Source organism: Campylobacter sp. RM12640 (genome assembly GCF_020137595.1).
GTDB lineage: Bacteria > Campylobacterota > Campylobacteria > Campylobacterales > Campylobacteraceae > Campylobacter_E.
Genome location: NZ_JACGAU010000011.1, coordinates 1 through 57671, shown reverse-complemented (window position 1 = coordinate 57671; position 57671 = coordinate 1). Strand labels below are relative to the sequence as shown.

At 27.6% G+C, this 57671-nt stretch carries 58 protein-coding genes (1 of these 58 running past the window's edge); 46 read left to right on the top strand and 12 right to left on the bottom strand.

Annotated elements, in window-relative coordinates; genetic code table 11:
• Nucleotides 1–421: the beginning of a class II 3-deoxy-7-phosphoheptulonate synthase gene (locus AVBRAN12640_RS05705; protein WP_214119911.1), read on the bottom strand. It extends 914 nt beyond the left edge of the window; 421 of the gene's 1335 nt are visible here — the first part of the coding sequence; its start codon is at nt 419–421; its stop codon lies off the left edge, out of view.
• Nucleotides 422–493: 72 nt separating this feature from the next.
• Between AVBRAN12640_RS05705 and rarD the strand changes: the two genes are divergently transcribed.
• The 7 genes from rarD to recG are packed head-to-tail and all read left to right on the top strand — an operon-like array spanning nt 494 to nt 7175.
• Entirely contained in the window at nt 494–1357 is an 864-nt protein-coding gene (rarD, locus tag AVBRAN12640_RS05700; protein WP_336609004.1) for an EamA family transporter RarD, read from the top strand.
• The gene (locus AVBRAN12640_RS05695) at nt 1354–1797 is read left to right on the top strand and encodes a hypothetical protein (RefSeq protein ID WP_336609003.1); all 444 of its coding nucleotides are present in this window, start codon (nt 1354–1356) and stop codon (nt 1795–1797) included. Before rarD ends, AVBRAN12640_RS05695 begins: the two co-directional genes overlap by 4 nt.
• 1 nt (nt 1798) lies before the next feature.
• A complete protein-coding gene (locus AVBRAN12640_RS05690) occupies nt 1799–2281 on the top strand; it encodes a hypothetical protein (RefSeq protein WP_214118144.1) in 483 nt (160 codons plus the stop codon).
• Nucleotide 2282: 1 nt separating this feature from the next.
• A complete protein-coding gene (locus AVBRAN12640_RS05685) occupies nt 2283–3098 on the top strand; it encodes a fumarylacetoacetate hydrolase family protein (RefSeq protein ID WP_336609002.1) in 816 nt (271 codons plus the stop codon).
• Between the two features lie 7 nt (nt 3099–3105).
• The gene (locus tag AVBRAN12640_RS05680) at nt 3106–4260 is read left to right on the top strand and encodes a dehypoxanthine futalosine cyclase (RefSeq protein WP_336607431.1); all 1155 of its coding nucleotides are present in this window, start codon (nt 3106–3108) and stop codon (nt 4258–4260) included.
• Entirely contained in the window at nt 4253–5383 is a 1131-nt protein-coding gene (locus AVBRAN12640_RS05675) for a M16 family metallopeptidase (RefSeq protein ID WP_214150296.1), read from the top strand. Before AVBRAN12640_RS05680 ends, AVBRAN12640_RS05675 begins: the two co-directional genes overlap by 8 nt.
• Nucleotides 5376–7175: an ATP-dependent DNA helicase RecG gene (gene recG / locus AVBRAN12640_RS05670; protein ID WP_336609001.1), complete on the top strand. Its 1800-nt coding sequence runs from the start codon at nt 5376–5378 to the stop codon at nt 7173–7175. The genes AVBRAN12640_RS05675 and recG overlap by 8 nt, the downstream gene beginning before the upstream one ends.
• Here the strand turns inward: recG and thrB are convergent.
• From thrB to AVBRAN12640_RS05635, 7 genes are read right to left on the bottom strand one after another with little or no spacing between them, the layout of a single operon-like run.
• Complete coding sequence (gene thrB / locus AVBRAN12640_RS05665) at nt 7172–8062, bottom strand: homoserine kinase (protein WP_442862232.1); 891 nt, start codon at nt 8060–8062, stop codon at nt 7172–7174. The genes recG and thrB overlap by 4 nt on opposite strands.
• An 8-nt stretch (nt 8063–8070) precedes the next feature.
• Nucleotides 8071–8487 (bottom strand): tRNA threonylcarbamoyladenosine biosynthesis protein TsaB, encoded by a 417-nt coding sequence (locus tag AVBRAN12640_RS05660; RefSeq protein ID WP_214119905.1) that lies wholly within the window; start codon nt 8485–8487, stop codon nt 8071–8073.
• A gap of 8 nt (nt 8488–8495) precedes the next feature.
• Nucleotides 8496–9389, bottom strand: a complete 894-nt coding sequence (lpxC, locus tag AVBRAN12640_RS05655; RefSeq protein WP_214119904.1) for a UDP-3-O-acyl-N-acetylglucosamine deacetylase — start codon at nt 9387–9389, stop codon at nt 8496–8498.
• A gap of 9 nt (nt 9390–9398) precedes the next feature.
• Nucleotides 9399–10775, bottom strand: coding sequence for a M23 family metallopeptidase (locus tag AVBRAN12640_RS05650; protein WP_214118130.1), 1377 nt, complete (start codon nt 10773–10775; stop codon nt 9399–9401).
• Between the two features lie 9 nt (nt 10776–10784).
• Nucleotides 10785–11582 (bottom strand): hypothetical protein, encoded by a 798-nt coding sequence (locus AVBRAN12640_RS05645; RefSeq protein WP_336609000.1) that lies wholly within the window; start codon nt 11580–11582, stop codon nt 10785–10787.
• Nucleotides 11582–11884, bottom strand: a complete 303-nt coding sequence (gene fliN / locus AVBRAN12640_RS05640; protein ID WP_214118125.1) for a flagellar motor switch protein FliN — start codon at nt 11882–11884, stop codon at nt 11582–11584. Before fliN ends, AVBRAN12640_RS05645 begins: the two co-directional genes overlap by 1 nt.
• Nucleotides 11884–12312, bottom strand: coding sequence for a chemotaxis protein CheX (locus AVBRAN12640_RS05635; protein WP_214118123.1), 429 nt, complete (start codon nt 12310–12312; stop codon nt 11884–11886). The genes fliN and AVBRAN12640_RS05635 overlap by 1 nt, the downstream gene beginning before the upstream one ends.
• 85 nt (nt 12313–12397) lie before the next feature.
• Here AVBRAN12640_RS05635 and AVBRAN12640_RS05630 point away from each other — a divergent pair, with 85 nt between their 5' ends.
• From AVBRAN12640_RS05630 to AVBRAN12640_RS05550, 17 genes are all read left to right on the top strand, one after another.
• Nucleotides 12398–13180 (top strand): sulfite exporter TauE/SafE family protein, encoded by a 783-nt coding sequence (locus tag AVBRAN12640_RS05630; RefSeq protein ID WP_336608999.1) that lies wholly within the window; start codon nt 12398–12400, stop codon nt 13178–13180.
• Nucleotides 13173–15971 (top strand): excinuclease ABC subunit UvrA, encoded by a 2799-nt coding sequence (gene uvrA / locus AVBRAN12640_RS05625; RefSeq protein ID WP_336608998.1) that lies wholly within the window; start codon nt 13173–13175, stop codon nt 15969–15971. Before AVBRAN12640_RS05630 ends, uvrA begins: the two co-directional genes overlap by 8 nt.
• Nucleotides 15968–17119 carry a M20 metallopeptidase family protein gene (locus AVBRAN12640_RS05620; RefSeq protein WP_336608112.1) on the top strand — a complete coding sequence of 384 codons (1152 nt, stop codon included), beginning with the start codon at nt 15968–15970 and terminating at the stop codon, nt 17117–17119. The genes uvrA and AVBRAN12640_RS05620 overlap by 4 nt, the downstream gene beginning before the upstream one ends.
• Before the next feature lie 122 nt (nt 17120–17241).
• Complete coding sequence (locus AVBRAN12640_RS05615) at nt 17242–18591, top strand: AAA family ATPase (RefSeq protein WP_336608997.1); 1350 nt, start codon at nt 17242–17244, stop codon at nt 18589–18591.
• Complete coding sequence (locus AVBRAN12640_RS05610; protein WP_336612970.1) at nt 18588–20603, top strand: hypothetical protein; 2016 nt, start codon at nt 18588–18590, stop codon at nt 20601–20603. The genes AVBRAN12640_RS05615 and AVBRAN12640_RS05610 overlap by 4 nt, the downstream gene beginning before the upstream one ends.
• The gene (locus AVBRAN12640_RS05605; protein WP_336612969.1) at nt 20600–21784 is read left to right on the top strand and encodes a BspA family leucine-rich repeat surface protein; all 1185 of its coding nucleotides are present in this window, start codon (nt 20600–20602) and stop codon (nt 21782–21784) included. Before AVBRAN12640_RS05610 ends, AVBRAN12640_RS05605 begins: the two co-directional genes overlap by 4 nt.
• A 48-nt stretch (nt 21785–21832) precedes the next feature.
• Complete coding sequence (locus tag AVBRAN12640_RS05600) at nt 21833–22945, top strand: BspA family leucine-rich repeat surface protein (RefSeq protein WP_250325167.1); 1113 nt, start codon at nt 21833–21835, stop codon at nt 22943–22945.
• Between the two features lie 42 nt (nt 22946–22987).
• Nucleotides 22988–23677, top strand: coding sequence for a BspA family leucine-rich repeat surface protein (locus AVBRAN12640_RS05595; RefSeq protein ID WP_336612968.1), 690 nt, complete (start codon nt 22988–22990; stop codon nt 23675–23677).
• Nucleotides 23623–24195, top strand: coding sequence for a BspA family leucine-rich repeat surface protein (locus AVBRAN12640_RS05590; protein ID WP_336612971.1), 573 nt, complete (start codon nt 23623–23625; stop codon nt 24193–24195). The genes AVBRAN12640_RS05595 and AVBRAN12640_RS05590 overlap by 55 nt, the downstream gene beginning before the upstream one ends.
• Before the next feature lie 174 nt (nt 24196–24369).
• Nucleotides 24370–24669 carry a YkgJ family cysteine cluster protein gene (locus tag AVBRAN12640_RS05585; RefSeq protein WP_336608877.1) on the top strand — a complete coding sequence of 100 codons (300 nt, stop codon included), beginning with the start codon at nt 24370–24372 and terminating at the stop codon, nt 24667–24669.
• Nucleotide 24670: 1 nt separating this feature from the next.
• On the top strand, nt 24671–25663 hold the full coding sequence (locus AVBRAN12640_RS05580) for a hypothetical protein (RefSeq protein WP_336608878.1): 993 nt from the start codon (nt 24671–24673) through the stop codon (nt 25661–25663).
• A gap of 32 nt (nt 25664–25695) precedes the next feature.
• Nucleotides 25696–27318: a hypothetical protein gene (locus tag AVBRAN12640_RS05575; protein ID WP_336608879.1), complete on the top strand. Its 1623-nt coding sequence runs from the start codon at nt 25696–25698 to the stop codon at nt 27316–27318.
• 113 nt (nt 27319–27431) lie between these two features.
• Nucleotides 27432–28838 carry a BspA family leucine-rich repeat surface protein gene (locus tag AVBRAN12640_RS05570; protein WP_336608880.1) on the top strand — a complete coding sequence of 469 codons (1407 nt, stop codon included), beginning with the start codon at nt 27432–27434 and terminating at the stop codon, nt 28836–28838.
• A 10-nt stretch (nt 28839–28848) separates the two neighbouring features.
• The gene (locus AVBRAN12640_RS05565) at nt 28849–29502 is read left to right on the top strand and encodes a BspA family leucine-rich repeat surface protein (protein WP_336608881.1); all 654 of its coding nucleotides are present in this window, start codon (nt 28849–28851) and stop codon (nt 29500–29502) included.
• Between the two features lie 10 nt (nt 29503–29512).
• Complete coding sequence (locus AVBRAN12640_RS05560) at nt 29513–29713, top strand: hypothetical protein (RefSeq protein WP_336608882.1); 201 nt, start codon at nt 29513–29515, stop codon at nt 29711–29713.
• Nucleotides 29710–31335, top strand: coding sequence for a BspA family leucine-rich repeat surface protein (locus AVBRAN12640_RS05555; protein ID WP_336608883.1), 1626 nt, complete (start codon nt 29710–29712; stop codon nt 31333–31335). Before AVBRAN12640_RS05560 ends, AVBRAN12640_RS05555 begins: the two co-directional genes overlap by 4 nt.
• A 47-nt stretch (nt 31336–31382) precedes the next feature.
• Nucleotides 31383–31529, top strand: coding sequence for a hypothetical protein (locus AVBRAN12640_RS05550; RefSeq protein WP_336608884.1), 147 nt, complete (start codon nt 31383–31385; stop codon nt 31527–31529).
• A 206-nt stretch (nt 31530–31735) separates the two neighbouring features.
• Here the strand turns inward: AVBRAN12640_RS05550 and tilS are convergent, their stop codons facing one another.
• Nucleotides 31736–32734, bottom strand: coding sequence for a tRNA lysidine(34) synthetase TilS (gene tilS, locus AVBRAN12640_RS05545; RefSeq protein WP_336608885.1), 999 nt, complete (start codon nt 32732–32734; stop codon nt 31736–31738).
• Complete coding sequence (gene rimO, locus AVBRAN12640_RS05540) at nt 32724–34037, bottom strand: 30S ribosomal protein S12 methylthiotransferase RimO (RefSeq protein WP_214118089.1); 1314 nt, start codon at nt 34035–34037, stop codon at nt 32724–32726. Before rimO ends, tilS begins: the two co-directional genes overlap by 11 nt.
• Before the next feature lie 80 nt (nt 34038–34117).
• Here rimO and prfB point away from each other — a divergent pair, with 80 nt between their 5' ends.
• The 10 genes from prfB to gltS all read left to right on the top strand — a co-directional run bounded on the left by prfB (nt 34118) and on the right by gltS (nt 43386).
• Nucleotides 34118–35224, top strand: a complete 1107-nt coding sequence (prfB, locus tag AVBRAN12640_RS05535) for a peptide chain release factor 2 (RefSeq protein ID WP_239802950.1) — start codon at nt 34118–34120, stop codon at nt 35222–35224.
• Nucleotides 35225–35251: 27 nt separating this feature from the next.
• Entirely contained in the window at nt 35252–35719 is a 468-nt protein-coding gene (locus AVBRAN12640_RS05530; protein WP_336608886.1) for a TM2 domain-containing protein, read from the top strand.
• Nucleotides 35716–36516 (top strand): DnaJ domain-containing protein, encoded by an 801-nt coding sequence (locus tag AVBRAN12640_RS05525; RefSeq protein WP_275591982.1) that lies wholly within the window; start codon nt 35716–35718, stop codon nt 36514–36516. Before AVBRAN12640_RS05530 ends, AVBRAN12640_RS05525 begins: the two co-directional genes overlap by 4 nt.
• A gap of 9 nt (nt 36517–36525) precedes the next feature.
• Entirely contained in the window at nt 36526–37437 is a 912-nt protein-coding gene (locus AVBRAN12640_RS05520) for an SDR family NAD(P)-dependent oxidoreductase (RefSeq protein ID WP_214119891.1), read from the top strand.
• Complete coding sequence (gene citC, locus AVBRAN12640_RS05515) at nt 37437–38435, top strand: [citrate (pro-3S)-lyase] ligase (protein WP_336608887.1); 999 nt, start codon at nt 37437–37439, stop codon at nt 38433–38435. The genes AVBRAN12640_RS05520 and citC overlap by 1 nt, the downstream gene beginning before the upstream one ends.
• Nucleotides 38436–38491: 56 nt before the next feature.
• Nucleotides 38492–38782 (top strand): citrate lyase acyl carrier protein, encoded by a 291-nt coding sequence (gene citD, locus AVBRAN12640_RS05510; RefSeq protein ID WP_239802947.1) that lies wholly within the window; start codon nt 38492–38494, stop codon nt 38780–38782.
• Nucleotides 38776–39666, top strand: coding sequence for an aldolase/citrate lyase family protein (locus tag AVBRAN12640_RS05505; protein WP_214118078.1), 891 nt, complete (start codon nt 38776–38778; stop codon nt 39664–39666). Before citD ends, AVBRAN12640_RS05505 begins: the two co-directional genes overlap by 7 nt.
• Before the next feature lie 2 nt (nt 39667–39668).
• Nucleotides 39669–41213 (top strand): citrate lyase subunit alpha, encoded by a 1545-nt coding sequence (gene citF / locus AVBRAN12640_RS05500; protein WP_214118076.1) that lies wholly within the window; start codon nt 39669–39671, stop codon nt 41211–41213.
• Between the two features lie 113 nt (nt 41214–41326).
• Nucleotides 41327–42199, top strand: coding sequence for a formimidoylglutamase (locus tag AVBRAN12640_RS05495; protein WP_336608888.1), 873 nt, complete (start codon nt 41327–41329; stop codon nt 42197–42199).
• Nucleotides 42196–43386, top strand: a complete 1191-nt coding sequence (gltS, locus tag AVBRAN12640_RS05490) for a sodium/glutamate symporter (RefSeq protein ID WP_336608889.1) — start codon at nt 42196–42198, stop codon at nt 43384–43386. Before AVBRAN12640_RS05495 ends, gltS begins: the two co-directional genes overlap by 4 nt.
• Nucleotides 43387–43409: 23 nt before the next feature.
• Here the strand turns inward: gltS and AVBRAN12640_RS05485 are convergent, their stop codons facing one another.
• Together AVBRAN12640_RS05485 and AVBRAN12640_RS05480 are read right to left on the bottom strand one after the other, a co-directional pair.
• Nucleotides 43410–43769 (bottom strand): cupin domain-containing protein, encoded by a 360-nt coding sequence (locus AVBRAN12640_RS05485; RefSeq protein ID WP_214118074.1) that lies wholly within the window; start codon nt 43767–43769, stop codon nt 43410–43412.
• A gap of 57 nt (nt 43770–43826) precedes the next feature.
• Nucleotides 43827–44249 carry a MarR family transcriptional regulator gene (locus AVBRAN12640_RS05480; RefSeq protein ID WP_214118064.1) on the bottom strand — a complete coding sequence of 141 codons (423 nt, stop codon included), beginning with the start codon at nt 44247–44249 and terminating at the stop codon, nt 43827–43829.
• A gap of 105 nt (nt 44250–44354) precedes the next feature.
• On the opposite strand from AVBRAN12640_RS05480, the gene AVBRAN12640_RS05475 reads away from it, so the two are divergent.
• The 12 genes from AVBRAN12640_RS05475 to AVBRAN12640_RS05420 form a co-directional block, all read left to right on the top strand.
• Complete coding sequence (locus AVBRAN12640_RS05475) at nt 44355–45278, top strand: hypothetical protein (protein ID WP_336608890.1); 924 nt, start codon at nt 44355–44357, stop codon at nt 45276–45278.
• 68 nt (nt 45279–45346) lie between these two features.
• A complete protein-coding gene (bla, locus tag AVBRAN12640_RS05470) occupies nt 45347–46204 on the top strand; it encodes a metallo-beta-lactamase (protein WP_239802941.1) in 858 nt (285 codons plus the stop codon).
• 30 nt (nt 46205–46234) lie between these two features.
• A complete protein-coding gene (locus AVBRAN12640_RS05465) occupies nt 46235–46657 on the top strand; it encodes a MarR family winged helix-turn-helix transcriptional regulator (protein ID WP_336608891.1) in 423 nt (140 codons plus the stop codon).
• Between the two features lie 713 nt (nt 46658–47370).
• Nucleotides 47371–49320, top strand: a complete 1950-nt coding sequence (locus AVBRAN12640_RS05460; protein ID WP_214118060.1) for a BCCT family transporter — start codon at nt 47371–47373, stop codon at nt 49318–49320.
• 166 nt (nt 49321–49486) lie between these two features.
• Entirely contained in the window at nt 49487–50929 is a 1443-nt protein-coding gene (gene aldA, locus AVBRAN12640_RS05455; protein WP_336608892.1) for an aldehyde dehydrogenase, read from the top strand.
• Nucleotides 50930–51067: 138 nt separating this feature from the next.
• Nucleotides 51068–52060 (top strand): cation diffusion facilitator family transporter, encoded by a 993-nt coding sequence (locus AVBRAN12640_RS05450; RefSeq protein WP_336612967.1) that lies wholly within the window; start codon nt 51068–51070, stop codon nt 52058–52060.
• Between the two features lie 9 nt (nt 52061–52069).
• On the top strand, nt 52070–53605 hold the full coding sequence (nikA, locus tag AVBRAN12640_RS05445; protein ID WP_239802936.1) for a nickel ABC transporter substrate-binding protein: 1536 nt from the start codon (nt 52070–52072) through the stop codon (nt 53603–53605).
• Nucleotide 53606: 1 nt separating this feature from the next.
• Nucleotides 53607–54536, top strand: coding sequence for an ABC transporter permease subunit (locus tag AVBRAN12640_RS05440; protein ID WP_336609029.1), 930 nt, complete (start codon nt 53607–53609; stop codon nt 54534–54536).
• Nucleotides 54529–55350, top strand: coding sequence for a nickel ABC transporter permease subunit NikC (gene nikC / locus AVBRAN12640_RS05435; RefSeq protein WP_214118841.1), 822 nt, complete (start codon nt 54529–54531; stop codon nt 55348–55350). Before AVBRAN12640_RS05440 ends, nikC begins: the two co-directional genes overlap by 8 nt.
• Nucleotides 55343–56068 (top strand): ABC transporter ATP-binding protein, encoded by a 726-nt coding sequence (locus AVBRAN12640_RS05430; protein ID WP_336609028.1) that lies wholly within the window; start codon nt 55343–55345, stop codon nt 56066–56068. The genes nikC and AVBRAN12640_RS05430 overlap by 8 nt, the downstream gene beginning before the upstream one ends.
• Entirely contained in the window at nt 56061–56825 is a 765-nt protein-coding gene (locus tag AVBRAN12640_RS05425) for an ABC transporter ATP-binding protein (protein WP_336609027.1), read from the top strand. Before AVBRAN12640_RS05430 ends, AVBRAN12640_RS05425 begins: the two co-directional genes overlap by 8 nt.
• 142 nt (nt 56826–56967) lie before the next feature.
• Nucleotides 56968–57671: branched-chain amino acid ABC transporter permease (locus AVBRAN12640_RS05420; RefSeq protein ID WP_336612966.1), on the top strand; the 704-nt coding region annotated here is incomplete at its 3' end.

The following is a 57671-nucleotide window of genomic DNA, read 5'->3' as shown; positions in this document are numbered from 1 at the left end:
AAAACTCACAATCATTTATAATATCTCCACGATAACTTGGTAAGCTTATACCATCTTTATTCTCAAAATCAGAGCTTCTAGGCTTTGCAAATTGTCCTGCCATACGAGCAATTTTTACTACTTTTTTTGACCCACCAAATTGCAAAACTAATGCCATTTGCAAAAATAATTTAAACATATCACGGATATTATTTGCACTAAAATCATTAAAACTTTCAGCACAATCACCACCTTGTAATAAAAACGCATCTCCTTTACAAACTGCTGCTAATTCGTTTTTTAATTCATTTGCTTCCATAGCAAATATTAAAGGTGGATACGATTTTAATTCATTTACTACATTTTCTAATTCTTCCTTGTTTTCATAGTTTGGTTGCTGAAGAGCTTTATAATTTTTATATGAATCTAGCGACCAATTCATCGTTTCTCCTTTTTTTAATTTAGTAAATTATGATTATATGAGATAAGTTTTACATTTTAAGGAAAAATTTTTATGAATTATGGATTTTTTGTAGCTTTTGTTGTTTTTGTATTTTGGGGTTTAGTGCCTATTTTTTATAAACAACTTGATACATTAGATGCCTTTGTAGTAATGTCGCATAGGATAGTTTGGTCGGTTATATTTTTAGCAATATTTTTAATAATTATAGGGCAATTTAAAAAAGCCTTACAAGAATTAAAATCTTTAAAAATGGCTTTTAATCTTTTTATTTGTGGTGCTTTAATTAGCGGAGATTGGGGTCTTTATATTTATATGGTTAATAAGAATTTAATCTTAGAAACTTCTTTAGGATATTTTTTAAGCCCTTTATTTGGGATAATTTTTGCAAAAGTATTTTTAAAAGAAAATATGAGTAAATTAGGAATTATTAGTGTTAGTTTAGTGATTTTTGCGTGTTTATTTGAAGTAATTACTTTAGGAGCTTTACCTATATTATCAATTACTTTAGCGCTCTTAGTTAATTTTTATACCATTATTCGTAAAAAAGTTTATATAAGCAGCGTTTATGGGTTTTTCTTAGAGACATTATTAATCACTCCTTTTGCTTTAATATTTTTATTTTCTATCCCAACGAATTTAGCTCATTTTGATATTGATTATTTAGGAGTATTACTTGCACTTAGTGGGCTTGTAACCTTGCTACCTATGTTAGGATACAATTATGCTACGCAAAAATTAAGCTTAACATTACTTTCATATATGCAATATATTTGCCCGATAATTTCTTTTTTAGTTGCTATTTTTTTATACAATGAGCCAATAAATCAACATAAATTAATATCATTTATTATAATTTTTATAGCAGTAGCTTTAAGCGTTTATGATAATGTGTTTAAAAAAGGAAATAAACTATGAATGAAGTTGGAATTTATGTAATAGGTATAATTTTTATAGTATTGTTTTTCGCAACTATTTTAAAAAAGGTCTTTAAAGAGCTTGATAAACACGGAGATTTTGTAAGAAAAGAAGAAAAAAATACAGCTAATTTTACTCAAGAAGAAGTTTTAAGCCTAATTCATAATGAAAACGAAAAATGTGCATTATTGTGCGATAATTTAGAAGAAATATTTAATAAATACGCAAGTTTAATGCCTGAAAGTGATAAAGAAAAAGCCTTAGCTTTAGTATCTGTTTTAAATACCATAAAGACTTTACCTAGCGATGAATTAAAAGATAAATTATTAAAACTTTTACCAGAATTTGAAGAGTGCGTTCAAAAATCTTTAGGAGATGAAAAAGCTAAAGAATTTTTTGATTTAGCAGCGTTAAAATATAATGAAATTTTTAAGGATTGAAATGAAAGAATTACTAATTAATAAGCTTTTTAAATTCTCAAACGAGCCTGTAAAATTTTTAGATTTAATAGAAGCAAATAGCCTTTATAATGAAGGAATGTTAATTGACCCAGCGAAATTACATTTTAAGTTTAATTATTTTAATACTTATTTTATATATTTTATATTGTGCTTAATCGTGCTTACACCATTAACTATTGCTACTCATTTTTTATTTGAAAAAATTGACTTTCATTTTAGTTTAATTAGTGCTGTATTTGTAACTTCTGCTATTTTTATATGTTTTGATATTTTTAAGATTTATACAAGAAAAATAGCAAGTCTTAGACAAATAAAAGCAGCGTGGCAAATACATTTATCGCATTTTGAATATGAAAAATACAACGCAATTGTTGTTGAAATTTATAATAAAGCAAATGAACTTAGCATACCTAAGACAAAATTAGAGCAATATATTTTAGAAAATCTAGTAAAAAGGGGTTAGTATGAAATTGATTAGATTTATGAAAGATAATGTAGTTTATCATGGGAATTTAGGCGATAATAATAAGGTGGGTTATTTTAAAAATTATTCTTCTTATTTTGATAGATTAGAATTGATTGAAGATGCTTTTATGCTTAGTGAAGTTAAGTTATTATCTCCAATCAAATCTCCTTATCAAGATGTAATATGCTTAGGAATAAATTATTTAGAACACGCAAAAGAAAGCTATAAATTTAAAGGAATTGAATTTGATGGCAAAAGAGAAGAAGCAGTTTATTTTGCAAAAAGAGTAAATGAGTTTTCTAATCCATTTGATATTTTAGATATTAGTGGCGAAAAATTAGATTATGAATGTGAACTTGCATTTGTACTTAGAAAAGATGCTTATAAATTAGATGATACAAGTGATTTTGATGATTATATTTTAGGATATACTATTTTAAATGATGTTAGCGATAGGGCAATTCAAAACAAACATAAGCAATGGTATATGGGAAAAAGTTTAGCTAATTCTTGTCCATTTGGTAGTTTTATTAATACAGGTCTTAGTATAAAAGAAGCAAGTAATTTAAAAGTAGAATGCTTTGTAAATGATGAATTAAGACAAAGTTCTAATACAAATATGCTTATTTTTGATATTCCTTATATCTTAAAAGAATTATCAAATTACACCTGTTTAAAGGCTGGAACTATCATTAGCACAGGCACTCCAAGTGGTGTTGGAATGGGCTTTAATCCGCCTAAATTTTTAAAAAGTGGCGATAAGATTGAATGTAGAATAGAGCATCTTGGCTCATTAATAAATTATATAAAGTAAGGACAATATGAACGCAGCATTATTAAGTAAAAAAATAAATACAAATTATAAAACTTCAGTATTTAATATCCATAAAGATTGGGAAAATCCTTATGCACCAAAAGGAATAGTCCCAAGAATTACTAAAGAACAAGCGCTTAATTTATTAAGAAATTCTGATTTAGCTACTTTAGGTCAGATTGCTTATGCAGTAAAAAACAAGCTTCATCCAAGCAAACTTACTACTTTTGTAGTAGATAGAAATATTAATTACACAAATATTTGTTTAGTTGATTGTAAATTCTGTGCTTTTTATCGCCACGCAAAGGATAGTGATAGTTATATTTTAACATACGAGCAAATCGGACAAAAGATTGAAGAATTATTAGCAATTGGTGGCACTCAAATATTATTTCAAGGTGGAGTGCATCCAAAGCTTGATATTACTTGGTATGAAGATTTATTAAGATATATAAGCACAAATTATCCTAGTATTACAATTCACGGCTTTAGTGCAGTTGAGATTGAATATATTGCAAAAATTAGCAAAATTAGCACTAAAGAAGTTTTAAAAAGAATGAGCGATTGTGGGCTATTTTCTATCCCTGGAGCAGGTGCGGAGATTTTAAGCGATAGAGTAAGAGATATGGTAGCACCTAGTAAATGCGATACTGCTACTTGGCTAAGAATTCATAAAGAAGCTCATGAATTAGGCTTACTTAGTAGCGCAACTATGATGTTTGGTCATGTTGAAAGCGATGAAGAAATAATTGAACATTTAGACTATTTAAGAAATCTTCAAGATATAACAGGTGGCTTTAGAGCTTTTATTTTATGGAGTTTTCAAGGTAAAAACACTAGATTAAAGGCTGAAAATCCACATTTAATGAATGCAAGTTCTAATAGATATTTAAGATTATTAGCAATTTCTAGAATATATTTAGATAATTTTGCAAACATTCAAAGCTCTTGGGTTACTCAAGGAAGTGCAGTAGGGCAACTCGCATTAAAATTTGGAGCAAATGACTTAGGTTCAACTATGATGGAAGAAAATGTTGTTGCAGCTGCAGGTGCAAAATATAGAATGAATGAACAGCAAATGATAGAATTAATCCGTGATTTAGGCGAAAATCCAGCTAAAAGAGATACAGCATATAATATTTTGGAATACTACAATGAATAATTTTGTGCATTTAAAAACTAATGATGATTTAGTATATATTAGTATTAGCTATCCTAATTACGGAAGGATTTTTCATAATGCTAATGCTATGGCAGCTGAGTTTTTTTACAATGAGAGTTTAGATGATGAGTTTTATATAAAACTAGAGCAAAGTGCAATTAATATTAGTGCTAGTGCTAATTATTTTGATTTTACATTTGATATAGTTTGTCTTAAAAAAGAGCTTGATAATTGCTTAAATGCTTTTAATAATATGCTTTTAAATACCGAAATTACTAATTTTGAATTAATCAAAAACAAAATAAAAAATTATTTTTTAATCCATATTCAAGATTACGATAATTTAGCAAAGATGAAATTATATGAGAATTATTTTAAAAATGATTTTAAAAATGATAAATTTGGCGATTTTGAAGCTTTAGATGAAAAAGAATTTAAAAACTATATTTTAAACCTTAAAAATCAAGCAAATAAGATAGTAATTAGTGCAAATTTAGATGATATTAGTAAAGTTAAAAAACTTTTAAACAATAAGCAAAGTTCTTATGAAAAATTAAAAACAAATGAGAGTTTTTATAAAGAAGAAAGCAAAGAAATATCACAAGCTTTTGTTAGGTTTATAAGCAGCGTAGAGATTAAAAGCATTTATGAAAGAGCTATTATAAGTCTTGCTATTTATGTTTTAGGCGGTGGATTTGGCTCAAGAATTACCGAAGAAATCAGAGTAAAAAGGGGCTTAGCTTATTCGGCTTTTGCGTTTTTAGTAGCGTTTAAGAAAAATTATCTTATTTCAGGCTATTTACAAACAAAAAATGAAAGCAAAAAAGAAGCTATAAAAATAGTTCAAGAAGAGTTTAAAAAATTAGTAGAATTTGGAATAAGCGAAGATGAGTTTAAAAAGGCTAAAGATTTTTTAGTAGGTAGTGAGATTTTAAAATACTCAACCACTCAAAATCGTCATAGCATTGCAAGTAGCGAGTGTTTTAGTGATTTAAAACAAGGCGAATTAAGAGAAATTACAAAGATAATTAAAGATTTAGAGCTTAAAACTTGTAATGATTTTTTAAAAAATCAAAAAAGTATTACTGAGCTTAGTTTTTATGTAATAGGTAATAATGAATAAGGATTTAGAAAAATTATCTTGTAAAGATATAGTTGAATTAGCTCTTTTAATGCCTAAAAAATTTGATGATTTAAGATTAAATAATGAGCCTATATTAAATGAGCTAAATTGCACAAAAGTTATAATAAAATCTAAAAAACAACTACCAGGCAAAAGGCTTAGTATAATTGCATATTCATATAATTGGGAGTGTGAATGCACTATTACTATATTTAATCTAAGACCTTTTCATAATGCACTTTTTGCTATAAATAAAGAGCTAATTATTTATGGGAAATTAGGCGATTTTGCAGGGCTTTTGCAATTTATTAATCCAAAAATCATTAAAGATAGTGGAGAAATCACTGCTAATTATTTGATAAAAGGTGTAAGTGATAAAGAGATTTGTAAGATAAAAAATAAATATTTAACTTATGAAGCTTTAAAAGAATTTAATTTATTAGATGAGCATATAAAATTGCTATTAATTATGAAAGAAAATAGCCAAGAAGCAATGAAATTGCTTAATTCAAAAGAATTAAACGAATGCTTAAAATTTGTTGAGATTTACCATCACATAAAAAGACTTAACGAAACTTATAAAAACGATACTTTATACAAAAAAATTAAAACTTTTGATATAAACAAATGGCTAAAATCTCTACCTTTTAAGCCGACAAGCGACCAGATAAATGCGATAAATGATATTAAAAATGACCTTGAAAGTATTCATCATAAAATTAGAATAGTAATGGGAGATGTTGGTTGTGGAAAAAGCTTAGTGATTTTTGCAGCAGCGCTTATGTGCTATCCTAAAAAAGTGGTTTTAATGGCACCAACAAGCGTTTTAGCCCAACAACTTTATAATGAAGCTAAAAGACTTTTGCCAGGGTTTTTAAAGATATTGCATTTTGTATCTAGCAAGACTAAATTAATGCAAGATGAATTAAAAGAAGCAAATTTTGTAATAGGCACTCACGCACTTTTATGGGCTAGTTTAGATGATGCTACTTTAGTTATGGTTGATGAGCAACAACGATTTGGGGCTAAGCAAAGAATGAAGCTTAAAGATTTAGCTACAAACAATAAAGAAAATCCGCATTATATAGAGTTTTCAGCTACGCCAATACCAAGGACAACTGCATTAATTCATAGTGATATTTACAGCTATTCTTTCATAAAAGAACTACCATTTAAAAAAGAAATAGAAACAAAACTAATCACAATAGCAAATAGCAATGAATTATTTAATCACATAAAAAGCGAAAACAAACAAAATCATCAAGCAATAATAGTTTATCCTTTAATAGAAGAGAGCAAAAACTCATCTTATAAACCACTTGAGAGTGTTATTAGCTTTTATGAGAAGAATTTTGATAAAGTTTATTATACGCACGGCAAGGATAAAGAAAAGGATAATATATTATTGCAATTTGCTGAAAATGGAAATGTATTACTAAGCACTACTATCGTAGAAGTTGGAATTTCACTGCCAAGATTAAGTATAATTGTAATCGTTGCACCCGAGCGATACGGCTTATCTACACTTCATCAACTTCGTGGAAGAGTAGGAAGAAATGGGGTTAAGAGCTATTGTTATTTGCTTAGCAAGTTTGAATTTAGTGATAGATTGATTAAATTTGCTAATACCTTAGATGGATTTAAAATAGCCGAAATTGACTTAGAAAACCGAAAAAGCGGGGATTTAATAGATGGAGATGTTCAGCACGGAATTAGCTTTAAGTATTTTGATGAGGTTTTAGATAAGGATATTTTATATAAAGCTAAGGAATATTTAAATAAGCAAAATTAGCTTATTATTATTCCTTGATTATTGAAATTAAGCTCTAATACTTTCATATTAGGAAAATTATTTTCTAGTATGGTTTTTAGTTTGTTTGCATCATCTTTATAACATAGATTAAAAAAAGTTGAACCAGAACCACTTAAATTACTCATTAATGCACCATTTTTACGAGCTAATTCACGCACTTTAAATAATTCAGGAACAGCTTTCATTCTACGATTTTCGTGAAGCTTGTCAAAACTTGCAATCTTTAACATTTCATAATTTTTACTCATAAAAGCTGCAGTTGTAAGCGAGCTTCTGCTTATATTAAAGCTAGTATCAGCAAGACTTAAATGCTTAGGTAAAGCCGAACGACTAACATTTGTTGAGATTTGTTTATTTGGGATACAAACTACTGCTTTAACATCACTAGAAATATCAGTTTTTATATATTTTACATTATCCTTATCAACTACCGAACAAACAAATCCACCAAGTGCTGCAGGGCTAATATTATCAGGATGATTTTCGTATATTAAGGCGTTGTTTAATATGGTATCTTTATTAACTTCAAGTCCTGCTAGATAATAAGCACTAGCAATTGCTCCTACAATTATAGAGCTAGAACTACCTAACCCGCGACTTAAAGGAATATTGTTTATGAAATTAAAGCTAAATAAGTCTTTTTTACCAGTTAGCTTTATGTAAGTTTCATTAAAAATGGTAATAAATAAATTATGTTTTTTAAGATAAGGATTATCTTCACCTTCACCCTTAATAGATATTTTAAAAAAATTATTTCTTTTAATTATTGTTTCATTATAAAAGTCTAAAGCAAGTCCTAGACAATCAAATCCAGCACCTAAATTCGCACTAGTAGCGGGTGATTTTAAACATATTTCGTTTCTCATTTATATTCCTAAATAGCAGGTAAAAAATAATTTGGCAAATTACTTTCTAAGAATTTGAAATTATACTCATTTGGTATAAAAAACTCATCTTTAAAATTATCATTTTTAATTAATTTGATTTTATCATCAGCAAGGGTAAAATATAAGTTGTTATTAGCTTTTATTAAGTTATTCTTTGTAAATGTAAAACCACTAATTGCTTTTAATGGTATGTTTTTAACAAGGGCAATTGTGCTTAAAAATACATAAACAATTTTTAAAGACATATATGAGCCTGGTCCATTAGCATAGGCTAATTCGCTAAAATTATATTTATTTAATAGTTCTTGCATAATTTTTGGCAAATCTTCACTGGTTTTATTTATGATTTTGATTTCTTCTTTTAACAAATTATTATCATCATATATTCCAATGAGATTTGCCATAGGCACTACTAAAAGTTTAATGTGAATGCCTTTAATAAATCTTTGTTTGTATCATCACTAAGAGTTACTAATTCATAAGAATTTGGATTGTTTAGCAATTCAAGAGTTAGTTTATGATTTAAATCATGGCTACTTGCGTAAGCTTTATAGTTAGCAAAAGTTGCTTTACCTAACATATATAAATCACCAATCGCATCAAGGATTTTATGTCTTACAAATTCATTACTAAATCTTAATCCTTCAGGATTTAATATGCCATTATCATCTAAAACAACAGCGTTTTCTAAACTACCACCTAATGCTAATCCTTTTGATTTTAAATACTCAACATCTTTTAAAAACCCAAAAGTCCTAGCACTTGCAATTTCATTTATGAAATTTTGTTTATTAGCCTTGTAAATATAGTTTTGAGTATTAATTGATGGGTGCTTAAAGTTTATAGTAAAATCATAAGTAGGAGCATTTGTAGGACTAAGACTTGCAAATTTATCTCCTTCTTGAACTTTTATTTCTTTTTTAACAACAAATATTTGTTTTTTAGCGTCAAGTTGTTTAATACCTGCTTCATCAAGCATAGCACAAAAACCAGCTGCTGAACCATCTAAAACAGGTGCTTCATTTGCATCGATACTTATTAATAAATTATCAATTCCATAAGAGCTAACAGCACTCATTAAATGCTCAATTGTAGATATATAACCATCTTTATCTCCAATTACCGTAGCCATTTGAGTGTTGATTACGCTTTTATAATTTGCTTCGTAAAATTTATTAATATCTGTTCTATGAAATACCACTCCACTATTAGCACCTAGTGGGCTAAATTTTATCTTAATAGCACTACCTTTATGTAGTCCAATTCCAACATTTGTTACTTCTTTAGCTATTGTAGTTTGTAACATTTTTTTCCCTTATTTTTTGTTTATAACTTCTTTTGCTTTTTTGATAATTCCAAATATATTATCATTAAGCCACTTAGTATCCATCCACTCTTCTGGTCTTACCTCAACACCTTGAACCAAAACACCAAAATGTAAATGATCCCCTAATGCTAAACCACTTGTTCCTGTATTAGCTATAGTGCTTTTAGCATTAACTATATCGCCAATTTCTACATTTTTTTTAGTGCAGTGCCCATATAAAGTATAAAGACCTAAACCATGATCAATTATTAAATTTAATCCATAAATTCCATTATCTTGTGCAAAAACTATTTTACCATCATTTCCTAACACAATAGGTGCCATTTTTGTACTTGCTAAATCAAGTCCCATATGATAGCTTTCACTAATTTGATTTCCATTATATTTATAATATCTATGGTCACCAAAATCTGCAACTTTCATACCATTTTTTAGTGGTAAAAACGCATTTAGTTTAAAATCAGTCACTAATTCATTGCTTACTACTTGTGTAACTTTATGAATTAATTTTTCATTTTCTTGTCTTAATTTTGCATTTACAAAGTCAAATATTAAAGCTCTATCGCTTAAAGAATTATCAGAATTTGCCTCATACAAATCTCTAATTTTACCATCAATGAAAGCGTCTCCTACTTCAATATGTGAAACTCTATATTTTTTATTTGAGTAATAATATGGAATTCTTTCTTTAATGATATTATTCGCTTTATCTTTTGCAACAATTCTAGCTTCAAATTCATCTCCATCTCTTAAGTCCCAAGCAATTAAAGCTATGTAATAATCATCTTTCATAAAAGGAGCAACTTTGAAAATTCTATTATTAACTTCTATATATAAATCAGTTAGATTATCATCTTGTGCGTAAAATACAACGCTAGCAGCACCGCCTTGAGTTATATTATATGAATTAGCTATTACGCTTACTTGAGGTTTTTTATTATCTACTATAACATTAATTATTTTTTCGCTTACATTTCCACCAAACCAATTCCACAAACTTTTATCATTAGCTTTAATATATATTGTGTATTTATCTAATTTTTCATTAAATTTTGGTTTTGGAAGGTCTAATTCAACATTAAATTCTTTGCCATTTAAAGTTTTATTTATTAATATATTTTTTGTTTCTTCGTTATCTTTACTAAATTCAACTTTTAAATTTTTTAGTCCTAAATTATCTTCAACTTTTAAATTTATTTTATCTCTAGCATTCCAATAAATTGTATCTTCTTGGTTGTTGTCTAAAGAAATATTAGGAGCAATTCTTTCAAAAGTATTTGAAAAAGCAATAAAACTTGCCAATACAACAACTATAATTATTGAAAAAAATATTGTTATTTTTGTTTTTTTATTTCTATTTCTCATTTTAACTCCTTATATTTTACTTATTTTTTCTTTATATGAATTAAGAGCATTTTGCTTTATCATATTTTGTAATTTTTGTTTGTTTTCTTCAAAATAACTTTCAAAATTCTCTTCAGTTTGATTAGGTGCATCAAGCCAAATATTTGTATTTCCTATTATTAATTTGTATCTTGAATTTTCATAATCAATAACTATGAATTTATTATCTTTATCAAGTTGTTTTTCGCAAATTACTACGGCTTGATTTTCATTAATATTTAAAAAACTAGCAACTTTTTGCTTAGAATTTAAATTAGATATTTTACCTTTTTTTGCAAGTTGTCTTTTTATAAATATTAATACTAATACTAATATTGCTAAAACACCTATCATTGAATACAATTTACTATCTATATTATTATCTTCTGCATATTTTATTTCATTATTTTGCACTTGGTTTGTGGTTTTTGGCATAACTCTAATTCTAAGCCCAAAACCATCATCTTTTGTAAGTGCAGGAATGACATTTATTTTTTCTTTTGTTTTAAATTCTAAAACCGTGCTTTCGCCTAATGGATACATTAATAATTGTTCTGCGTAAGGCATATTTAATATTTGAGAATTTCTTTCAGAAATTTTAACATTATTTAATACTACGCCTACATAATCGCTTCCACTTAATATTCTAATATCTCCATCTTTTGCGTTATATGGAGAATCAAAGCTTAGCATAACATCAATCCTATCATCTCTTTTATAAATATTATAATTTATGATATTGTTCGCAAAAAGATTTAAACTAATTAGTAGTAAGATTATTTTTTTCATCACAACTCTTTTTTAAAATATTGAATAACGGTTTTTGAGCTTAGTATTTCATTGATACGAATTGCTAAATTTCTTTCATAAACCATTACTTCGCCTTTACCAAAAATTCTATTATTTACATAAAGTTCTACACTCTCACCTGCTGGTTTTTCTAAATCAATAACAGAGCCAATTCCAAGTTCTAAAAATTCTCTAACGCTAAGTTGTGTAGTTCCTAACTCACTTATAAAATCTACGCTAACATCTAGCAATTCTTCATAAGTTGCATTTAGAATTCTAGTAGGTTGCTCTTGTGTTTGCATTATTTTTTCTTCTCTACTATACCAACGCAAAAGGTATTATTTTCTAGTTTATAAAAAAACTCGTGAGTAAAGCCTAATTTAAAATCACTTACCCTTCCTAAATATTCAGGCACACTAATTGAATAATCATCATAAGCATCAGCTAATAATCTTTTTGCATAGCCTATGATTTGATTTGCTACTTCTTTGCATAAATCACAATAATCATCTTCACTCATCTTATCATCATCGCCTAATAATCTTGAAGCAAGAGCTTGTAAGCTTTCTTTTTTAAATATTAAATAACAAAATAATTCTTTTACATTATCTCCTAAACAAATACTAGCACCATAATATTCAGCTTCATCTAAAGAATTTGTGGTTTCTAATTTACTTCTTAAAATATGTTTAAAAAAATGTTTAACTGAATAATCAATTGTATCAAGCATTAATCTTTCCTTAAATAAGTTTTAATTATTATAAGAAAGAAAAGTGTAAGCTAAGTTAATTAAGATTACGCCTTAGGAGTTTTTTATGATAGAAGAATATACATTACTTACTTATATTATTTTTATTTTAGATGGGCTTTTAGTTGGTTTTACTGCAGGACTTTTTGCAATAGGTGGCGGAACTGCTGTTGTGCCTATTATGACAACTTTTGTTGGGTATTCGCCTAAGATTGCTGTTGGAATTAGCGTTATGCAAATGGTTTTTTCATCTTTTTATAATTCGTATTTAAATTATAAAAAAGGCACATTGCAAGTAAAAAATGCTTTATATCCTGCTTTAGGTGGTTTAGTTGGTGGTTTTAGCGTTGGTTTTATTATGAAATTTGCAAGTAATTTAATGATTGCTTATATTATTTGTTTTTTAATTATTTGGGCTATTGTTAAACTTTATTTTACTCCTGCAAATCCAATTGAACCTGAAAAGAATTCAAAATTATTACAATTTTTCGTAGGTTTAATAATAGGTGCAATTGCTACAAGTGGTGGGATAGGTGGTGGAGCATTACTCACGCCTGCTTTAGTTGCAATTTGTAATTTTAATATTAAAAAAGCTGCTTCATTTAGCGGTCTTTTTGTAGCTTTTGCTGGAAGTGCTGCTTTTATTTCTATGGCAATTACAAATCATGTTGATTATACTGCTGGTGCAATAATTGCTATTTCAAGTTTGCCTGGAGTTTGGGTTGGTAATTGGCTGTTTCATAAAATTAGCAATAATACGCAAAAAAAACTTTTCATAGGATTTTTATTGTTTGTATTGACCTTATCAATAATAGAAGTTCTAAAACAACACGGAGTATTTAATGAATAATGAAATTCAAGTTATAAACGCAAGTGAAAATAACTTAAAAAATATAAGCCTAACACTACCTAAAAATAAATTAATAGTTTTTACAGGGCTTAGTGGTAGTGGAAAATCTACTTTAGCTTTTGATACGCTTTATGCAGAAGGACAACGCCGTTATATAGAAAGCCTTAGTGCTTATGCTAGGCAATTTTTAGATAAATTTAGAAAACCAAATGTAGAAAAAATAGAAGGCTTAACCCCTGCTATTGCAATTGATCAAAAATCAACTAGCAAAAACCCACGCTCAACCGTTGGAACAATTACTGAAATATATGATTATTTAAGACTTTTGTATTCAAAAATTGGAGTTCAGCATTGTCATAAATGTGGAGAAAAAATCAATAAAATGGATACAGAAGATATAATAAACGAAATGGCAAAATTTAGCGAAAAGGCAATGATTTTAGCTCCTTTAGTTAAAGAAAAAAAAGGCACATTCGCACCACTTCTTGAAAGCCTAAAAGCTCAAGGTTTTATAAATATTTTAATAAACGGCACACTAACACGACTAGATGAGCCAATAGAATTAGCTAAAACTAAAAAGCATACTATTAAATTAGTAGTTGATAGGTTAAGAATTAGTGATGATAATAAAAGTCGTTTAGCTCAAGCTGTTGAAAAAGCTTTAAGTCTAAGTTATGGTGAGTGTGAGTTAGAATTATTAGAAAGTAATAAAAATATTCATTATTCGCTTCATAATGCTTGTTTTAAATGTAAAATTTCATTTAATAAACTTGAGCCTTTAAGCTTTTCGTTTAATAGCCCTAAAGGGGCTTGTTCTTTATGTGATGGTTTAGGCATTAGAATGAGTATTGACCAAGAAAAAATTATAAATTATGAAAGAAGCATAGAAGATGGTGCAGTTCGCACTATGATGGGCTTTAATAAAAGTTATTATTCAAAGTTACTTTTAGCATTTTGCGAAGCAGAAAAAATCCCTACAAATAAGCCTTATGAAGAATTAAGTGAATATCAAAAAAAGCTTATTTTATACGGAAGTGCAACAGAATTTAGCTTTTTATGGAATAAACATAATATCAAAAAAACTTTTGATGGAGCTATTAAAATAAGTTATGAAATCTTAAAAGATGATAAAGATTTTAACGAATACATAACAGAAAAAACCTGCCCATCTTGTAAAGGCTTTAGACTAAACGAGCAAAGCTTAGCTGTGTTAGTAAATGGCAAAAGCATAGCAGAAGTTATTAGCACACCTATTGAAGAGATTTGCGAATTTTTTAAAATAGAGAATTTTAATAATTTAAATAAGCAAGATTATGAAATATCTTATCCTATTATTAAAGAAATTAATGAAAGATTATTTTTCTTAAATGATGTTGGCTTGGGGTATTTAACACTAGGTAGAGATGCAAGGACAATTAGTGGTGGAGAAGCTCAAAGAATTAGGATTGCTTCTCAAATTGGAAGTGGATTAAGCGGAGTTTTATATGTATTAGATGAGCCTAGCATAGGTCTTCATGAAAGAGATACGCAAAAACTAATAAATACCCTAAAAAGCTTGCAGGCTAAAGGAAATACTCTAATAGTAGTAGAACACGATAGAAAGACAATTGAGAGTGCTGATGTAATCGTTGAGATTGGACCTAGGGCTGGAACTAGCGGTGGGGAGATTATCTTTAATGGCACTTATAAAGAATTGCTTAAAAGCAAATGCGAAACTGCATTGTATATAAATCGTAAAAAAGACATAGACCTTTATAAGGCTAGAAAGAGTGATGAATATTTAGAATTAAGCGGAATTAATCAAAACAATATAAAGGATTTAAGTGTGAAATTCCCACTTAGGAATTTAGTTTGTGTAACAGGAGTAAGCGGTAGTGGTAAAAGCTCATTAATGTTGCATTCACTTTTACCAATTGCAAGAGCAAATCTAAATAGAGCAAAAGCAGTAATTAATGATATTACATATAAAGGTCTTGATAAATTAGACAAAGTAATTTTCCTAGATCAAAGTCCAATAGGAAAAACTCCAAGAAGCAATCCAGCAACATATACAGGGCTTATGGATGAGATTAGGAATTTATTTGCTAATGTTCCTGAAGCACAGATTAGAGGATATAAAATTGGTCGCTTTAGCTTCAATGTTGCAGGTGGAAGGTGTGAAAAATGTAGCGGAGAAGGTGAGCTTAAAATCTCTATGCACTTTTTACCTGATGTAAATATTACCTGTGATGCTTGTGGGGGTAGAAGATACAATCATCAAACACTAGAGATTAAATATAAAGACAAAAATATAGCTGATGTTTTAGAAATGAGTGTAGCAGAAGCTTATGAGTTTTTTGCAAAACACCCTAAGATTAAGCAAAAATTAAAGACCTTAATGGATGTAGGGCTTGATTATATAACCTTAGGTCAAAACGCTACAACCTTAAGTGGTGGGGAAGCTCAAAGGATAAAAATATCTAAAGAATTAAGTAGAAGTGATACAGGAAATACACTTTATTTACTTGATGAACCAACTACGGGGCTTCATTTTGCAGATACGCAAAAATTAGTAAAAGTGTTGCAGCATTTAGTAGATGCTGGAAATAGTGTTTTTGTAATTGAGCATAATTTAGACTTAATCAAAAACGCTGATTATATTATAGATATGGGTCCTGAAGGCGGTTTTAGGGGTGGTAAGATAATTGCGACAGGTAATCCATTAGAACTTGCTAAAAAATACGCTGATAAAAGCTATACAGCAAAGTTTTTGGCACAAGAATTTAAAGAAATGAAAAAGGAGTTAAAATGATAGAAGAGATTAAAAAACTCTCAAGCGAGTTTATAGAGATTAGAAAATGTATTCACGAAAATCCTGAACTAGGATTAAAAGAATTTAAAACAGCAAAGTTAGTTGCTAACAAATTAAGAGAATTTGGCATAGAAGTTTATGAAAATGTAGGTGTAACAGGAGTTGTTGGGGTTTTAAAGAAAGGTAATTCAAATAAAAGCATAGCTTTAAGAGCTGATATGGATGCACTTGTAATAAACGAAGCTAGTGGAGTAAGCTATGCTTCTAAAAACGAAGGTTTAATGCACGCTTGTGGGCATGATGGACATACGGCGAGTTTATTATTAGCGGCTAAATATTTAAGTAAGAGTGAATTTGATGGCACTATTAATTTTGTCTTTCAACCTGCTGAAGAAGGTAGAGGCGGTGCTAAAGCTATGATTGATGATAATTTATTTACTAGATTTAAAAGTGATTTTATATTTGGCTATCACAATATCCCAAGCAAAACTAATAAATTATTTTGTCTTAAGCGTGGGGCTATGATGGCAGGAGCTGACGCACTTAGGGTAAATATTAGTGGAGTTGGTGGGCATGGTAGTGCTCCTGAAAAAGCTAGTGATGTAATGGGTGCGATGGCTCATTTTATAACCCAAGCGGGATTTATAACTGCTAGAAATATAGCGGCTAAAAATCAAGCTGTTATAACATTTGGAGCAGCTCTAAGTGGAAATGAAACTAGCTTTAATATCTTACAAGATAAGGCATTATTACTTGCTAATATTAGAACCTTTAATAATGATGATAGAAATACGATAATAGAGCAATTAAACAATATTGCTAAATCTTGCGAGTTACTTTTTAAGGTAAAAGTTGAACTTGAATTTATTCAAATAGGGGCAGCTACAATTAATGATGATGAGGCGCAAAAATTAGCTTTTGGTGTAGCGTGTGAATTATTTGGAGAGCAAAATTGTGATGAATTTCACGAGCCATTAATGGGTAGTGAAGATTTTTCTTTTATGTTAGAGCATTGCAAAGGTGCTTATGCCTTTATTTTAAATAAGAATGATTATTATCTACACGACCCTAGATATATTTATGATGATGATACTTTAGTTAATGCCGCTGCATTTTATTCAGGAGTATGTTTAAAATACTTAAAATAATTTCATTTAGGAATTTTAATTTATAAAATTCCTAAAATTTTTTTAAAAAAAATTCTATATGGACATAATCAGGACTACCCATTTGCTACAATCCTTTTACATTTTATAAAAAAGGATAAAAAATGAAAGAACGCATTTTGAAAATGAAAAAGGATTTAAGCTTTGGGCTTGTTGGTAAAGATGAGATTATAAATCTTAGTATTTTGTGCTTTTTAGCAGGTGAGAGTGTATTTTACTATGGACCTCCAGGAACTGCAAAAAGCCTTGTAGCAAGAAGAATTAGCAATATTTTTAAAGACGCAAATTATTTTGAATATCTTATGAATAGATTTAGCACTCCTGAAGAAGTTTTTGGACCGCTATCTTTAACTTCACTTAAAAACGATGAGCTAAAACGCCAAATTGAAGGCTTTTTGCCAACTTCTAATGTGGTGTTTTTAGATGAGATTTGGAAAAGCTCACCTGCAATACTCAACACGCTTTTAACGATAATTAACGAAAAAATCTATAAAAATGGCAAAGATATAATAGATGTGCCACTACTTGGACTTATTGCTGCAAGTAATGAATTTCCTGATGAAGGAGAAGGATTAGAAGCATTATATGATAGATTTTTAATGAGACTTGTAGTGCCAAGACTTACTCAAAAAAGAGATTTAACAAAGCTTTTAAATGGTAATGAACAAGGTGCAAATGTAGATATTGCAAATGCTTTTAGCCTAGATGAATTAAAAATGATAAAAGAAAATTCTCTTAAAGTAAGGCTTGGCAAAGAAGTAATAGACGCGATAATTGATATCAAAAAAGAACTAGCAAAGATTGAAATAGATGTAAGCGAAAGAAGGCTTTTAAAGGCTATTAAGATAATAAAAACTAGCGTTTATTTAAGCGGTAGAGATGAGGTGATTTGCGAGGATTTAGAGCTTTTGAAGCATTGTTTTTGGACTAATTTAGATGATATAAAATCAGTCAGTGATATTATTGATAAATACACTAAAAGTGAGTTTTTGAAAAACGCAAATAAGAGCATAGAACTAAATAGTGAATTTTATAAATACATAAACTCAATGCTAGTTAGTAAATTTCCTGATATTAAAAGTATCTCAAATGATAGTGGTTTAAGCACTTTTTATCTAGCAGTGCATTCAGATGTGCTTAATAAAAAGCTTGATTTAATCTTTAATCCTAGTAATGCTTTTAGCGTAAATGAGTTAGGTGATATTAGTTTTAAATTAGATATGAATAGTGTTTTTTTGGCTAAAGATAATAAAATCATAGAAAAAATCCCACTTAAATCAAACGATATAAGCTTTATAAAAATGGGCTTTAATGCTGTATGCGACAAGCTTGAAAGTGTAGAATTAAACAGCGGAACTTATGAAAATATTTTCTTAGGGTTTAGCATAAAACTTGGTATGGATAATAAAGAAGAGCTTTTAAGTATTGCAAAAACTATGAGAGATAATCTATGATAGAAGATATTAGAAATTATAGAAACGCTATTTTTAGTAGTGAAAATATATTGGCTAAAAATATAAATGATGAGTATTTTAATGCTTGTTTGGATGTTTTTGCAAAATTTAGCAAGGATTTTGGTTTTATAAAATACGGCGATACTGAAAATATTAAGCAGATTTTAAGCGATATAGAATGCCTTTTTGATAGTGAATTAAAAAGGCAAAATCTATTAGAATTAGTGCATTTTGCTAAAAATGCTTATCAAAATTATAAAAAGCACTTGCAAGATAATATTAAAGAAAATAATGCTTTTCTAAATGAAGATGAGCAAATAGACAACGAAGAAAACCTTGAAGAAGTAAAAGATGATTTACAAGATCAAAATGAAGAAGAAAATCAATATGCCGAAAACAAAGAAGATAATGAAACTATAAATAATAAAAAGAAAAAACCAAGAAAAACTAAAAACAAAAATCAAAAAGACAAACAAAATCAAGAAAATGAAAGTTTGGATGAAATTAAAAATGAAGAAAATAATTTATCTAAAGAAGATGATTGTCTAAATCAAGAAAATAAAGAAGAAAACCTTGAAGAAGTAAAAGATGATTTACAAGAGCAAAATGAAGAAGAAAACCAATATGCCGAAAACAAAGAAGATAATGAAACTATAAATAATAAAAAGAAAAAACCAATAAAAACTAAAAACAAAAATCAAAAAGACAAACAAAATCAAGAAAATGAAAGTTTGGATGAAATTAAAAATGAAGAAAATAATTTATCTAAAGAAGATGATTGTCTAAATCAAGAAAATAAAGAAGAAAACCTTGAAGAAGTAAAAGATGATTTACAAGAGCAAAATGAAGAAAATCAAAGCACTAAAAATAGCGAAGAATTAAATAATAAAAGTAAAAATAAAAATCCAAGAAAAAATAAAAGCAAAAATCAAGAAATTTCTAAAGAACAAAACGAAGAGCAAAATCAAGAAGAGATTTTAAGTGATGATGAATTAGATGAGTTAGAGCAAGAACTAAATGAGATTTTAAAAGTTTTAGAGTTTTTAAATGATGAAAGCGATGTAGATAATAATAGTAATCAAGAAAATACTAAAAATCAGCAAAGTTCAAGCACTCAAACACCACAAATAAATCCTAAAAAACGAGATTTAAAAAATTTTAAAAAACGAATGCAGGATTTTTTTAGCGATAGAGGCGTAGGTGGCGAAAAAGACATAGTAAAAGCCTCACATTCATATAGAAATGACAATATCAAAAAAAGTGAAATAAAAAGGCTTTGCAAGATGATTTGCGAAGGTTTTGGCATAGGAGTAAGCAAAAACGATAAGCATAATTTAGGTTATGAATTAGATGGAATTACAAGCTCTGATATACTTAAAAACGCCTTGCCAAGTGAGTTTGCCTTGCTAAATGACGAGCTAGCCCAAAATCTATTTTTTGCTAAGTTTTGTGAAAAATCCCTTAGCACTTGGCTAAATAAATCAAGTGATAAAGGCAAAATCAGCCCACTAATAATAGCTATTGATAATAGTGGCAGTATGAGTGGAGCTCCTGAAATGGTGGCTAAAACGGTAGGGTATTATCTAATAAATGAATGCAAACAACACAAAAAAGAGTGTATTTTAATTCTAGCTGGAAGTGGAGAGAATATAAAAACATCTAAAAAACACGGATATGATGAATTGCTTTATACCCTATCAAAATACAAAGCTAGTGGGGGTTATGATATAGATTGGGTTTTAAAGGCAAGTTTAAAAAAGGCAAGAGAATACAACAATAAAGCAAACCTATTAGCTATAAGTGATTTTTGTATAGGAGATGTATTTTTAAGAGATATTCAAGATGAGTTAAATGCTGTGAAAAGCTATGCACTTTTTATATCGTTTTTTGGTGGGAATAGGTTTGATGTAGTGGGCTTTCATAAGTATTTTTTATATGATAATTATAATCATACTATAAATGTTTTAGAGCGTAAAGATAGAGAAGAAAAGCTAAAAAGGAAAATAAGATGAAAAAAGTAAAAACAGCAATTGAATTAAAAGCACTTTGTGATGATTTGAATACTAATTTGCATGATATTGATACGAGTTTAATTACTGATATGAGCGAGCTTTTTAAAGATAGTTCTAGGAGTGATTTTAGCTTTATAAATACTTGGGATACTAGCAATGTTGTTAATATGAGCTCTATGTTTGAAAACTGCATAAATCTAAACGAAAAGCTTGAAATTGATGTAAGATTTTTAAAATATGCGGATAAGATGTTTTATAACTGCACTAATTTGGATTTAAGAAATATAAGTTTTAAGAATTTTGATGTTTCAAATCTTAATTCATTAGCTGGAATGCTAGTTGGTTGCATAAATAGAGCTGAATTTATTACAAGATATCTTAAGCTTAATTTTCTAAATGGTCTTTTGCTTCCTAATAATACTTCTGAATTAGAGTTTATCCTAAACGATAACACCATACCGCTAAATCTTATTGATATAAGCAGATTAACTAATACTGATTTTATTTTTAAACACAGCGATAGGACTGATTTTAAAGGGGTTGAGAGCTGGAGTAATGTAAATTCTTATACTTTTGCTAATTCTAAGGCAAGTGATGAACTTTTAAAAACTTTAAATATAAAAGCCATTATTGTAAATTTTAAATATAGACCTACAACAAAAGATGAATTAATAGAACTTATAAAAGATGAAAATATTTATCTAGGAGATATTGATACGAGCCTAATAACTGATATGAGTTATTTGTTTTACAGAATTAATCGTAGGAATTTTTCAGGAATTAATAAATGGAATACAAGCAATGTTACAAATATGGCAGGTATGTTTTATGGTTGTATTTATTTTAATGAAAGTCTTAGTCTTGATACGAGAAATGTTACTAATATGGTGGGTATGTTTTATGGTTGCGAAAGTTTTAATCAAAAACTTTATTTTAATACTTCTAATGTAGAGAGTATGAAAACTATGTTTTGTGGATGTAGTAAGTTTAATCAAAAACTTGATTTTGATACTAAAAAAGTGAAATATTTTTCTAGTATGTTTGATAACTGTAGTAGTTGTACTCAAGTTTATGAATTTAATTGTAATAGTATTATAGATTTATCTAGGTGTGTTAATGGGGTTTATTTTACTTTTGAAAATACTTCTGCAAGAATTTTACAAATTGTTTCAGAAAATTAATGTATTTAATAAAACTAAAAAAAAGAGGAATTTAAAACAGGAATTAGAATGATAAAAGTAAAAACAAAAGCTGAGCTAAAAGCACTTTGTGATGATTTGAATGCTAATTTGCAAGATATTGATACGAGTTTAATTACAGATATGAGTGAGCTTTTTAAGGATAGCCTTAGGAGTGATTTTAGCTTTATAAACCATTGGGATACTAGCAATGTTGTTAATATGAACTCTATGTTTGAAAACTGCGTAAATCTAAACGAAAAGCTTGAAATTGATGTGAGTTCTTTAAGATATACAGATAAGATGTTTTATAACTGCACTAATTTGGATTTAAACAATATAAGTTTTAAAAATTTTGATATTGCAAATCTTTTCGTATCAAGCGGAATGCTAGTTGGATGTATTGGTAGGGCTGAGTTTATTACAAGGTATCTTAAGCTTGATTATCAAAATTATAAAATAATGCCAAAAAATAGATATGAACTAGAATTCATCCTAAACGATAACACCATCCCGCTAAATCTTATTGATACGAGCAAGATAACTAATACTAATTCAGCCTTTAAATATAGTGATAGGACAGATTTTAATGGGATTGAGAGCTGGAATAATATAAATTCTTATACTTTTAATAATTCTAAGGCAAGTGACGAACTTTTAAAAACTTTAAATATTGAAGTTTGTAAAAAAAATTTTAAATACATACCCGCAACAAAAGAAGAATTAAAAGAACTTGTAAAATATGAAAATATTTATCTAGGAGATATTGATACAAGTTTAATAACTGATATGAGTTATTTGTTTTATAAAACTAATCGTAAAGATTTTTCTGGAATAAATGAATGGAATACAAGCAGTGTTATAAATATGGCTGGTATGTTTTATGGTTGTATTTATTTTAACGAAAGCCTTAGTTTTGATACGAGTAATGTAAGAGATATGAGCACTATGTTTTGTGGATGCGCTAAGTTTAATCACAAACTTAATTTTGATACTAAAAAAGTGAAATATTTTTCTAGTATGTTTGATAATTGTAGTAGTTGCACACAAACTTATGAATTTAATTGCAATAGTGTTAGAGATTTATCTAAGCGTGTTAATGGGGCTTATTATACTTTTGTAAATACTTCTGCAAGAATTTTACAAATTGTTTCGGAAAATTAATATATTTAATAAAATTAAAAAGAATTTAAAATAGGAATTAGAATGATAAAAGTAAAAACAAAAGCAGAACTAAAAGCACTTTGCGATGATTTGAGTGCTAAATTACATAACATTGACACAAGTTTAATTACAGATATGAGTGAGCTTTTTAAAGATAGTCTTAGGGGTGATTTTAGCTTTATAAACCATTGGGATACTAGCAATGTTGTTAATATGAACTCTATGTTTGAAAACTGCGTAAATCTAAACGAAAAGCTTGAAATTGATGTGATTTCTTTAAGATATGCAAATAAGATGTTTTATGCTTGTAATAATCTTGATTTAAAAAACATTAGCTTAACTAACTTTGATATTTTAAAAGTTTTTGAATGCTATTCTATGATAGATGGATGTGTTAATAAGAGTGAGTTTTTGTTTAGTAATTTAAAATTAAATATTAAAAACGCCATAGTAAGTCCTAAAAATAAAGCCGAATTAATGCTACTTGTATGTGATGAAAGTTTGCCTTTGGCTATGATTGATACTGCAAATATTTATGATTTTAGAAATCTTTTTGCGTATTCAACTAGACAAAATTATGATGGATTATGGGAGCTTAAAAATAAAGCTTTTAAATCAATGTTTTATAAAAGTAATTTTTATAGCGATAAAATAGATGTGAGTGCTTTTTTAGACCCATTAAAAAAACTTTTAAATACTTTCCAAAAAATAAAAAAGAACTACAAACTTTAATCGCAAATCCAGCTATCAAGCTTAATGAGATAGATACAGGGTTAATTACCGATATGAGCGATTTATTTGGTGGTAGGGCTGATTATGAAGGGGTAGGCGAGTGGGATACTAGCAATGTTGTTAGTATGAGTAGGATGTTTGCTAATTGTGTTAATTTTAATGAGCCTTTGTATTTTGATACTAGAAATGTTAAAAAAATGAATTATATGTTTGCTAATTGTAAGCATTTTAATCAAATAATAGATTTTAAAACTCCTAATCTAAAGACTGCTAGGGGGATGTTTTATGGTTGCACAAGGCTTAATAATGATATTAAAATAAATCTTGAAAAAGTAAAAGATGTGAGTAAATTTTTTAAAAACTGCACTCATTTAAACACTTTAATAAAACTTGATTTAAGCAGTGCTACAAATATTAGTGAGATGTTTTCAGGATGCAAAAGGCTAACAATAAAACCTGATTTGGTATTAAACAAAAGTGCAAACGATATTAATATTTATAAAGCTTGTAAATTTTAATTATATGGACAGAATTTTGACAACTTATATGCTATAATGCGAAAAATTACAAGAAAGGAGAATAAATGAAAGTTATATTTTCTCTTATGGGGGGGGGTATTTAGATTATCTAATATTATCACTTCTTTTTAAATATCTTAAATATTTCTCATTTGTTTTCAAAGGTACTTAGCAATGTTAAATAATTTTCCATGCACTTCATGTGGGGCATGCTGTAAGAGTATAAATGGCGTTAAAGAGCTTGAAAGCTTTAGTCAAAATGGTATTTGTATTTATCTAACAGATGATAACACATGTGAGATTTATAAAAATCGTCCTATGATTTGTAGGGTTGATGAATATTATAAAAGGTTTTTGTATAAGCATATGAGTAAGGCTAAGTATTACAATGAAAATATAAAAGTCTGCAATGCTTTACAGAATAAATTAAATTTAGATAAAAAATACAAAATTAATTTAATTAAGGAGATTTAAAATGCCAATTCCATTTATTTTAGGTGGTATAGCAGTAGCAGCAGGTGCTTTTGGAGCAAAAAAAGCTTATGATGGACATTGTGACAAAGAAGAAGCAGATAGGTTAATTAAAGAAGCTAAAGAAATATATGAAAATGCTGAAAGGTCTTTAATAGATACAAGAGATAATTGTAATTTAGCATTTGAAGAATTAGGAAGACTTAAAATTAATGTATTTACTAAGAATATAAAAAGATGGAAAAATACAGTTGATAAAATTAGCAACAGACCTATGAAAGAATTTGATACTAAGACAGAGAATTTTGTTATAACAAGTAGTATATTTAAAGAAATAGAGCAAACAATTATAAGCTTTAGTGAAATTGCAAGTAGTGGCATAGCTTCACTTGGAGCAGGCGCATTAACTGGAATAGGAGCTTATGGTAGTGTAAGTTTATTTGCAACTGCTTCTACAGGAACAGCTATTTCATCATTAAGTGGTGCAGTAGCAACGAATGCAACTTTAGCTTGGTTTGGTGGAGGAGCTTTATATGCTGGAGGTCTTGGAATGGCAGGTGGTTTAGCTATACTAGGTGGTATTACGGCTGCACCTGTTCTTGCACTTGGAGGGTTTTTATATTCTAAAAAAGCAAAAGAGGCTTTAGATAATGCTACAAGTGATTATTGTGAAGTTTTGGAAAAAGTTGAAGAAATGAAAACTGCAAAAGCAACAGCAAAAGGTATTGAAAACATTTTAAAACAAATCATTAAAGAACTAAATAGGTTAAATGGTCAATTTATTCAAATAATTGTTAAGTTGGAATATTTAGTAAAACAAGAAACTGATTATCATAAATTTAATGATGAGGAATTGAGTTTATTTAACTTAAGTTCAAATATGTTTAAAGTAATCTATGATCTTTGTAAGGTAGATGTTTTAAGTGAGGATGGTGAAGTAAGCAGGGAGATTAAGCAATATTTAGATCAAGCAAGGAAATTTAATACTAAAAAATAAAGGTTTAATAGTTTTATTTTAAAGGGATTGAAATGACACAGAATATATTTTTTGATGAATTAATGCAAGAATTAGAAACTCAAAGCTTATCTAGATTTGGGTTAAATATTTTTAACGTAAATTCTTACGCTGCTTATGTTGAAAGCTCAAAACTCACAACATATATGCAAAAAACAGTAGAACAGCATGGAAAAAATCCAAATGGTTTTGGACAGATGTTTGAGACTTATGAAGTAGGTTTTGAAAATATTAAAAATGCTTATAATAATGATAAAACTAGGGTTTTTACTACAGATGAACTTGATGAAATAAGAAAACTTAACAATGAAAAAAATTTTAAATTTAGCGATACTATAAGAGCTAATTATAGTGATAAGGAAATCAATAGTATTTCAAATAACTTAAAACTTGATGAATATGCTAAAACAAATCATACTTTAGTAGACATAGTAGGAATTGATAAAAATGGTAATATTGTTAAAAAGGAACAATTAAAAGCTATTAGTGATAGTATTTTTTCCAAGAGTTATGATAAGTATTTTAAAGCAGGCATTAAAGTGAGAGTTGATGAAGAAACATACAAGAGAGCTGAACAAGAAATTGAAAAATCAAGAGAAAAAGCAAATAAACAAAATAAAAACCAAAAAGAAAATTTATATAAGTTAAAAGTAAAAGAAGATAAATTTAAACAACTTATCAAAGGTCAAGATAGAAATAATGCAGGGTATAGTGATAAAATAGATGACAAAACTGGTTATACTGATGGAGAGAGTGCCTTAAAAGAAAGCTATATAATGCAAGCTAAAACCGCAGGAGTAAATGTTTTAGAAACAGGATTTAGTAATTCTTATACCGCAATACTTAATGTTTTTGCTAGTGGAAGTGTTTATGAATTAAAAGATGAATTTATTTTAAAAAATCATGAAGATTTTTCAATTAGAATTAAAAGAATTTTAAAAAGAGTTTATGAAGTTGGTTCAGATAATTTTGTAAAAGGTGCTAGTTACGGAGTAGTTGATACGCTTATGATCATTATTTCTCAATACTTAAAAGCAATTGGAGGTAATTTAAAAACTATTTGGACAAATTTGAGAAATAGCGCTAAGTCTGTTTATAATGCAATTTATCAGTTTATTAAAGGGCAAATTAAAACTTATTCAGAATTAATAAGAATAATCTTAAAAAGCTTATTTTCTGCAATAATAGTTGGTTTTGGAATTGCTTTAGAACAAAAATTAAGTATTTACGTAGGTAATACACTAGCTATTGCTATATCTATTTTAATCTGTTCCGTAGGAGTTGCTACATTTGTTCAAAGTTTAGATTTAGCAATTAATGGTTTTTTAGCAATTTGCGCAAAAGCTGATGTAGCAAAAAAAAGAAGAGAAGAAGTAGAGGCTTTATTTAATGAAGTCATGCCAAAAATGATAGAAAATAGAAAATCACTTGAAAAATATTTAGATAATTATATAAGTAACTTATCTACTAAAAGCGATTTGTGTTTTAACGATTTAGTAACATCCTTATCTTCTAGCAATTACAAAGTAGCAAATGACAATATATGCAAATTAGGAGAAATTTATGGTGTCAGGGGTCTTTTTAGGACAAATAATGAATTTGTTAATTTTTTAGACAGCGATAAACCTTGGTGCTAATTGACAACATAATAAATAAAAAGAATTTGAAATAGGAATTTCAAATTCTTTTATATGGACATATTTGAGACTATGCTTTTGCTATGATATAGCAAATTTTTAAAGGAGATACTATGAAAGATAATGATGAAATAATTAAAAAAATCTATAAAAAAGCTGAAAAAGGTAGAGATTATTTAAGAATGAAGAGTTATTTATTAAATCATTTAATAAATGAAATGCTAGAAAATTTTAAAGACAATGAAACACTTCAAAAGATTAAAAATGATTTAGATAATTCGGCTGGATATTTTTATTTTAGTATTAATCAAAGTAAAGATATAAAAGAAGTGCTTAAACAAGACACTTTAGCAGCTAAATATCATAATCTGTGGTTTAAAACCGACTTTAATACAAAAGATTATAATGATATTTTTTGCGTTTGCCTTGCTATTTATGAGTATTTAGAAGATAAAAATAATCAAAGCAGAATTAAATTATATGAATTAAGAAAAGAATTAGATAAATATTATGATAACCAAGGCTCTAAAGATGAATTAATCAAAGTATTTTTAGAATATTTTAATATTTGTGATTTTTCTTTATTTAATAACGATGGCAGTTTAAATGATGAAATTATTATTAAATGTAACGATTGTGAGCAATATATAAAAATCATTGAACAAAATCTAGAAAACAAAGAAAACGAGCTTAAAGAAAGCATAAAATATAAATTACAAAATCGCTTTAAAGAAATCAAAAATATAAATTATGATCACATAATAACAGATTTAAGCCTTATAAATCGTATGCTAGATGATGATACTTGGCTAAATGAAAGTATTTATAAGCTATTAGTTTTAGAAGATAAAAATCAATTAATAAAAATTTCTAATTATATTTCTAGGCTTGATACTGAGCTTAAAATACAAACATTACAAAGATTAGAGCTTGAATATTTATTAAATGCTACAAAAGAAAGCATTACTAGACTTGAAGAAACTTGGAAAGATTTTGAAGATAAAGATTTTGATTTTGATGTAGATCTTTTAATCAATGCTTTAGAACAGCAAAAAAATATTGCAAGGAATAATATTTTTTATTATGAAATACTAGATAGACAACAAATACTACTAAACGAAGCTATATCTAAAAAGCGCTTTAAACCAAAAACTAAAGATGAATTAAGAGAACTAATTAAAGACGACAGAGTATCGTTAGCTAATATTGATACTAGCTTAATAACTGATATGAGTGGTCTATTTGAAGGTAGTGAAAGAATTAATTTTGATGGTATAGAAAATTGGGACACTAGCAATGTTACTAATATGAATGATATGTTTTTAGGTTGTAAATATTTTAATAAAAAGCTTAATTGGGACACTAGCAATGTTACTAATATGAATGATATGTTTTTAGGTTGCGAACGCTTAAATAAATTAATCGAGTTTGATATTTCAAATGTGCTTGTTGGTAATGGTATCTTTTACGCTTGCAAAAGACTTAAGCCTACAAATATAAGACTTAAGATTAAAAACTAAAGGAGATTTTATGAAAAAATATAAGCCAAAAAATAAAGAAGAATTGCAAGAGTTAGTAAGAGATGAGAGTGTCAATTTAGGAGATATTGATACTAGCTTAATCACTGATATGAGTGAATTGTTTGAAAATAACATTAGAAAAGACTTTAGCGGGATAAATGAATGGAATACTAGTAATGTTACTAATATGAGTGCTATGTTTTTTAATTGCAAATATTTTAATGAAGCTTTGAGTTTTGATACTTCAAGTGTTGTTAATATGAGCTATATGTTTGCTTTTTGCGAGCGTTTTAATAAAACAATTGATTTTAATACTTGTAATGTAGAAGATATGGGGAATATGTTTGATAGTTGTAAAAATTTTAATCAGGCTTTAAATTTTAATACTTTAAAGGTTAAAGATATGAGCTATATGTTTAAAGGATGCTATAGATTTAATCAAATGCTAGAGTTTGATACAAAAAATGTAAAAAATATGGATTTTATGTTTTTAGAATGTAAAAGTTTTAATCAAATGTTAGATTTTGATACTTCAAGTGCTTTTAATTTAGATGATATGTTTTTGTTTTGTGATAATTTAGAACAAGAGCCTAAATTTTATACTGATTATATGGATGAAAAGCAAAAAAGATATGAAGAATTAAAGAATGGGTTTGAAGGATGAAGGAGTATAAATGCCAATAACACCAAAGCCAAGTAAATTTATTTGTAAAGATTGTGGGTATTCAGTGGTGATAATTCATAAAAGCGATTGCCTAAGTGCAAATGATTTACCACCATCTAAATGCCCTAAATGTAAAAATAGTGTTTGTTATGACAGAAAAAGAGCTAATACATTTGATATAGCTTTAGCAAAATTAAAGGAGATTTTATGAAAAAATATAAGCCTACCACAAAAGAAGAATTACAAAACTTAGTAAGAGATAATGATATTTATCTAGGCGATATTGATACGAGTTTAATTACTGATATGAGTGAATTATTTTATAAAAGTAATAGAAAAGACTTTAGTGGGATAAATGAATGGGATACAAGTAATGTAACTAATATGAGTGCTATGTTTTTTAATTGTAAAGATTTTGACCAATATTTAATTTTTGACACTTCAAATGTAGTTGATATGAGCTATATGTTTTATGGTTGTAAGCAATTTAATCAAGCTTTAAACTTTAATACTTCAAATGTAATTACAATGTATGGGATGTTTATAGATTGTATTAATTTTAATCAAGCTTTAAACTTTAATACTTCAAAAGTTACAAATATGAGCTATATGTTTGCTAATTGTAAAAATTTTAATCAACCACTAGATTTTGATACCTCAAAAGCTCAAAATATCAGTTATATGTTTTTTGCTTGTAAGAATTTTAATCAACAATTAAATTTTGATACTTCAAATATAGTAAATATGCGTAGTTTATTTAGTGGTTGTATTAAATTTAATCAAGTTATAAACTTTTATACTTCAAATGTAATTGATATGAGTTTTATGTTTAATAATTGTAAAAAATTTAATCAACCATTAGACTTTGATACTTCAAATGTAATTGATATGAGTTGTATGCTAGTAGGGTGCAAAAACTTTAATCAACCATTAGACTTCGATACTTCAAAAGTTACAAATATGAGTGGTATGTTTGGCGGTTGCAAGAAATTTAATCAGGCTTTATACTTTGATATTTCAAAAGTTACAGATATTAGTTATATGTTTTTTGATTGTGAAAACTTTAATAAAACTTTAAACTTTGATACTTCAAATATAGCAAATATGAGTAGTTTATTTAGTGGTTGTATTAAATTTAATCAAGTTGTGAATTTTAATACTACAAATGTGAAAGATATGAGTTTTATGTTTAATAATTGCAAAAAATTTAATCAACCACTAAATTTTGATACTTCAAATGTAACTAATATGTTTTCTATGTTAGCAGGATGTGAAAACTTTAATCAACCACTAAATTTTGATACTTCAAATGTAACTAATATGAATAGTTTATTTAACAGATGTTTTCAGTTTAATCAGCCTTTAAATTTCAACACCGAAAAAGTTATAGATATGGGTTATATGTTTTCTGATTGTAAGAATTTTAATCAACCATTAGACTTTGATACTTCAAATACTCTTAGTATGCGTAATATGTTTAGAACTTGCAAGAAATTTAATCAGCCTTTAAATTTCAATACTTCAAATGTAACTGATATGGCTTGTATGTTCTATGATTGCGAAGATTTTAATCAAGCTTTAAATTTTAAAACTTTAAAAGTTAAAAATATGAGTTCTATGTTTTATAATTGTAAAAACTTTAATCAAATTTTAAAATTTACTATCTATAAAGTTGATTCTATGATTAATATTTTTGATGGTTGTAAAAAATTAGAACAATTACCTACGTTTTACACAGAATATTGTAAGAGAAATAATAATAAAGAATACAGTAGTATAGGTATAGCACAACAAGTAGAAATTGAAACAGAATTTTTACATTTTTTAAAATAGCAAAATGTCAATAACACCAAAGCCAAGTAAGTTTATTTGTAAAAGTTGTGGGTATTCAGTGGTGGGTAATTCATAAAAGCGATTGCCTAAGTGCAAATGATTTACCACCACCTAAATGCCCTAAATATAGTGTTTGTTATGAAAGAGCTAATACATTTGATATAGCTTTAGTAAAACGCAAGGAGATTTTATGAAAAAATATAATTTAAAAATAAAGAAGAGTTACTATAAAACAACAAATTCGCTTGAAGTAAATTAAATATTTTTATTTATATTTTAAAAATGATTAAAATTGTAGTTATTGGTTTTAGTAAAAATTACTATAAAATCAGCAAATTAAGTATTAAATCATTATCTTAAATATTTAATCTTTACATAAAAAAATTCCTAAAATCAAATATCAATAATTATTATGAGTTGATTTTAGGTTTTTTGTAAGATTTATTAATTCATTTAGTTTTATATTATTTAACGCTAGGAAAAATCTAAGATTTTTTGGCACTTTTGCTAGTCTATAAGCGTCTTTTTGCTCTTTACTAAGCTTTGTAATAGCCTTTAAAAAAACCATAAAAAATCCTTTATAAAAGCAAACACAAACACAATCAGTCCTAAAATAAAGCTCGGCTTCGTTGTTTTTATTTAGCTGGTTTTTTAGCTCTAATTTTTGCTTTGATGAGCTTACAAAACCTAGTTTTTTAATAGCTTTATCTAAAGAATTTTCATCTTTACAAAAATAAATTCCTTTATAAACCAAGCTATCTTTACATATTTTACTCTTATCAAATTCTAAATATTTTAAAGTATTTCTTATGCCATTTGCGTAGTGTTTTACAAAATCATTTGCATAATTTAATCTAATTTCGTTTCTTTTATATTTGGTATTAAAATTACTTTCATCTTGAAAATATCCATAATTATTCTCATTTAAATACAGCATAATTTCATCTTTGCTAGTATTAATTAATGGGCGAATTATTTTATAATTTTTCCTTGTATCAATCCCGTTAAAACCCAATAGATTGCATAATCCTGCACCTTTTATAATTTGCATTAAAAACCACTCAAACCTATCATTTAAATTATGAGCTACTATCAAATTATCATAATCTTGCATTAATTCATCAAAAAAGTCATATCTATATTTTCTAGCATTACTTTCAAAATTATTATTATCAAGATTTACTTTTTTAGTAAAGATTTTTTTATTATGAGCTTTTGCTAATTTTATAGCGCTTTGCTCTTCGTTATTTGAATTAATTCTAGTCTGATAATTTACAAGGCATAAATCAAACTCACAAAGCTCTAAAAGTGCATAAAAAAGTGCCGTGCTATCAGTCCCGTGTGAAAATGCTAAAAGGTTTTTTTTACCTTTTAGCTCTTCTAAATATTCAATTCTCATAGCGTCTAATTGCAGTTGCTATTAGTGTTTTTTCATGCACTTGAGTGATTTTACAAACTATTAAATCACCCACTTTTAGCTCTCCTATCTCACTTTCATTTATTAAGATTTCTCCATCTATATCTCTATCAAATAAAAGCGGCTTAGCACCTATAAAAAACTCGCCTTCGCTAGATTCTCCTAAACAACTTGCGATTATTTCTTGATTTAGCATTTTTTCAAAACTTGCATTGATTTTAGCATCTACGATTTTTTCAATCTTTTTTAGCCTACTTTTAATAGTATTTGCATTGATTTGTTGCATTGAGTAAGCGGCGGTATCTTCTTCTTTTGAATAAGCAAATACGCTAATTCTATCAAAATCAAATTCTTTAATAAACTCGCATAAATCTTCAAAATCTTCTTCACTTTCTCCTGGGTGTCCTACGATAAAACCAGTTCTTAAAAAGCTATTAGGAGCTGCTCTCATTTGCTCTAAAAAGCTAATAGCCTTAGCCTTATCATAGCCACGCTTCATAATTTTTAATAATTTATCGCTTGAGTGTTGAAGTGGCATATCAAAATAATTCACAAATACTTTTGAATTAATTATTTTAGTGATTAAACTAGGCTTAATTGAGCTTGGGTATAGGTATAAAATTCTAGCAGCCTTTATGCCTTCAATTTTTTCAATTTCTGAAATTAAATTCTCTAAGCCATCGCTAATTTTTAAGTCTTTTAAATAAGAGCTTGTATCTTGAGCAATGAATGAAAAATCATAAAATCCCCTAGCAACTAAGCCTTTAACTTCAGCTACTACATCATCTATTGGACGAGATTTTAACTTGCCTTTAAATGTAGGAATAGCACAAAAGCTACAGGTTTGATTGCAACCTTCAGCGATTTTTATATAAGCGTGAGTATTTGAGCCTGTTATTACTCTTTGAGTATTTGCGTCTTGTAAATATACAAAATCTCTAAATCTACTTTCACGACTTGCTATTAATTCATCAATTTTTGCATATTCGCTAACTCCTGCAAATAAATCAACTTCGGGTAATTCTTTAACTAATTCATCTTTATATCTTTGCATTAAGCAGCCAGTTACTACTAAAATTGAGCCTTTTTTTCTAATTTCGTGTAGTTCTAAAATAGCATTAATACTTTCAATTTTTGCACTTTTTATAAAGCCACAAGTATTTACTATCAATACATCAGCTTCACTTGCTTCATTAGTAATTTCATATTCTTTTAAGCGACCTAGCATAATTTCACTATCAACTAAGTTTTTATTACAGCCTAAACTTTGTAAAAATAATTTCATTTAAATTCCTTTTAAAAAAGCTATTATCTTAATAAATTTTAGCTAAGATTTGCCTTTAAAATACAACTACGGAGCAAAATTTGGATAATTATGAATTTAGTGAATTATTAAAAGAATTACAAATAAAACTTGACAATATAGAAAAAATAATCAAACCAAACGAGGCAAAAGAAAGAATAAAAGAAATAGAAAAAGAGCAAGAAGACCCAGCATTATGGGCTGATGCAAAAAGAGCAGCCGAGCTTGGTAAAGAAAAAACTAAATTAAATCAATTAGTATCAAAATATGAAATTGCAAATAGTGAATTAGTAGGCACTAGCGAGTTGTTTGAACTTGCGGTGAAAGAAAATGATTATGAGACTTTAGAAGCTTTATTTATAGATAGTCCTAATTTAGAAGAAACTATTAAAAGTCTTGAAATATCAATGCTTTTAAGTGGAGAAAACGATACTAAAAACGCAATTATTAATATTCACCCAGGAGCAGGTGGAACGGAGAGTAATGATTGGGCGAGTATTGTTTATAGAATGTATTTGAGATTTTGTGAAAGAGAAGGCTTTAAAGTTGAAACACTAGATTATCAAGAAGGCGATGAAGCAGGGATAAAAGATGTTAGCTTTGTTGCTCGTGGGCTTAATGCTTATGGGTATTTTAAGGCTGAACACGGAGTTCATAGACTTGTAAGAATTAGCCCATTTGATAGCAATGCTAGACGCCATACGAGTTTTTGTAGTGTAATCGTTGCACCTGAAATTGATGATGATATAGAAATTGAAATTGAAGAAAAAGATATAAGAATTGATTATTATAGAGCAAGTGGTGCAGGTGGTCAGCATGTAAATAAAACAGAAAGTGCGGTAAGAATTACTCATATTCCAACAGGAATTGTAGTGCAATGCCAAAACGATAGAAGTCAGCACAAAAACAAAGCCACAGCTTATAAAATGCTTCGTTCAAGATTATATGAACTTGAAATGGAGAAATTAAACGATGGAAAAGATACAGGGGGAGTTGGCGAAAATAGTTTCGGGCATCAAATTCGCTCGTATGTTTTAGCTCCTTATCAGCAAGTAAAAGACGCTAGAAGTAATGAAGCATTTAGCCAAGTTGATGCGATACTTGATGGTGATATTAAAAAAATGATAGAAGGTGTATTAATTGCTCAAAAGGATAGCAGCGAAGATTGATTATTGTGATAAACATAAAGGATTATCGTGGATACAGCCCAAAAACTATTTTTAAATAACAAAATTAAATATATCAATTTGCTTAGCTTAGAAGATAAGCAAATTGATATAAATAAGCTTAGTGAAATAAAACTAAAAGAACCAAAAATAGGACTAATATTAGGGATATTTTTTGGTATTTTAGGAGCTGATAGATTTTATAAAGGAGATGGATTTTTAGGATTTATTAAGTTTATTTTGTTTTTTATTTCTCATTTTTGTTTATTATTTGTTTTACATATTCCACTTGCAATGCTTTTTTATTCTGGACCTGATGCACCGCCACCTCCATTTATTTTGCAATCAAAAATATATTTAAATATAGTTGCTTTTTCTTTTATTTTAATATGGTTTATATTTATTATTTGGGTTATATTAGATTGGTTTTTAGTCTATCGTGGGATAAAAAAGGATAATTTCCAAAAGATTTTAAGTGTTATAAAGGAAGAAAATTGAATATATTTTTATTATTAATAATAATTTTAGCAATTATAGGATTTATTACAGGTAAGGGTATTATTAGAACCATAATATCGTTTTTTGCGATAATATTAGGGACTATTTTAACAGCGATTTTAGGGCTTATTGGAGCAATTTTATTACCTTTATTTTTTAAAGGAAATATTTTAAATAATCAATTTACTAAAATGAAAGGCGGATATGCTGAATACCTAGTCGCGCTTATTGCAAAAATAGCTAAACTTGATGGAGTAATTTCGCCTAAAGAAGCTGAATTTATAAAATTAATACTAGATAATAATTCTTATAATTTAGTTGAGCGTGAGAGATTAAAAAAGGTTTTTAAAGAAGCTAAAGAAAATCCAGAAAATTATAGAATAGTTGCACAAGAGCTTAAAAATAATTTTATTTTAAGCAAAAATGAAAAGCTTAATATTATGCAAAGTTTGCTTTATTGTGCGAGTATTGATGGTTTTAGTGAAAAAAAGATTTTTGCGTTAAAAGAAATTGCAGAGATTTTTGGCGTTACACAAGAATTTGCACAATTTATAAATTTTGGTAACAATAACAAACAAAATAATAATAAAATTAAAAAAGACCCTTATGAGGTTTTAGAATTAAGTCCTAATGCTAGTTTAGTTGAAGTAAAAGCAGCATATAGAAGACTTGCTAAAAAATATCATCCTGATGTGTTAAACACAAAAAATCTTAGCGAAAGCGAGCTAAGAGCAGGGATAGAGAAATTTCATGAGATTAATGAAGCTTATGAGATTTTAAAACAAAAATTAAGTTAAGGAAGTAAAGTGGTAGTTTTAATAACAGGTGTTGCAGGATATATTGGCTCAGCCACTGCATCTGGATTTTTAGAAGCTGGGCATAAGGTAATTGGAATTGATAATTTAAGCGGTAAAAACAAAAAAGCTATAAAAAATATAAAAAAATATTATGAAGTTGATTTTTATGAAGTTGATATTTCAAATAGCGAAGCTTTAGAAGATGTAATGTCAAGATTTAAAATTGATATGGTATTTCATTTTGCAGCAACTAGCAATGAGAATTTTAGTAAAAAAGATAATCTAACTTTTTATGAAAACAATATCATAAATCTTTTTAAATTATTAAAAGCTATGAAAAAATTTAAAGTTAAGACTTTAATATATCCATCAAGTATATTTGCTAATGTAGGATTGGAAAATACCTGTGATGCTTATGTTAAGACAAAAATCTTAGCTGAAAATATGATACAAGATTATGCTAGAAGCAATCCTGATTTTTCTTATGCAATTTTAAGATATTGCAATATTGCAGGGTATTATTCTAAGATATTTTTAGGAGAATTTGAACATTATTCAATTATTAAAAATATCACAAGAATTGCTTGCGGTAAGTCTGAATTAGGTCGTGATTTTAACTATGATGAGAATTATCATTTCGCACATATTGATGATATTGTTAATATTAATTTAAAAGTAGCTAGCGAGCTTTATACAACCAAAGAAAATATATGCACTACAATAGCTAGCAAAGAAAGTATAAGTGTAGAAAATCTAATCAAATTAGTAGAAAAGTTAAGCAAAAAAGAAATAGATATAACAATAGCTTTAAAAAATGACCATTGCGATAAAATTAAGTCTTGTAATTTATTAAAATATGAATTAGAGTATTCAATAGAAGATATTTGCAAAAATCAATTAGAACACGAAGCTAGGTTTTAATGTTTAGATATTTATTATTAGCTTATGAAAGAGAAAAATTAGAATTATTTTTAAAAAGATTTGATTTAAGATGCGATGAAGATATAGAATATGCTTTAGTTTATGAAGAAAATGAAGAGATTAAAGCAAGTGCTTGTATAAGCGGTAATATTGTAAAATGTATAGCAATTGATAAATCTTTACAAGGTAATAATTTTAGTGCTACTTTACTAACTCAAATTGCAGATAAATTAAGAGAATTAAATATAAATGAATATTTTATATTTACAAAGCCTTGTAATGTAAAAGTATTTGAGAGTTTAGGGCTTTATTTATTATGTCTTACAAAAGATGTTGCGTTATTTGAAAACACAAAGTTAAATTATGAAAATTATAAATTTGAACTAGTTAAACATTATAAAAGAGCAAAAAAAATTGGCTCAATTGTAATGAATTTAAATCCTATGAGTAAAGGGCATTTATATTTAATTCAAAAAGCCTTAAAGCACTGCGAAATCTTGCATATATTTATTTTAAGCGAAGATTTAAGTATGTTTAATACAAAAGCAAGGCTTGAGATTGTAAGAAATGAATTAAAAGATTATAAAAATATAATAATTCACGAAAGTAAAAATTATATTATTTCAAAAGCTACTTTTCCTACATATTTTTTAAAGGATAATGCTAATGTTAATGAGATTTATTCAAGGCTTGATATTACATTATTTGCTACAAAAATAGCACCTATTTTAGGGATAAATATGAGATTTTTTGGGACAGAACCAAAAGATAAAATAACAAAAGATTACAACCAAAAAGCAAAAGAAATTTTAAAAGAATTTAAAATCAAATTCTATGAAATCAGTAGAGCTAGAATGAATAAAAAAGTAATAAGTGCAAGTAGGATTAGAAAAATTATTTTAAATGATAAGGATTATTTAAATAATAAGGAGTTAAAATCCCTTTGTGCTAATTCAACTTATGAGTATTTAAAAAACAATTTAATAACTAAAAATTAAGTTATCTTTGTAATAATAAAAGAAAACTTAAAAAATTTAATTAATTAGGAGATTTGATGATTACAACTATTGCAAGTGCTGGTTCATTAGAATCAGGCGATGTTTTAATTAGTGTAAGTCCTGCTAATGTGGGAAGGAAAATTGAATTAAATTCTAGTGTTTATAAACAATTTGGAGAACAAATATTAGCTAGCGTTAATGAAGTATTAGATGAATATGATATTAAAAATGTAACAATAAAAATAGAAGATAAAGGAGCGCTTGATTTAGTAATTCGTGCGAGATTAAAAACTGCTATTTTTAGAGCTAGTTTAAAAGATTATGATTGGGAGAGTGAATTATGCTAAATAAAGATAGACTTAGAAGAAGTATGATGTTCTTGCCCGGAAATGCACCTGCAAAATTAATAGACGCACATATTTATGGAAGTGATTCTATTATGATTGACTTAGAAGATGCAGTAAGTATTTCAGCAAAAGATGCGGCTAGAATGCTAACTTATGAAACTCTTAAAAAGATTAATTATGGTTCAACTGAAGTTGTTGTAAGAATAAATGCTTTAAATTCTCCTTACGGAAGAGATGATGTAATAGCTATGGTTAGTGCTGGAGTTGATGTTATAAGACTTCCAAAGACTGATAATGCAAACGAAGTTAAAGAAGTAGATGAGTTAATAAGCGAAGTTGAGCATAAACTAAATCGTCCTAAAAAAACTTTAATTCTAGCAGCAATTGAGAGTGCTACTGGGGTTATTAATGCTTGTGAGATTGCAAAGGCAAGTGATAGATTAATGGGGATTGCTCTTGGAGCTGAAGATTATGTAACGAATTTAAAAACAACTAGAAGCAAACACGCAATGGAGCTTTATTATGCAAGAGAGCAGATAATTCACGCAGCAAGAAGCAATAATTTATATTGTTTTGACACTGTTTTTTCAAATATAAAAGATAAAGTTGCATTTGCTGAAGAAGTGCAATTTATAAAAGACTTAGGTTTTGATGGCAAATCAGTAGTTCATCCAAGTCAAATCAAAATAGTTCATGATATTTATACTCCAAAAGAAAAAGAAATAATAGACGCTTTAAAAGTAGTAAATGCAGCTAAAGAAGCGGAAAAAAATAGCATAGGTGTAATTGCAGTTGATGGCAAAATGGTAGATGGTCCAATTATTATTAGAGCTTTAAGAGTGCTTGAATTAGCTAAAGCTAGTGGTCTTTATAAAGGAGAATGATTATGTATAAAGTAAATGCAGTTAATAGAAAAATACCTAATAAAATTGCTAATTATAAAGATGTAGTTGTATATAGTGGAGAATTAAAACAACCAAAAGAGCGTAAAATCGGTGCAGCTATTAGAGTTGGCAAAAAAGAAGATAAATTAGTCTCAAGTATAAAAGACGCTATTATAAAATCAGGCTTAAAAGATGGTATGACAATAAGTTTTCATCACCATTTTAGAAGTGGAGATTATATTTTAAATCTAGTTTTAGAAGAAATAAGCAAGCTAGGTATTAAAAATCTTTGCGTAGCAGCAAGTTCTCTTTCAACTTGCCATAAACCTTTAATTGAGCATATTAAAAATGGTGTTGTAACAAGTCTTCAAACAAGTGGTCTAAGAGAGCCATTGGGTTCTTTTATTAGTAATGGTGGATTAAAAACTCCTGTAATTATTAGAAGTCATGGTGGTCGCGCTAGAGCTATTGAAGATGGCTCGCTTAAAATTGATGTAGCATTTATTGGTGCTCCAAGTTGTGATAAATTTGGTAATCTTAATGGTTATACAGGCAAATCTGCGTGTGGTAGTTTAGGTTATGCTAAGGTTGATGCTATGTATGCTAATAAAGTTATTGCAATTACTGATAATTTAGTAGATGGAATAAATCTTCCTGCTAGTATTGACCAAACTATGGTGGATTTTGTTTGTGAAATTGAGAGTATTGGCGATCCAAAAGGCATAGTATCAGGTGCAATTCGTTTTAATGATAATCCAAGAGATATTTTAATAGCTGAAAATGCTTTAAAATGTATCTTAGCATCAGGTTTATTTAAAAATGGCTTTAGTTTTCAAACAGGAGCTGCGGGCGCTTCTTTAGCAGTAACTAAGCTTTTAAAAGAAGAGATGATTAAGCATAATATCACTGCTAGTTTAGGTGTTGGTGGTATCACTGCTGCCTTAGTTGATTTGCATGAAAATGGTTTAATGGATGCACTTTTTGATACTCAAAGTTTTGATTTAGATGCTGTTAGCTCACTTGCAAAAAACCCAAAACATTATGAAATATCAGCATCTTTTTATGCAAATCCAAATCTAGTTACTCCAGCGGTAAATCAATTAGATTTTGTAATGTTGGGAGCACTTGAGATTGATACGAATTTCAATGTAAATGTAATTACTACTTCAACAGGTGTTATTAATCAAGCAATAGGCGGACACCAAGATACTGCTGAAGGTGCAAAAATTGCAATGATTTTAGCACCATTAATTCGTGCTAGAATTCCAATTGTAGTTGATAATGTAAGCACGATTTGCACCCCAGGAGCAAATGTTGATGTGGTTTGCACTGATTACGGAATTGCAGTAAATCCTAAAAGAACTGATTTAATAGAGAATTTCACAAAAGCAGGTATTAAATTATATACTATTGAAGAACTAAAAGAAATGGCAGAGAAAATCACAGGCAAACCAGCTAGTATTAAATTTGGCGATGAGGTAGTAGGCGTTGTAGAATATCGTGATGGCAGCGTTTTAGATGTGATTTATAAATCTTTACAAAATTAGGAATTTATTTCCTAATTTTATTACCAAATTACACATATTAAACTCAATTTTTAAGTATTTCTTGTTTATTTAATTAAAACAATTTAAAGTATAAGATATTTAAGGAGAGTTTTATGTGGATTGGAAGAAATGATGGCGAAGAAAGTATTCATAACAGAGTTTTTAAATGTTTAAATACTTCATCTTCAAATAAATTAATAGGATTTTGTTCTAGTTTAGGTGTAGATAGAAATCACGGAAGAGATGGTAGCGAATTAGCACCGAATATCATTAGAAAAAATATGGCAAATTTTGCTGTATTTGATGATTTTAGCTTTGATGATTTAGGCAATATTGATAATTTTAAAAGCCTAGAAGAAGCTGATGATTTATTATACGATAAGCTTAATTTAGTATTAAAAAATCAAGATTATTGCGTTATTTTAGGTGGTGGTCACGAAACTTCTTTGGCTGGAATTAAGGCTTTATTAGATAATAAACAAAATGTAGGTGTTATTAATTTTGACGCACATTTTGATGTGAGAATTCAACCCCAACATACTTCAGGTAATTCGTTTTATGAAGCTTATAAATACGCAAAATCAAATAATTATTCTTATAAATATTTATGTATTGGGGCAAATGCTTTATCAAATACTCAAGCTTTATTTAATACTATGCAAGATATGAATGCTAAATATGTTTTAGATAAAGACTTTGATAATTCAGCAAAAATTGTAAAAGAATTTATATTAGATTGCGATGTTTTATATCTTAGTATTGATATTGATGTGTTTTCTTTAAGCTATGCACCAGGTGTTAGTGCTCCTGCTGTTTATGGTATTAGTTTGCAACAAATTTTACCGATACTAAAAATTATTTTAGATAGTAAAAAAGTTGCTTTAGCTGATATTTGCGAGTTTAATCCAAAATATGATATAGATAATCATACTGCTAAATTAAGCGCTTATTTAGCTTATATTTTATTAAGAAAGGCTGTTATATGAGTTTTGATAGTTTAAGCGTATTGGCAATTAGCATTGGTGTTTTATTATTTGGAATGTTTTTAAAAACCAAAATCAATTTTTTAGAAAAATTTTGTATCCCAGCTCCTGTTGTTGGTGGATTTTTGGTAAGTATTTTAGTATGGTTTTTAACCTTTATAGATATTAATATAGAATTTGATAAGTCCTTGCAAACTCCTTTTATGGTTGTATTTTTTAGTGTTGTAGGGCTTAGCGGAAGTGCTAGATTATTAAAAGTTGGTGGTAAATTGCTTTTAATATATTTAGCGTGTTGCTGGGTAATGGCTATTATGCAAAATGCTATTGGAATTACTATGATGAATGCTTTTGGGCTGAATAGTTTATATGGAATTTTAAGTGGGGCTGTTGCTTTAGAAGGAGGACATGGAAATGCTATTGCTTTTGGTGGTATGGTAGAAGATTTAAGTGGTCTTAGCAATGCTAAAGTAGTAGCAATTGCAGCGGCTACTTTTGGTTTAATAAGCGGCTCTTTACTCGGTGGGCCTTTATGTAGATATTTAATACTTAAATATAAATTAGAGATAAAAACAAACGAAGATATACAAGATATTGACCCGCTAAAGCACAATATTCATCACGCAAGTTATCAAGAATTTTTAAAATCTTTATTTTTAATACTTTGTATTATGTGCATTGGATTTTATATAAGTTCATTATTTACAAAACTTAGCGGTTATTCTTTGCCAAGCTATGTGGGTGCTATGTTAATAGCAATGCTAATTAGAAATATAAATGATGTCTTTAATATATTTAAACTAAATCAATACACAATAGATACTATTAGTGAGCTTAGCTTAGGAATATTTTTAACTATGGCTATGATGAGTTTAAAAATCAATGAATTAAGCGTGGTTGCTATGCCTTTATTGATTACGCTTTTTGTTCAAGTTGTTGTTTTAGTATTGTTTGCAATATTTGTTGTGTTTAGATTGTGCGGGAAAAACTATGATAGTGCTATTATGTGTGCTGGATTAATGGGGCATGGCTTGGGTGCTACTCCTAATGCGGTTGCAAATATGAATGCTGCTTGCAATAGATATTCTTTATTCTCAAAACCTGCATTTTTGATAGTTCCTTTGTGTGGTTCTGTTTTGATAGATATTGTGGCTATTCCTTTGAATACTTATTTGATTAATATATTTGCTTAACTTAGGATTGCTCCTAAGTTAAATTACTCTACTACACCATCGCTAAAAGTGTATTGGGTTAGAGAATTTTCTTTTGCTTGAATACAGATATAATTTAGTTTAGTTTTTGCAAAAATCTGTCTTTTTACACTAGGTGCAACTCTGATTATATCTCCTGTTTTAATTAAAATTAGTTCATTATCTAACTTTATTTCCCCATTACCATCTAAGATAATATAAACTTCTTCATTTTCTTTATGATAATGAACAAAAGGCACATTAGTATTTGCTTCCATTGTGTTAATACTTATTTCACAAGATGTAAATCCTAAAGCTTCTTTTAAATCAATTCTTTGAATATTTTTAAATTCTCCTAGACTTTTTACACTAAATCCATTACTCATTTTGACTCCTTTTTAGTTTGATAACGAACTATTTTTGCATAAAAAGTTAAATATATTTTAATTTTTTATGTTATTTAGCATTTTTTCTAATAATTCTTCTAAAAATAACTCTTCTGCTTTTGAAAAGTTTTTAAGTAATTTTTCAAAAACTATATTTGATACTTCTTCAAATATTGGTTTTAAATCTAAAGTTTTTTGAGTTGCTTTTATTAAATACATTCTACTATCGTTACTACTTTGGCTTTTTGTGATATATCCATTTTGTTCTAATTTGTCTATTAAAGAGCTAATTGTAGCCTTGCTTCTATGTATTTTTTGTGCTATTTGAACCATACAATATTCTTTTTCATCAAATAATATATTTAAAATATCAGCGTGAGAAAAGGATAAATCAAATTCTACTCTTTTGCTAAGTTCTTTTAAAATCAATTCATTTGATAGTTCTTTTATTCTTCCCATTAAAAATAAGCTTGAGTTCATATTTTGTCCTTATAATTTTTTTTATTATATAAAAATATTAAAAAATTTATTGAATTTTTTAAAAAGTAAAAGATATTTTTGCTAAATTTAAAAAAAGGAGTAAAAATGTCTGATAAATTTTTAAAGAAATTTAGAATTTGTTTTGCTAGGAATACTAAAAGATTAATGTTAAATTACAAAAGAGAGTTTAAAAGGCTTTATTTTAATTATTTTAAATTATTAAAACTCGCCAATATATTTGTAAAAACTATGAGATTTTCTTTAGTTTTAATAACTTTTGTTTCTGTAATAGCTTATACAAAATATTATTTATTTGAAGTTGGGTATTTGCCTAGATTTGATTTTAATTTATTACTTACATTTGGATATGTGTGTTTTGTTTATTCTATTTTTATAGGGATTATTCCTTATGTTATGATTGAATTTGTTGTGCTTTTAGCTTGTAAAAGAAAAAAGTCAAATAAATTTGGCTTTAAAATTCTTAATTTTTTGTATGAAAGAGTATTTTTATTATTTGTAATTATAGTAATTATCATAATTGAATTAGTGTTTTTAAGTTTAGTTCAAATATATCAAAACGAAAATGTAACTTTTCCAACGATAAATCATTGCTTAAATGTTATGATGGCTATATTTATTACTTTATGTTTTTTTGTATATTTTTTTAAAAGATTTAGTTTGATTATAAAAATTATTTGGATAATTTGCTCTATTTGGTATTTTTTTAGTCTTGATATTAAAGTTGTTAAATTAGCCAATATTGGTGGGTTTAGAACTGATATTGTAGTTAGTAAAAATAGTTTATATATGAGTTATTTTATAAATTATAAAAAGCTAGATATTAATGATTGTGATATTAAAAAAGGGGAGAAAAATATCTGTAAATTAAGCGATGGAAATTATGTATTAAAAGATGTATTGATTTTATCTAGCTTAAGTGATGTTGTTTATATAGAGCTTAATTTAAATAATAAAGCCCAAACGCTAGACTTTAAACAAAGCGAAATAGAAATAATTAATAGGTTTTAAGTTTGTTATTAATTTTTATGGTGTAAATTTAATACGCATACATATTAATTTTTAAAGAAAGGTCTAGTATGAAAAGATTTGCAACGATTTTATTTTGTGCATTTAGTATTTTAGGTGCTAATTTATTAGCTAATGATGACACGCCTCCTAAGGAGCTTTTACAATTATTACACGACCATACTCCATTAAAGCCTACTAAGGTTTTTGATGATGTTTATTGTCTTGGGACAAAAAGCGTTGTAGCATACGCAATAACAACTAGCGAAGGCATAATTTTAATTGATGCTATGTGGGATAATGATGATGCAAAAGTGATTGAAAATGGGTTAAAAGCTTATAATTTAGACCCAAAAGATGTAAAAATTGTCTTAATTACTCACGGGCATGGCGATCATTATGGTGGGGCTAAGTATTTTCAAGATAAATATAACGCAAAAGTTATGATGAGTGCTATTGATAAGGATTTTATGTATTCATACAACGAAGGCCCAAATGACCCAAAATACCCTAAGCCAACGATTAATCATTTACTAAAAGATAAAGAAATAATAAAGCTCGGTAATAAAGAAATTAAAACTTTCTTAACCCCAGGGCATACCATAGGAACTACTTCAATTATCTTTGAAAGCTCGTTTAATGGTAAGAAATTTAATGTATTTTTATGGGGTGGTAATGGAATTTCAAAAGATAAAAATCTACAAATTGCTTATGATAAATCTTTAGATGAGTTTAAAAAAGAGCTTGATAAAAACAATGTAGTAGCAAAGCTAGAATCACATTTATTTAGAAATAATGGATATGAAAAATTAGAAAACATTTATAATAATAATTTCAAAACCCATCCATATATCATAGGAAAAGAAGGCATAGATGCTTGGTATAAAGAATACAAAGGACATATAAAAGCAAAATTAGATAACAATTAATAGTTAAAATAGCAGTTGCAAGGAGATAATATGAATATAGGTATCAAAATCTGTGCGACTGCTAGGATTATTTATCAGCATTTACATAAATCATTTTTAGACTTAGACATTACACCTGAACAATGGATAGTCTTAAATGCTTTATGTAAAAGCCCAAAAATCTCACAAAAAGAGCTTTCAGAACTTACCCAAAAAGACCAAAACACCATAAAAGCAATAGTTGATAAGCTTGTTTTAAAAGACTTAGTTATTAGAAAAATTAATCAAAATGATAAAAGAGCCTTTATTTTAAGTCCTACAAAAAAAGCCAAAGAATTAGCACTAATTTGCACCAAAATAGACAATATTATGTTAGATAAAATTCTAAGTGTTTTTAAAAATAAAAATGAGCTTGATTATTTTATAAATAAGCTAGATAATATACAAAAGAGTATTGAAAATGAAAGAAATTAAAGAGATTTTGCTAAATATATTTTTATTAAATTTCATATAGATTTGTCTAAAAAACTTTATTTTAAATTCTTAGCTTTACTAGGTATATTTTTTGTTTTTTTATATATATTATTTGAATATGTTTTTCAAATTTCAAATATAACTTTTATATTTATTTTTCTTTATATTCTAGGCATTAGCTTGGTTTATAGGGTTAAGAAAGTATATAAAAATATTTTATTGATTTTGATTTTATCTTATCCTTTTATAAATTATTATTTATTAAAAAGTGAAGCTTTATTTTTAGGGTTTAATTTTGTATTTTTATTGTTGTTTTTATTTATAATGATTTTTGCAAATCTTAATACCAATATAAAAACTAATACAAGTCAAAAATCTTTACTTATTAAGTTATTTATATTAGCTATTTTAATTCTTAATATGCTGATATATCAATCTTTTTTAAAATCTTATAATATTTTAATTTTAGATTTTTTAAGTGTTTTTGCATATTATAATTTTTATTTTTTATTATCATCTTTTATGATTATTACATATATATTTATAAAAAATTTATTAAAAACTATATAAATTTTTTTGAAGAAATTGATATAAAAAATTTTTTAGGTTAATGGCTAATTTTTCTTTTATATAGACAAATTATGTAATTATCATCTAAATCTTGCAAATCTCATTAACTTAGCCTTGTTAGACTGAAAACTCAAGGAGAAAATATGAAGATAAAAACGAGTTTTTTACCCGCTGTGTTTGTTCCAAGCATAGTATTTATTGTAATTTTAGTTTTACTAAGTATATTTTTACCAGAATTTACAAGTAGTATTTTAAATAATATTAAAACTTCAGTTTTTACTAATTTTTCTTGGTTTTTTATACTTAGTGTTAGTTTTTTTGTAGGATTTATGGTCTTATTAGCTTTATCTAAATTTGGAGATATAAAATTAGGTAAAGATGATGATGAGCCTAGTTTTAGTTTTTTTTCGTGGCTTTCTATGTTGTTTGCTACTGGAATGGGTGTTGGGCTTATGTATTTTGGTGTGGCTGAGCCTATAATCCATAAAAAATCATTAAATATAGATGATAAAGAAGCTTTAATTCATACTCTATTTCACTGGGGAATTCATCCTTGGGCTATTTATGGGGTTTGTGCTTTAGCTATGGCTTATTTTGGTTTTCGTTATAAAATGCCTTTAACTTTAAGAAGTGCTTTTTATCCTTTTTTAAAAGATAAAATTTATGGATTTTGGGGCAATGTTATTGATATTTTGGCATTAATTGTAACCGTTTTTGGAATTAGCACAACACTTGGATATTCTGCAAGTTCTTTAAATGCAGGACTTGTTAATATTGCTTGGCTTAGTGATATTTCATTTAGTGAACAAGCAATTATTATATTAATAGTTGTTAGTTTATCTACTATTTCAGCTATTAGCGGAGTTAATAAAGGGCTTAAAATATTAAGCGAGATTAATTTGCTTTTAGCATTTTTACTAATGATTTTCGTATTAGTTAGTGGTGATTTGGTTGAGCTATTATCTGATTTTAGTTCTAATTTAGGGCTATATTTTTCAAATATAGTTGAACTTAGTTTTAAAACCTATACATATAATAAAGATTATATTAGCTGGTTTAATTCTTGGACTATTTTTTATTGGGCTTGGTGGCTTAGTTGGGCGCCTTTTGTTGGCTTTTTTATAGCAAAAATTTCTCGTGGTAGAACTATTAGAGAATTTATATTTGGAGTTTTGATTGTTCCTACTTCTTTTAATGTTTTATGGTTTAGTGTATTTGGAAATTCTGCTTTAAAATATAATGAAATTTTAAGTAATTTTTCTCAAAGTTCTGAAAAATTATTATTTGAGTTTTTAAATCTTTTACCATTTTCACAAATTAGCACTATTTTAGCTCTAGTAGTTTTAGTTTTATTTTTTATCACTTCTGCTGATAGTGGAATATTTGTTTTAAATTCTTTAGCAAGTGGTGGCAAAGAAAAACCTTATAAATGGCAAAGTATTTTATGGGGCATTAGTTTAATTGCTATTGCAATATCTTTATCATATTCTGGTGGGCTTGATACTATTTTAAGCGTTACTATGATAGTTGCACTTCCGTTTGCTTTAATGCTTGTAATTATGTGTGCATCACTACTTAAAGGCTTAATAGTTGATAGTAGATATTTTAATACAAGAGTTAGTAAGGCTAGTGTTTATTGGAGTGGGGATTTTTGGGAACAAAGGCTTGATTTAATCTTAAAACAATCTCAAATAAAAGATATGCAAGAGTTTTTAAACGAGCTTGTAAAACCTGCTATGCAAAAGATTTGCGATAAATTAAGCGAGCGTGGATTAAAAGCATTAATCAAAGAAGAAAAAAATAAAATTAGTTTAGTGATTAAAAAAGACTTATCAAAAGATTTTATTTATGGGGTAAAAATAGAAAAACACGAAGTAAATAAAACCTTATTAGATGATGAGAATTTACCTAATTTATCAAAGGAATTTGAGTATAGACCTATAACATTTTTTGGCGATGATAGACTAGGTTATGATATAAAATATTTAAATGAAAAAGAAATAATAGTAGATATTTTAAAGCATTATGAAAGGTATTTAAATCTTTTAGATGATAGCTCAAATGAAATATTTACAATGGGTTATAGAAAATAACTTTTATAGAATTTGAAATGCTTAATTTCAAATTCTTTTTTTTAAAATACTAAAGTGTTACTTTTTTTCACATTCTCGTAAAAAAATTAGAATTTTTTTTGAATATACAAAAATAATTAATATTCCTTGATAAGATATTTCAAAATCATTTAAAAAAGGAGAAGTTATGAAGAGTTATCAAATGTATATTGATGGTGAGTTTGTTACTGAAAAAAGGGAAATGGCACCTGTTTATAATCCTGCTACAAAAGAGCAAGTTAGTGAGTATCCACTAGGCACAAGAGATGATGCTAAAAGAGCGCTTGAAGCTGCAAAAAGAGCGGGTAAAGAGTGGGAAGCACTTCCAGCTATTGAACGCGCAAATTACCTTAAAAAAATCGCACAATTAATTCGTAGAGATAGAGTAAAACTAGCTGATATTTTACAAGAAGAGCAAGGCAAGGTTAGAAGTTTAGCTGAAGTTGAGATTGATTTTGCAGCTGATTATTTAGACTATATGGCAGGATTTGCTAGAACTTATGAAGGCGAAATCATTCAAAGTGATAGAGCGAACGAAAATATCTTTTTATTTAGAACTGCAATCGGTGTTACAACAGGGATTTTACCTTGGAACTTCCCATTTTTCTTAATAGTTAGAAAACTTGCACCTGCGTTTGTTACAGGAAATACAATAGTAATTAAGCCAAGTAGTGAAACTCCAAACAACGCATTTGAGTTTGCAAAATTAGCTCACGAAGCTGGAGTTCCTAAAGGAGTTTTCTCACTTGTTAGCGGAAAAGGAAGTGAGGTTGGAGATGAACTAAGCTCAAACCCACTAATTGGAATGGTAAGTGTAACAGGTAGCGTAGAAGCTGGAGTTAGAGTTATGCAAGCAGCTGCAAAAAATGTTATAAAAGTAAATCTTGAGCTTGGTGGAAAAGCACCTGCAATAGTATGTAAAGATGCAAATATGGATTTAGTAATTCCTGCAATTAAAGCAAGTAGAATTTGTAATAACGGGCAAGTTTGCAATTGTGCTGAGCGTGTTTATGTGCATAAATCAAGATATGATGAGTTTATTAATAAAATGGCTGATGAGTTTAGCAAAATTACATTCGGAAATACTGCAAAAGGTAATTTTGATATGGGGCCACTTGTAAATGAAGCAGGTGTTAAAAATGCTGATGCAATGCTAAAACGCGCACTTGAGCAAGGTGCAAAATTAGAAGTTGGTGGCAAGATAACTGATACTAGTGGATATTTCTACCCAGCTACACTACTTAGCAATGCAGACCATAAGAGTGATATTATGCAAAAAGAAATCTTTGCACCAATTTTACCAGTTACAAGTTTTGATACACTAGATGAAGCAATTGATATGGCAAATGATTGTGAATACGGGCTTACAAGTAGTATTTATACAGAAAATCTAAACACAGCTATGAGAGCTTGCCGTGAGATTAAGTTTGGCGAAACTTATATCAATCGTGAGAATTTTGAAGCTATGCAAGGCTTTCACGCAGGATTTAGAAAGAGTGGCATAGGTGGTGCTGATGGAAAACACGGACTTTATGAATACCTTGCAACTCATGTTGTTTATCTTGATTACAATACTAAATTCAACGGCTAAAAATAGGAGCTTTTTAGCTCCTAAAATTATAAAATATTTTAATTTTAATTCAAATATATTTTTTAAGTTTATTTTAAATTAAGAAATAAATGTTACATTTGTTATTTATTTGTTTAAAGTAAATTTAAAGGAAAAACAATGACTTGCACCTATCAAGACTTAATTCATAAACCAATAAAACAACATTCAAACAATCATTCTTGCAATCATTCACACCATAACCACTCCCATAATCACTCACACCATAATTCTAATCATTCCCACGAACACCACAATCATTCTCATACTCATTCTTATGATTTTACTAAGAATAAAAAAGCATTATTATTAAGCTTTATAGTAACTTTTGTAGTAATGTTTGCTGAATTAATTTATGGGTATTTAGCTAATTCTTTAGCATTAATTAGTGATGCACTTCATATGATAACACACGCTTTTGCATTGATAATAAGTTTTATTGCACTAATATTTATTAATAAACAAGATAGTAAAAAAACTTATGGATATTATAGAAGTGAAATAATAGCTGCTTTTATAAATGCTATTATGATAGCTATATTTACTATATTTATTATCTATGAAGCTATTGAAAAACTATTAAACCCAAGTAAAATAGATATAAAGACTATGCTTATAGTATCTTGCTTTGGACTTGTAGCAAATATAATTAGTGCTTTATTATTAATGAAAGCTGATACAAGTAATTTAAATATTAAATCAAGTCTAATTCATATGCTAAGTGATTTACTTAGTTCTGTTGCAATTATTATTGGTGGGATTATTGTTTATTATACTGATTTTTATTTTATTGATTCAATACTAGCTTTAATAATAGCTTTAGTAATTGCTAAGTGGTCTATATCATTATTTAAACAAAGCTTAGATATTTTACTTGAGAGTTCATTCATTGAGATTAGTGAAGTAAAAGAATTTATATTAAAGCAAGATTTAAATATAAAAGATATTCACGATATACACATTCATTCAATCTCTCAAGATTATCATATACTAACAGCTCATATAATCTTAGATGATTTAAATGAGTTTAAAAGTGTTTTACAAAAGCTTAATGCTTTACTTAAAAATGAGTTTAATATACATCATATTACTATTCAGCCAGAAATAATATAAAGGATTAAAATGAAAAAATTATTTTTTGTATTTATTTTATTAATTAGTTTTTTAAATTCAAGTGAGCTAAAAGTAGCTACTTCTAAAAATGTAGGAGAACTAAATCCACATTTGTATTCTCCAAATGAAATGTTTGCTCAAAATATGGTTTATGAAGGATTTGTCTCATACTCGCAAGATAATCAAATAATACCTAGTCTAGCTACTTCTTGGGAGATTAGCGAAGATGGTTTGGTATATACTTTTTATCTTAGAAAAGGAGTTAAGTTTTCTAATGGAGAAGACTTTAATGCAAATGCAGTAAAACTTAATTTTGATGCAATTTTTGCTAATAAACAAAGGCATATTTCTTTTGCACTTGTAAGGGCTTTTGATTATCTTGAAGTGGTTAATGATTATGAAGTAAAGCTTCATTTAAAACATATTTATGAACCTACTTTAAGAGAACTTAGTCTTATTCGTCCTTTTAGATTTATAGCTCCAAGTGCTATGATTGATAATAATACAAAAGATGGTATAAAAGCACCAATTGGCACAGGTAAATGGAAATTCGTTGATACTAAATTAGGCGTTTATGATAAGTTTGTTAAAAACGAAAATTATTGGGGCGAAAAAGCTAAAATTGATAGCATAGTATGTAAAATAATCCCTGATCCAAGCTCAAAAGTAATAGCTTTAAAAACAAAAGAAATTGATTATATTTATACTGATGGAGAAATTAGCTTAGAAGATTTTATAAACTTGCAAAAAAGCGATTATCAAACGCTAATTTCAAAGCCACTTAGCACTATTTTAATAGCACAAAATACAGCAAAATATCCAACAAATGATATTAATGTAAGAAAGGCTATTAATATGGCTATTAATAAAGATGAAATTAGCAAATATGTTTTTTATGGGACAAGACCAAAGGCTGATTTTTTCTATGATGATAATGTGCCAAATGGCAAAATTGATAGAAGTGCATACGAATATAATCCTAAAAAAGCTAAGCAATTATTACTTGATAATGGTTGGGAATTTAAAAATGGCTTTTTAGAAAAAGATGGCAAAAGATTAGATATAGTGATTTCTTATATAGGCATTAACGCAGAGCAAAAGGCTATATCAGAAGTATTACAAGCGAATTTAAAAGAAATAGGAATTAATCTAATCTTACAAGCTAATGAAAGCACTATATTTTATAAAAGACATAGAAATGGGGAATTTGAATTAATCTTTAATGCTACTTGGGGAGCTCCTTATGAGCCTGAAATTTTTATGGCTTCTATGGTTGCACCAGCTCACGCTGATTATATGGCTCAAATTGGATTAAAGCAAAAACCACTAATCGATGAAAATATAGAAAAATTATCTAAAACAATGAATAAAGATGAAAAATCTAAACTAGCTAAAGAAATACTTACAATCTTACACGATGAAGCGGTATATATTCCTATTGTATATCATACAAATATATGCGTTGCAAGTCCTAAATTAAAAGGAGTTAAAACGAGTATTTTAAAATATGAAATTCCTTTTGATGATATAGAAATTAAGGAGTAGTATGAAAAAATTCATATTAAAAAGAACTTTATATGCCATTATTTGCTTGTTTTTAGCATCAATTTTTATTTTTTTATTAATTAGACTTAATGGAACTGATGCTGTTATGAATTATTTGCAAGTTAGTGGGATAGCACCGACTAATGAAGCGATAGAGCATACAAGAATTATGCTAGGCTTAAATGAGCCAATAATTACTCAATATGTAGTTTGGATAAAAAACGCTTTGCAATTAGATTTTGGGACATCATATTTTACTAATCGTAAAATCGCACCTGATTTATTTGAATACTTAGGAAATACTTTAAAGCTAACATCATTTGCCTTGCTTATAACTTTTGTAATCTCTATTCCTTTTGGGGTGTTTTCTGCAATTTATAAAAATCATTTTTTTGATTATTTTGTAAGGATTTTTTCATTTTTAGGTGTTAGCACTCCTAGTTTTTGGTTTGGTTTATTATTTATTTTATTTTTTTCTGTTGAGCTTAATTTATTGCCTCCTTTTGGCATAGGTGGGATTAATCATTTAATAATGCCTGCATTAGCAATATCTTTTATGTCAATTGCTATTAATGCTAGATTTATTAGGATTAATTTTTTACAAGCTTGTAATGAAAGATTTATAGCTTATGCAAAAATGCGTGGCGTAGGAAAGTATAAGATATATTCAAAACATATTTTATTTAATTCTTTACTACCTTTAATAACTGCTTTTGGTATGCATATAGCTGAACTTTTTGGCGGGGCTTTAGTGATTGAAAATATTTTTGCTTATCCTGGAGTTGGTCGTTATGCTGTAAGTGCTATTTATTATAGTGATTATCCTGTAATTCAAGCTTTTAGTATGATGATGTGTTTTGTGTTTATTTTAATTAATTTAATCACTGATATTTTATATGCGATAATTGACCCAAGGATTAGATATGAGTAAGAAAATTTATGAATATTTCGTGTATTTTTTATGTGCTTTTATAATCTTACTTGCTTTATTTGGTAAATATTATGCACCTTATAGTGCAAATGAGATTAATTTAGCGAATAAATTTGCTAGTAATTCATTATTGCATATTTTTGGGACTGATCATTTAGGGCGAGATATTTTCTCAAGGATTTTAGAAGGTGCTTATATTTCAATTCTAGCTACCTTTTCAACCATTATTATAATAATAGTTTTAGGCGTTAGTGTAGGTTTTATAGCTGGATTTTCAAATAATAAAATTGATAATTTTTTAATGAGAATTTGTGATATATTTTTATGCTTTCCTACTATTGTTTTGGCTTTATTTTTCGTAGGGATTTTAGGAACTGGTTTATTAAATATAATTATAGCCATTGCTTTAACTCACTGGGCTTGGTATGCAAGGATTATTAGAAGCATTGTTTTAAAGCTAAAAAATACTGAATATGTATTAATTAGCAAAACTTGTGGAGCTAGTAATTTTAAGATTTTTAAAAAGCATTTTGCAAAGCCTATTTGTATGCAGCTATTAGTATTAAGCACACTTGATTTGGGGCATATAATGCTGCATATTTCAGGTCTTAGTTTGCTTGGGCTTGGGGTAAAAGCTCCACAGGCTGAATGGGGGATAATGATAGCTGAAACAAAAGATTATATTTTAACTCATTATGAGCTTATTTTGTATCCTGGAATTGCTATGTTAATTGTAATTATTGCTTTTAATTTATTAGGCGATATTTTAAGAGATAAATTTGAAAATTTAATACAAGTTGAAAGTCATGGATAAAATAATAGTAAAAAATTTAAATATATTTTATAAAGATACAGCCTTAGTAAATAATGTTAGTATGAATATACAAAGTGGAAAAATCACGGCTTTATTAGGGCTTAGTGGAAGTGGAAAAAGCCTAATAGCAACAGCTATTATGGGATATGTAGCAAATAATTTAAAGCTTAGCGGGAGTATTTGTTTAGGTGATAATTCAAAGCAAAATATTGCTTGTATTATGCAAAATCCAAGAACAGCTTTTAATCCTTTATTTAGTATCAAAAACTGCTTTTATGAGACTTTAAAGGCAAGGAATTTAAAAATTGATAATGAATATATAAAAGAGATTTTAAATAAAGTTAAATTGAATGAAAGTGTTTTAAATCTTTATCCACACGAATGCAGCGGCGGAATGCTTCAAAGAATTATGATAGCTTTAGCCTTAGTATCTCGTGCGAAATTTATAATAGCTGATGAGCCTACGAGTGATTTGGATTTGATTTCTCAAGCTGCGGTTTTAGATATATTAGAAGAAATATCAAGCAAAATAGGTATATTGTTAATAACTCATGATTTTGGAGTGGTTGCAAGACTTGCTGATTATGTTTATGTTATGGATAATGCAAGGATTGTTGAAGAAGCAACTTGTATTGATATATTTAAAAACCCACAAGCAAATATAACAAAAGAATTAATTAATTCACATTTATCATTATATGGAGTTGGCAATGCTTAAGGTAGAAAATATCTCATATTCATATAAAAACTCAAATTTATTTAGCGATAAATATACTCAAGTTTTAAATGGAGTAAGCTTTAATTTAGATGAGAATAATTCTTTAGGTATTTTAGGAATTAGTGGAAGCGGCAAAAGCACTTTAGCAAAAATCATTGCTAATATTTACAAAGCAAATTCTGGAAATGTGTTTTTAAACAATGTAAAAATACAAGATAATAAAGAGTATAAAAAAATAATTCAAATAGTATTTCAAGACTCAAGAGCATCTTTTAACCCTGATTTTAGCGTTTATGAAGCCTTGATTGAACCTTTAGAAAATCTTACCACTTTTAGCAAAAGCGAGATTAAAAAAAGAGCCTTAGAATGCTTAGAATTATTAGAATTAAATCAAGACTTATTAGATAAAAAATGCTTAATGTTAAGTGGGGGACAATTACAAAGGCTAAGCATAGCAAGAGCTATTTCAATTAAGCCAAAAATACTTATTTTAGATGAAGCTACAAGTTCATTAGATGTATTAATTCAAGCAAAGATTTTAAAGACTTTAAAAAATCTTCAAAAGGATTTAAGCTACATCGTAATAACTCATGATTTAAGGATTATAAAATTATTTTGTGATGAGGTTTTAGTCCTTGATAAAGGCAAGGTAATTGAGAGCAAAAAAGTATGCAAGGATTTAGAATTTGAAAGCTTAATGGCTAAAGAATTAAGCAATAGCATATTAAAACCTTTTCCTAAGGATTTTTATAAATAATATTTAAAAGATTAAATATAATTTTTGTAATTTTGTAAAAAAGTGTTACGAATTTACAAATTCTTATAATTAATCTTAAAAATTATTATGAAATTAAGCTTAGTTTATTAATATTTCTTTTTATTTTCAAAAAAGGTTTTTAATGAGTTCGACGCTACTTATTCAACAGATTTTCAATGGCTTTTCACTAGGCTCAATGTATGCACTAATTGCTATTGGATATACTATGGTTTATGGAGTTTTAAGGCTTATCAATTTTGCTCACGGCGATATTATGATGATAGGCTCGTATGCTTGTTTATTTGCACTTAATTTTTTTGCCTTTCCGTTTATACCTGCTTTTGGTTTTGCTATATTAATTTGTATTGCACTTGGAATTAGCATTGATAAGATTGCTTATAAGCCACTTAGAAATTCTCCTAGAATTTCACTATTAATCACTGCTATTGGAGTTTCGTTTTTCTTAGAAAATCTAATAAATGTATTATTTACAAGCACACCACAACCATTTAATGCACCAAGTATTTTGATAAATCCTATTAATTTATTTGATATTAGAATGTCTTTGCTTGATTTAATAATTCCAACTTTAACTATTATTATTTTAATAGCTGTTTTATTGATTTTGTATAAAAGCAAATATGGAATTGCTATTCGTGCACTTGCTTTTGATATTTCAACCGTTGCTTTAATGGGAATTGATGCTAATAAAATTATAGCTTTTGTATTTGCACTAGGCTCAATGTTAGCTTGTATTGGCGGGATTTTTTGGGCGTGTAAATATCCACAAATTGACCCTAATATGGGAGTTTTAATAGGGCTTAAGGCTTTTGGAGCTGCTGTTTT

Excerpts from the sequence above, each read along its gene's own strand:
- rarD (WP_336609004.1), top strand. The coding sequence starts at position 494 with ATGAATTATGGATTTTTTGTAGCTTTTGTTGTTTTTGTATTTTGGGGT.
- AVBRAN12640_RS05695 (WP_336609003.1), top strand. The coding sequence starts at position 1,354 with ATGAATGAAGTTGGAATTTATGTAATAGGTATAATTTTTATAGTATTG.
- AVBRAN12640_RS05690 (WP_214118144.1), top strand. The coding sequence starts at position 1,799 with ATGAAAGAATTACTAATTAATAAGCTTTTTAAATTCTCAAACGAGCCT.
- AVBRAN12640_RS05685 (WP_336609002.1), top strand. The coding sequence starts at position 2,283 with ATGAAATTGATTAGATTTATGAAAGATAATGTAGTTTATCATGGGAAT.
- AVBRAN12640_RS05680 (WP_336607431.1), top strand. The coding sequence starts at position 3,106 with ATGAACGCAGCATTATTAAGTAAAAAAATAAATACAAATTATAAAACT.
- AVBRAN12640_RS05675 (WP_214150296.1), top strand. The coding sequence starts at position 4,253 with ATGAATAATTTTGTGCATTTAAAAACTAATGATGATTTAGTATATATT.
- recG (WP_336609001.1), top strand. The coding sequence starts at position 5,376 with ATGAATAAGGATTTAGAAAAATTATCTTGTAAAGATATAGTTGAATTA.
- thrB (WP_442862232.1), bottom strand. The coding sequence starts at position 8,062 with ATGAGAAACGAAATATGTTTAAAATCACCCGCTACTAGTGCGAATTTA.
- AVBRAN12640_RS05660 (WP_214119905.1), bottom strand. The coding sequence starts at position 8,487 with ATGGCAAATCTCATTGGAATATATGATGATAATAATTTGTTAAAAGAA.
- lpxC (WP_214119904.1), bottom strand. The coding sequence starts at position 9,389 with ATGTTACAAACTACAATAGCTAAAGAAGTAACAAATGTTGGAATTGGA.
- AVBRAN12640_RS05650 (WP_214118130.1), bottom strand. The coding sequence starts at position 10,775 with ATGAGAAATAGAAATAAAAAAACAAAAATAACAATATTTTTTTCAATA.
- AVBRAN12640_RS05645 (WP_336609000.1), bottom strand. The coding sequence starts at position 11,582 with ATGAAAAAAATAATCTTACTACTAATTAGTTTAAATCTTTTTGCGAAC.
- fliN (WP_214118125.1), bottom strand. The coding sequence starts at position 11,884 with ATGCAAACACAAGAGCAACCTACTAGAATTCTAAATGCAACTTATGAA.
- AVBRAN12640_RS05635 (WP_214118123.1), bottom strand. The coding sequence starts at position 12,312 with ATGCTTGATACAATTGATTATTCAGTTAAACATTTTTTTAAACATATT.
- AVBRAN12640_RS05630 (WP_336608999.1), top strand. The coding sequence starts at position 12,398 with ATGATAGAAGAATATACATTACTTACTTATATTATTTTTATTTTAGAT.
- uvrA (WP_336608998.1), top strand. The coding sequence starts at position 13,173 with ATGAATAATGAAATTCAAGTTATAAACGCAAGTGAAAATAACTTAAAA.
- AVBRAN12640_RS05620 (WP_336608112.1), top strand. The coding sequence starts at position 15,968 with ATGATAGAAGAGATTAAAAAACTCTCAAGCGAGTTTATAGAGATTAGA.
- AVBRAN12640_RS05615 (WP_336608997.1), top strand. The coding sequence starts at position 17,242 with ATGAAAGAACGCATTTTGAAAATGAAAAAGGATTTAAGCTTTGGGCTT.
- AVBRAN12640_RS05610 (WP_336612970.1), top strand. The coding sequence starts at position 18,588 with ATGATAGAAGATATTAGAAATTATAGAAACGCTATTTTTAGTAGTGAA.
- AVBRAN12640_RS05605 (WP_336612969.1), top strand. The coding sequence starts at position 20,600 with ATGAAAAAAGTAAAAACAGCAATTGAATTAAAAGCACTTTGTGATGAT.
- AVBRAN12640_RS05600 (WP_250325167.1), top strand. The coding sequence starts at position 21,833 with ATGATAAAAGTAAAAACAAAAGCTGAGCTAAAAGCACTTTGTGATGAT.
- AVBRAN12640_RS05595 (WP_336612968.1), top strand. The coding sequence starts at position 22,988 with ATGATAAAAGTAAAAACAAAAGCAGAACTAAAAGCACTTTGCGATGAT.
- AVBRAN12640_RS05585 (WP_336608877.1), top strand. The coding sequence starts at position 24,370 with ATGTTAAATAATTTTCCATGCACTTCATGTGGGGCATGCTGTAAGAGT.
- AVBRAN12640_RS05580 (WP_336608878.1), top strand. The coding sequence starts at position 24,671 with ATGCCAATTCCATTTATTTTAGGTGGTATAGCAGTAGCAGCAGGTGCT.
- AVBRAN12640_RS05575 (WP_336608879.1), top strand. The coding sequence starts at position 25,696 with ATGACACAGAATATATTTTTTGATGAATTAATGCAAGAATTAGAAACT.
- AVBRAN12640_RS05570 (WP_336608880.1), top strand. The coding sequence starts at position 27,432 with ATGAAAGATAATGATGAAATAATTAAAAAAATCTATAAAAAAGCTGAA.
- AVBRAN12640_RS05565 (WP_336608881.1), top strand. The coding sequence starts at position 28,849 with ATGAAAAAATATAAGCCAAAAAATAAAGAAGAATTGCAAGAGTTAGTA.
- AVBRAN12640_RS05560 (WP_336608882.1), top strand. The coding sequence starts at position 29,513 with ATGCCAATAACACCAAAGCCAAGTAAATTTATTTGTAAAGATTGTGGG.
- AVBRAN12640_RS05555 (WP_336608883.1), top strand. The coding sequence starts at position 29,710 with ATGAAAAAATATAAGCCTACCACAAAAGAAGAATTACAAAACTTAGTA.
- tilS (WP_336608885.1), bottom strand. The coding sequence starts at position 32,734 with ATGAGAATTGAATATTTAGAAGAGCTAAAAGGTAAAAAAAACCTTTTA.
- rimO (WP_214118089.1), bottom strand. The coding sequence starts at position 34,037 with ATGAAATTATTTTTACAAAGTTTAGGCTGTAATAAAAACTTAGTTGAT.
- citC (WP_336608887.1), top strand. The coding sequence starts at position 37,437 with ATGTTTAGATATTTATTATTAGCTTATGAAAGAGAAAAATTAGAATTA.
- citD (WP_239802947.1), top strand. The coding sequence starts at position 38,492 with ATGATTACAACTATTGCAAGTGCTGGTTCATTAGAATCAGGCGATGTT.
- AVBRAN12640_RS05505 (WP_214118078.1), top strand. The coding sequence starts at position 38,776 with ATGCTAAATAAAGATAGACTTAGAAGAAGTATGATGTTCTTGCCCGGA.
- citF (WP_214118076.1), top strand. The coding sequence starts at position 39,669 with ATGTATAAAGTAAATGCAGTTAATAGAAAAATACCTAATAAAATTGCT.
- AVBRAN12640_RS05495 (WP_336608888.1), top strand. The coding sequence starts at position 41,327 with ATGTGGATTGGAAGAAATGATGGCGAAGAAAGTATTCATAACAGAGTT.
- gltS (WP_336608889.1), top strand. The coding sequence starts at position 42,196 with ATGAGTTTTGATAGTTTAAGCGTATTGGCAATTAGCATTGGTGTTTTA.
- AVBRAN12640_RS05485 (WP_214118074.1), bottom strand. The coding sequence starts at position 43,769 with ATGAGTAATGGATTTAGTGTAAAAAGTCTAGGAGAATTTAAAAATATT.
- AVBRAN12640_RS05480 (WP_214118064.1), bottom strand. The coding sequence starts at position 44,249 with ATGAACTCAAGCTTATTTTTAATGGGAAGAATAAAAGAACTATCAAAT.
- AVBRAN12640_RS05475 (WP_336608890.1), top strand. The coding sequence starts at position 44,355 with ATGTCTGATAAATTTTTAAAGAAATTTAGAATTTGTTTTGCTAGGAAT.
- bla (WP_239802941.1), top strand. The coding sequence starts at position 45,347 with ATGAAAAGATTTGCAACGATTTTATTTTGTGCATTTAGTATTTTAGGT.
- AVBRAN12640_RS05465 (WP_336608891.1), top strand. The coding sequence starts at position 46,235 with ATGAATATAGGTATCAAAATCTGTGCGACTGCTAGGATTATTTATCAG.
- AVBRAN12640_RS05460 (WP_214118060.1), top strand. The coding sequence starts at position 47,371 with ATGAAGATAAAAACGAGTTTTTTACCCGCTGTGTTTGTTCCAAGCATA.
- aldA (WP_336608892.1), top strand. The coding sequence starts at position 49,487 with ATGAAGAGTTATCAAATGTATATTGATGGTGAGTTTGTTACTGAAAAA.
- AVBRAN12640_RS05450 (WP_336612967.1), top strand. The coding sequence starts at position 51,068 with ATGACTTGCACCTATCAAGACTTAATTCATAAACCAATAAAACAACAT.
- nikA (WP_239802936.1), top strand. The coding sequence starts at position 52,070 with ATGAAAAAATTATTTTTTGTATTTATTTTATTAATTAGTTTTTTAAAT.
- AVBRAN12640_RS05440 (WP_336609029.1), top strand. The coding sequence starts at position 53,607 with ATGAAAAAATTCATATTAAAAAGAACTTTATATGCCATTATTTGCTTG.
- nikC (WP_214118841.1), top strand. The coding sequence starts at position 54,529 with ATGAGTAAGAAAATTTATGAATATTTCGTGTATTTTTTATGTGCTTTT.
- AVBRAN12640_RS05430 (WP_336609028.1), top strand. The coding sequence starts at position 55,343 with ATGGATAAAATAATAGTAAAAAATTTAAATATATTTTATAAAGATACA.
- AVBRAN12640_RS05425 (WP_336609027.1), top strand. The coding sequence starts at position 56,061 with ATGCTTAAGGTAGAAAATATCTCATATTCATATAAAAACTCAAATTTA.